This is a genomic window from Enterococcus sp. LJL98 (assembly GCF_054871745.1).
The window spans coordinates 576714-634384 of sequence record NZ_JBTXLU010000001.1; the positions used below are offsets into that span (position 1 = coordinate 576714).

The 57671-nt window shown below is 39.4% G+C and carries 54 protein-coding genes and 1 CRISPR repeat array (2 of these 55 cut by a window edge); of the genes, 10 read left to right on the forward strand and 44 right to left on the reverse strand.

Translation table 11 applies throughout. The features are described from left to right. On the forward strand, positions 1-942 hold the 3' portion of the coding sequence (locus ACYSNO_RS02650; protein WP_461729508.1) for a serine hydrolase. It extends 363 nt beyond the left edge of the window; only the last 942 of its 1305 coding nucleotides appear in the window; its start codon lies off the left edge, out of view; it ends in the stop codon at positions 940-942. 39 nt (positions 943-981) lie between these two features. After that, positions 982-2175: a YdcF family protein gene (locus ACYSNO_RS02655; RefSeq protein ID WP_461729509.1), complete on the forward strand. Its 1194-nt coding sequence runs from the start codon at positions 982-984 to the stop codon at positions 2173-2175. Positions 2176-2224: 49 nt separating this feature from the next. Here ACYSNO_RS02655 and ACYSNO_RS02660 read toward each other — a convergent pair whose 3' ends face one another. Both ACYSNO_RS02660 and ACYSNO_RS02665 read right to left on the reverse strand, forming a co-directional pair. After that, positions 2225-2731 carry an HD domain-containing protein gene (locus ACYSNO_RS02660; protein WP_461729510.1) on the reverse strand — a complete coding sequence of 169 codons (507 nt, stop codon included), beginning with the start codon at positions 2729-2731 and terminating at the stop codon, positions 2225-2227. Positions 2732-2861: 130 nt separating this feature from the next. Beyond that, positions 2862-3623 (reverse strand): TrmH family RNA methyltransferase, encoded by a 762-nt coding sequence (locus tag ACYSNO_RS02665; RefSeq protein WP_461729511.1) that lies wholly within the window; start codon positions 3621-3623, stop codon positions 2862-2864. A gap of 97 nt (positions 3624-3720) precedes the next feature. On the opposite strand from ACYSNO_RS02665, the gene ACYSNO_RS02670 reads away from it, so the two are divergent. After that, complete coding sequence (locus ACYSNO_RS02670; protein WP_461729512.1) at positions 3721-3993, forward strand: acylphosphatase; 273 nt, start codon at positions 3721-3723, stop codon at positions 3991-3993. 105 nt (positions 3994-4098) lie between these two features. Further along, entirely contained in the window at positions 4099-5046 is a 948-nt protein-coding gene (gene yidC, locus ACYSNO_RS02675; RefSeq protein WP_461729513.1) for a membrane protein insertase YidC, read from the forward strand. Positions 5047-5098: 52 nt separating this feature from the next. On the opposite strand, the gene glyS is transcribed toward yidC, so the two are convergent. From glyS to ACYSNO_RS02730, 11 genes are all read right to left on the reverse strand, one after another. Further along, a complete protein-coding gene (gene glyS / locus ACYSNO_RS02680; protein ID WP_461729514.1) occupies positions 5099-7171 on the reverse strand; it encodes a glycine--tRNA ligase subunit beta in 2073 nt (690 codons plus the stop codon). A 1-nt stretch (position 7172) separates the two neighbouring features. Continuing rightward, positions 7173-8087 carry a glycine--tRNA ligase subunit alpha gene (gene glyQ, locus ACYSNO_RS02685; RefSeq protein ID WP_461729515.1) on the reverse strand — a complete coding sequence of 305 codons (915 nt, stop codon included), beginning with the start codon at positions 8085-8087 and terminating at the stop codon, positions 7173-7175. Positions 8088-8381: 294 nt separating this feature from the next. Next, positions 8382-9188, reverse strand: a complete 807-nt coding sequence (gene recO / locus ACYSNO_RS02690; protein WP_461729516.1) for a DNA repair protein RecO — start codon at positions 9186-9188, stop codon at positions 8382-8384. 161 nt (positions 9189-9349) lie between these two features. Further along, positions 9350-10572: a CRISPR direct-repeat array (repeat unit 32 nt; unit sequence ATTTCAATCCACGCACCCATAAAGGATGCGAC). A gap of 338 nt (positions 10573-10910) precedes the next feature. Next, complete coding sequence (era, locus tag ACYSNO_RS02695; RefSeq protein ID WP_461729517.1) at positions 10911-11810, reverse strand: GTPase Era; 900 nt, start codon at positions 11808-11810, stop codon at positions 10911-10913. A gap of 15 nt (positions 11811-11825) precedes the next feature. Next, positions 11826-12230, reverse strand: a complete 405-nt coding sequence (locus ACYSNO_RS02700; RefSeq protein ID WP_461729713.1) for a diacylglycerol kinase family protein — start codon at positions 12228-12230, stop codon at positions 11826-11828. Further along, complete coding sequence (gene ybeY, locus ACYSNO_RS02705) at positions 12208-12681, reverse strand: rRNA maturation RNase YbeY (protein ID WP_461729518.1); 474 nt, start codon at positions 12679-12681, stop codon at positions 12208-12210. Before ybeY ends, ACYSNO_RS02700 begins: the two co-directional genes overlap by 23 nt. Beyond that, positions 12671-14881 (reverse strand): HD family phosphohydrolase, encoded by a 2211-nt coding sequence (locus ACYSNO_RS02710; RefSeq protein WP_461729519.1) that lies wholly within the window; start codon positions 14879-14881, stop codon positions 12671-12673. The genes ybeY and ACYSNO_RS02710 overlap by 11 nt, the downstream gene beginning before the upstream one ends. Positions 14882-14911: 30 nt before the next feature. After that, positions 14912-15871 carry a PhoH family protein gene (locus ACYSNO_RS02715; RefSeq protein ID WP_461729520.1) on the reverse strand — a complete coding sequence of 320 codons (960 nt, stop codon included), beginning with the start codon at positions 15869-15871 and terminating at the stop codon, positions 14912-14914. Positions 15872-16064: 193 nt separating this feature from the next. Next, positions 16065-16514 carry a GatB/YqeY domain-containing protein gene (locus ACYSNO_RS02720; protein ID WP_461729521.1) on the reverse strand — a complete coding sequence of 150 codons (450 nt, stop codon included), beginning with the start codon at positions 16512-16514 and terminating at the stop codon, positions 16065-16067. Positions 16515-16554: 40 nt separating this feature from the next. Next, positions 16555-16731, reverse strand: a complete 177-nt coding sequence (gene rpsU, locus ACYSNO_RS02725) for a 30S ribosomal protein S21 (protein ID WP_002356740.1) — start codon at positions 16729-16731, stop codon at positions 16555-16557. A gap of 199 nt (positions 16732-16930) precedes the next feature. Further along, positions 16931-17362: a Fur family transcriptional regulator gene (locus ACYSNO_RS02730; protein ID WP_461729522.1), complete on the reverse strand. Its 432-nt coding sequence runs from the start codon at positions 17360-17362 to the stop codon at positions 16931-16933. A gap of 91 nt (positions 17363-17453) precedes the next feature. Between ACYSNO_RS02730 and ACYSNO_RS02735 the strand changes: the two genes are divergently transcribed. Then, a complete protein-coding gene (locus tag ACYSNO_RS02735) occupies positions 17454-18311 on the forward strand; it encodes a pyruvate, water dikinase regulatory protein (protein WP_461729523.1) in 858 nt (285 codons plus the stop codon). 62 nt (positions 18312-18373) lie between these two features. Here the strand turns inward: ACYSNO_RS02735 and thrB are convergent, their stop codons facing one another. The 5 genes from thrB to trxB form a co-directional block, all read right to left on the reverse strand. Continuing rightward, the gene (gene thrB, locus ACYSNO_RS02740) at positions 18374-19249 is read right to left on the reverse strand and encodes a homoserine kinase (protein WP_461729524.1); all 876 of its coding nucleotides are present in this window, start codon (positions 19247-19249) and stop codon (positions 18374-18376) included. Beyond that, the gene (locus ACYSNO_RS02745; RefSeq protein ID WP_461729525.1) at positions 19239-20507 is read right to left on the reverse strand and encodes a homoserine dehydrogenase; all 1269 of its coding nucleotides are present in this window, start codon (positions 20505-20507) and stop codon (positions 19239-19241) included. Before ACYSNO_RS02745 ends, thrB begins: the two co-directional genes overlap by 11 nt. A gap of 124 nt (positions 20508-20631) precedes the next feature. Continuing rightward, on the reverse strand, positions 20632-20925 hold the full coding sequence (locus ACYSNO_RS02750; RefSeq protein WP_461729526.1) for an ArsR/SmtB family transcription factor: 294 nt from the start codon (positions 20923-20925) through the stop codon (positions 20632-20634). Between the two features lie 52 nt (positions 20926-20977). Then, positions 20978-22702 carry a phospho-sugar mutase gene (locus tag ACYSNO_RS02755; protein WP_461729527.1) on the reverse strand — a complete coding sequence of 575 codons (1725 nt, stop codon included), beginning with the start codon at positions 22700-22702 and terminating at the stop codon, positions 20978-20980. Between the two features lie 184 nt (positions 22703-22886). Continuing rightward, entirely contained in the window at positions 22887-23819 is a 933-nt protein-coding gene (gene trxB / locus ACYSNO_RS02760) for a thioredoxin-disulfide reductase (protein WP_461729528.1), read from the reverse strand. A 173-nt stretch (positions 23820-23992) separates the two neighbouring features. On the opposite strand from trxB, the gene ACYSNO_RS02765 reads away from it, so the two are divergent. Further along, positions 23993-25372 (forward strand): MATE family efflux transporter, encoded by a 1380-nt coding sequence (locus tag ACYSNO_RS02765; RefSeq protein WP_461729530.1) that lies wholly within the window; start codon positions 23993-23995, stop codon positions 25370-25372. Positions 25373-25456: 84 nt separating this feature from the next. Then, positions 25457-25936 carry a glutathione peroxidase gene (locus ACYSNO_RS02770; RefSeq protein ID WP_461729531.1) on the forward strand — a complete coding sequence of 160 codons (480 nt, stop codon included), beginning with the start codon at positions 25457-25459 and terminating at the stop codon, positions 25934-25936. Between the two features lie 160 nt (positions 25937-26096). Here ACYSNO_RS02770 and ACYSNO_RS02775 read toward each other — a convergent pair whose 3' ends face one another. The 6 genes from ACYSNO_RS02775 to tyrS form a co-directional block, all read right to left on the reverse strand. Further along, positions 26097-27878 (reverse strand): ABC transporter ATP-binding protein, encoded by a 1782-nt coding sequence (locus ACYSNO_RS02775; protein WP_461729532.1) that lies wholly within the window; start codon positions 27876-27878, stop codon positions 26097-26099. Continuing rightward, positions 27878-29629 carry an ABC transporter ATP-binding protein gene (locus ACYSNO_RS02780; RefSeq protein WP_461729533.1) on the reverse strand — a complete coding sequence of 584 codons (1752 nt, stop codon included), beginning with the start codon at positions 29627-29629 and terminating at the stop codon, positions 27878-27880. Before ACYSNO_RS02780 ends, ACYSNO_RS02775 begins: the two co-directional genes overlap by 1 nt. A 68-nt stretch (positions 29630-29697) precedes the next feature. Further along, positions 29698-29913: a YneF family protein gene (locus ACYSNO_RS02785; RefSeq protein ID WP_461729534.1), complete on the reverse strand. Its 216-nt coding sequence runs from the start codon at positions 29911-29913 to the stop codon at positions 29698-29700. A 131-nt stretch (positions 29914-30044) separates the two neighbouring features. Then, positions 30045-30938 (reverse strand): deoxyribonuclease IV, encoded by an 894-nt coding sequence (locus tag ACYSNO_RS02790; protein WP_461729535.1) that lies wholly within the window; start codon positions 30936-30938, stop codon positions 30045-30047. Between the two features lie 78 nt (positions 30939-31016). Next, positions 31017-31922, reverse strand: coding sequence for an AEC family transporter (locus ACYSNO_RS02795; protein WP_461729536.1), 906 nt, complete (start codon positions 31920-31922; stop codon positions 31017-31019). Positions 31923-31988: 66 nt separating this feature from the next. After that, a complete protein-coding gene (tyrS, locus tag ACYSNO_RS02800; RefSeq protein ID WP_461729537.1) occupies positions 31989-33251 on the reverse strand; it encodes a tyrosine--tRNA ligase in 1263 nt (420 codons plus the stop codon). 154 nt (positions 33252-33405) lie between these two features. On the opposite strand from tyrS, the gene ACYSNO_RS02805 reads away from it, so the two are divergent. Continuing rightward, the gene (locus ACYSNO_RS02805; RefSeq protein ID WP_461729538.1) at positions 33406-35835 is read left to right on the forward strand and encodes a transglycosylase domain-containing protein; all 2430 of its coding nucleotides are present in this window, start codon (positions 33406-33408) and stop codon (positions 35833-35835) included. A 207-nt stretch (positions 35836-36042) separates the two neighbouring features. Here the strand turns inward: ACYSNO_RS02805 and ccpA are convergent, their stop codons facing one another. Further along, the gene (gene ccpA, locus ACYSNO_RS02810) at positions 36043-37044 is read right to left on the reverse strand and encodes a catabolite control protein A (protein WP_461729539.1); all 1002 of its coding nucleotides are present in this window, start codon (positions 37042-37044) and stop codon (positions 36043-36045) included. 192 nt (positions 37045-37236) lie between these two features. On the opposite strand from ccpA, the gene ACYSNO_RS02815 reads away from it, so the two are divergent. Continuing rightward, positions 37237-38340, forward strand: a complete 1104-nt coding sequence (locus ACYSNO_RS02815) for an aminopeptidase P family protein (RefSeq protein WP_461729540.1) — start codon at positions 37237-37239, stop codon at positions 38338-38340. Between the two features lie 129 nt (positions 38341-38469). On the opposite strand, the gene ACYSNO_RS02820 is transcribed toward ACYSNO_RS02815, so the two are convergent. From ACYSNO_RS02820 to hprK, 6 genes are all read right to left on the reverse strand, one after another. Next, positions 38470-39024 (reverse strand): YtxH domain-containing protein, encoded by a 555-nt coding sequence (locus tag ACYSNO_RS02820; protein ID WP_461729541.1) that lies wholly within the window; start codon positions 39022-39024, stop codon positions 38470-38472. After that, entirely contained in the window at positions 39017-39472 is a 456-nt protein-coding gene (locus ACYSNO_RS02825; protein WP_461729542.1) for a DUF948 domain-containing protein, read from the reverse strand. The genes ACYSNO_RS02820 and ACYSNO_RS02825 overlap by 8 nt, the downstream gene beginning before the upstream one ends. Positions 39473-39565: 93 nt before the next feature. After that, entirely contained in the window at positions 39566-40495 is a 930-nt protein-coding gene (gene galU / locus ACYSNO_RS02830) for a UTP--glucose-1-phosphate uridylyltransferase GalU (RefSeq protein ID WP_461729714.1), read from the reverse strand. 48 nt (positions 40496-40543) lie between these two features. Then, entirely contained in the window at positions 40544-41557 is a 1014-nt protein-coding gene (locus ACYSNO_RS02835) for an NAD(P)H-dependent glycerol-3-phosphate dehydrogenase (RefSeq protein ID WP_461729543.1), read from the reverse strand. Positions 41558-41635: 78 nt separating this feature from the next. Continuing rightward, complete coding sequence (gene lgt, locus ACYSNO_RS02840) at positions 41636-42460, reverse strand: prolipoprotein diacylglyceryl transferase (RefSeq protein ID WP_461729544.1); 825 nt, start codon at positions 42458-42460, stop codon at positions 41636-41638. Between the two features lie 11 nt (positions 42461-42471). Beyond that, entirely contained in the window at positions 42472-43407 is a 936-nt protein-coding gene (gene hprK / locus ACYSNO_RS02845) for an HPr(Ser) kinase/phosphatase (protein ID WP_461729545.1), read from the reverse strand. A 143-nt stretch (positions 43408-43550) separates the two neighbouring features. Here hprK and ACYSNO_RS02850 point away from each other — a divergent pair, with 143 nt between their 5' ends. Next, entirely contained in the window at positions 43551-45251 is a 1701-nt protein-coding gene (locus ACYSNO_RS02850; RefSeq protein ID WP_461729546.1) for a M3 family oligoendopeptidase, read from the forward strand. Between the two features lie 68 nt (positions 45252-45319). Here the strand turns inward: ACYSNO_RS02850 and ACYSNO_RS02855 are convergent, their stop codons facing one another. The 13 genes from ACYSNO_RS02855 to secA form a co-directional block, all read right to left on the reverse strand. Next, positions 45320-45682, reverse strand: coding sequence for a phage holin family protein (locus ACYSNO_RS02855; protein WP_461729547.1), 363 nt, complete (start codon positions 45680-45682; stop codon positions 45320-45322). Beyond that, on the reverse strand, positions 45682-45999 hold the full coding sequence (locus tag ACYSNO_RS02860) for a PspC domain-containing protein (RefSeq protein ID WP_461729548.1): 318 nt from the start codon (positions 45997-45999) through the stop codon (positions 45682-45684). Before ACYSNO_RS02860 ends, ACYSNO_RS02855 begins: the two co-directional genes overlap by 1 nt. A gap of 86 nt (positions 46000-46085) precedes the next feature. Then, positions 46086-47618: a daptomycin-sensing surface protein LiaX gene (liaX, locus tag ACYSNO_RS02865; RefSeq protein WP_461729549.1), complete on the reverse strand. Its 1533-nt coding sequence runs from the start codon at positions 47616-47618 to the stop codon at positions 46086-46088. A gap of 191 nt (positions 47619-47809) precedes the next feature. Beyond that, entirely contained in the window at positions 47810-48487 is a 678-nt protein-coding gene (gene phoU, locus ACYSNO_RS02870; protein WP_461729550.1) for a phosphate signaling complex protein PhoU, read from the reverse strand. Between the two features lie 42 nt (positions 48488-48529). After that, entirely contained in the window at positions 48530-49288 is a 759-nt protein-coding gene (pstB, locus tag ACYSNO_RS02875) for a phosphate ABC transporter ATP-binding protein PstB (protein ID WP_461729551.1), read from the reverse strand. Positions 49289-49306: 18 nt separating this feature from the next. Beyond that, positions 49307-50113, reverse strand: a complete 807-nt coding sequence (gene pstB / locus ACYSNO_RS02880) for a phosphate ABC transporter ATP-binding protein PstB (RefSeq protein ID WP_461729552.1) — start codon at positions 50111-50113, stop codon at positions 49307-49309. A 10-nt stretch (positions 50114-50123) separates the two neighbouring features. After that, complete coding sequence (gene pstA / locus ACYSNO_RS02885; protein WP_461729553.1) at positions 50124-51008, reverse strand: phosphate ABC transporter permease PstA; 885 nt, start codon at positions 51006-51008, stop codon at positions 50124-50126. Further along, positions 51008-51928, reverse strand: coding sequence for a phosphate ABC transporter permease subunit PstC (pstC, locus tag ACYSNO_RS02890; RefSeq protein ID WP_461729554.1), 921 nt, complete (start codon positions 51926-51928; stop codon positions 51008-51010). Before pstC ends, pstA begins: the two co-directional genes overlap by 1 nt. 115 nt (positions 51929-52043) lie before the next feature. Then, positions 52044-52898: a phosphate ABC transporter substrate-binding protein PstS gene (locus ACYSNO_RS02895; protein WP_461729555.1), complete on the reverse strand. Its 855-nt coding sequence runs from the start codon at positions 52896-52898 to the stop codon at positions 52044-52046. Positions 52899-53276: 378 nt separating this feature from the next. Next, the gene (gene ftsX, locus ACYSNO_RS02900) at positions 53277-54167 is read right to left on the reverse strand and encodes a permease-like cell division protein FtsX (RefSeq protein ID WP_461729556.1); all 891 of its coding nucleotides are present in this window, start codon (positions 54165-54167) and stop codon (positions 53277-53279) included. Beyond that, entirely contained in the window at positions 54160-54846 is a 687-nt protein-coding gene (gene ftsE, locus ACYSNO_RS02905) for a cell division ATP-binding protein FtsE (protein WP_461729557.1), read from the reverse strand. Before ftsE ends, ftsX begins: the two co-directional genes overlap by 8 nt. 96 nt (positions 54847-54942) lie before the next feature. Further along, a protein-coding gene (prfB, locus tag ACYSNO_RS02910; protein WP_461729558.1) for a peptide chain release factor 2 occupies positions 54943-56062 on the reverse strand; the annotation gives its coding sequence in 2 pieces (ribosomal slippage) (positions 54943-55989 and positions 55991-56062; 1119 coding nt in all). Positions 56063-56169: 107 nt separating this feature from the next. Continuing rightward, positions 56170-57671, reverse strand: the 3' portion of a protein-coding gene (gene secA / locus ACYSNO_RS02915) for a preprotein translocase subunit SecA (RefSeq protein WP_461729559.1). It continues 991 nt past the right edge of the window; only the last 1502 of its 2493 coding nucleotides appear in the window; its start codon lies beyond the right edge, outside the window; its stop codon occupies positions 56170-56172.

Sequence of the window (57671 nt, forward strand, 5' to 3'; positions counted from 1 at the left end):
GAACTTTTTGAAACAGCCGTTTTACAATCCGCAAATGCAGCAACGGTTGCTATTGCTGAAACAATCGCAGGAACCGAAAAAGATTTTGTTGATCTTATGAAACAACAATTATCGACTTGGGGGATTACCGATTCGAAAATCGTGAATAGCACGGGTTTGAATAATGAAGACATTCAAACCGCTCATTATCCTGGCTCCAGTCCAACAGATGAAAATGAACTTTCGGCTAGAGACATCGCGATTGTCGCTCGCCATCTAATCGTTGACTTTCCTGAAACACTCGCGTTTACGAAAAAGGCTTCAGCGACGTTTCATTCAAAATCTGGTGGACCGGCAGTGATGTATAGCACCAATTGGCTCTTACCTGGAATGCCTTATGAAAAAGCCAGTGTGGATGGGTTAAAAACAGGAACGACAGATCTTGCTGGGCCTTCATTTGTCGGTAGTGCGATTCAAAACAACCAGCGAATCATTACGGTTATTTTAAATGCCGAAGCCGACGAAGAACATCCAGACGCTCGCTTTACAGAAACGAGCCGCTTGATTGATTACGCTTATGAAAATTGGCAATCCCAATCGCTGTTGACTGCCGGTGAACCTCTCCCATCAAAATCGACTGTCCCCGTTGTCGATGGAAAAGAAAAAAATGTTCCCATTGTTTCAAAGGATTCTCTGAATGTTCTTTTACCAACGAAAACAACCTTAGAGGATTTTGACGTTCAACTAACATTGGAAGAAAAGAATCAAAAATCGAAAGCGCCAATCAGCAAGGGACAGGAACTAGGAGCTTATACTCTGATACCTAAAGAACCCCTACTTTACCTTGAAACAAGCGATGAAGCACAGGCGAAAGAACAACTCACAGCGCTGCCTTTTTATGCAGAAAAGGACGTCGAAAAAACAAATATCTTTGTACGAATTTGGCGAAAACTCTTTGATTAACACACTAATAATCTTTTTGAAGGAATGGAGGTTAAATCGATGTTGAGCATTTACTTCTTATTGTGCTATAGCTTTGTCTCAATCTTGCTTTATTATTGGCAACAAAGAAAGAATGGTTCTTTTTTGATGGCAATGAGTCTTTGGACCCTCCTTTCATTTCCTACTTATTTAGGGTTACGCGAGTATAAGCATGGTACTTTTTTTATTTCTGTCCCTTTTCTCATTCTCTTTATTTTTCTGGTTAGTTACTACCGAAAGAAAACACGTCTATTCAATGGTTTTCTTTTTAATCTTTTTTTAGTAAGCTTTGCTCTCTATCTTGTTTTTTATTATATTGAAGTCAAGGACTGGCTTGTTTTTTGTTTCTTACTTCTTTTTTTACTACTGGCTTTGTTCGTTCTATTTTTTGGTTCATGGAGCCTGATCTTATTACTTTACTGGAATGCTCGAATCATGATACGACGAGAAGGCCGTTCCTTAGGGAATTTACTCACCCTTCTTTTAGCACTTGCTTTAACCTTTCTTTCTACTTACAATCTATTCTTCAGTCGCTTTTTACCAGACTGGCTTGCCGTCTTTTTTTCAATTTTACCGTTTGCACTCGTTTATTTTACTTTTCTATTTTTAAACTTTCTAACGATTTCAATCATTTATCAATTTAACCGACCACGGTACCAGCAAGACTATATTATTGTCTTGGGGGCAGGACTCTTAAATGGTGATTCTGTGACTCCCTTGCTAGCTCAAAGGATTGACCGAGCCCTTGCTTTTTACAATCGACAAAAAGAAAAAACAGGTCAAACGCCTAAAATCCTTTTCTCGGGTGGACAAGGACCGGATGAAAAAATCCCGGAGGCCCTTGCAATGCGAAACTACGCCATAGCGCAAGGCTATCCTACGGAAGACTTATTAACGGAAGAACAGTCCACCACTACTTTTGAGAACATGAAATTTTCAAAAGAATTAATTGAAAAACAACAACCCCTAGGAGCAAAGGTGATTTTTTCCTCAAATAACTATCACATCTTTCGAGCAGGCATTTATGCCCAAAAAAACCAATTAAAAGCGGATGGTATTGGTTCTAAAACGGCATTTTATTACTTACCTACCGCCTTTTTACGAGAATTCATTGCGATTATTGCCATGCAACGCCGCATTCATTTTCTCTTTTTAGGTTGCTCGACGTGTGTGTTCCTATTACTTGCCGTGGCCTCTTTTCTTAGTAGCCACTAAAAATAAAAAAGTTCAAGCGTCCTTTTTAAAAGGATTGCTTGAACTTTTTTTAGATCATTGATTGATTTTTTAAAACCCAATTTTGCCAACGACTTTTTAAGCGAACCGCCATTGGACCAGTTGCTTCTTTAATTGCACAATATTTATCCACCATTGTGACGATATAACTTTCTTTATAGCGTGGAAAAGCAAGCGTCGCTCCCCACATATGCTTTACGATAATGTCTTTTTCTAAGTCTGAAAGTTCCGTGATTTTCTCAGCATTCGCCACTGCAATCCTTGGATGCATGTAAGCATGCGAGCCCTCATCGAATTTCGTTGTCCGCCAATCATAAAAAAACAAGTCATGCAGGAGACCTGCGCGAGCAGTCGATCGGGCATCGCCATTCCATCGCTTTGCTAGTTTATAACTATAATAAGAGACACTAATCGAGTGGTCTAAACGTGTAGAATGATAATGTTGAACAAAATCAGACAAACTTTGAACTTCTTCCGTCTCTAATAAATCTTCAATATAAGACAAATATTCTGCATCTTGTTTCCATTCTTGGGTCATATAAATCATTTGCCACCTTTTACTGATTCAATATTTTTCACATCTTAAAGTATAGCACTTTTTTCACGATTGTCTAAAGAAGCCTATTTTTTGATAAAAAAGTTAACAGTTCCTTAAAGGTTGTCTTGGCTTAGGACACAAAATGATACATTAAAATGCCGCCTGCAATTCCGACATTTAGTGATTCCGCTGCACCATAGATTGGGATGTAAATATTTTTATCGGTTTGTTCTAGCATTTCTTTTTGGACTCCTTGCCCTTCATTTCCTAAAATCAAAGCGACTTGATTCGTTGACGGAAGTCTTGTGTACGCAAGGGCTTCTTTATTTAGTTCCGTTCCATAAACAGGAACTTGCTGTTTTTTAAATTCTGCTAAAACATCCAATAGATTTCTAGTGATAATAGGTAAATGGAAGTGACTCCCCTGCATGCTCCGCAAAACTTTCGTGCTATAAATATCCGCAGTTCCCTCGCCTAAAACAACTCCCGTAAATCCAGCAGCATCCGCAGTACGAATCAAGGTCCCGACATTTCCTGGGTCTTGCACCCGATCAAGCAGTAGCCATCTCCCCTGGTAAGAAATTTTTTGCTCTTCGGATTTTTGCACCAGTGCGACGATTCCTTGAGGCGTAGGTAATTCTGAAAGCGACTTAAGCACCTCATACGAAACGAGAATGGTTGTTAAGTTTTTTTCGGCTAACCACTGCCCATATTCAGCCAATCCTTTTTCGTCAACCAATACTTGTTCGACCACCGCATCATGTAGCACCGCTTCTTCGACTAAATGGTAGCCTTCTACTAGATACTTATTCTCACGGTCACGTTGTTTTTTTTGATGAAACTTTTTTAACTCTTTAATTAATTGATTTTTACTCGATTGAATTTCTTTCATTTTCTCTCACCCACTTCGAATTATAACACGAAGGAAACAAGATAACTTGTTCTACCATCAAAAAAACGTTATCATTTAGAAAAAGGAGGTCTTTTGAATGAGAAAAGTTCGTATGAGAGTCACCGGAAGGGTACAAGGAGTCGGGTTTCGTTACCTCACAAAAATTGCTGCAGATGAATTAGGTATCTTTGGTTCAGCTAAAAATGAAGAGGACGGTTCTGTTAGGATTGAAGCCACGGGACCAGAAAAGGAGTTAGATACTTTTATCGAAAAAGTAAAGGCATCTCCCGCTCCCTTTGGTCGCGTAGATTCGTTTCAGCTAGAGGAAGTTGCCGAAATTTCTGAAACAAGGAAGTTCCTCACAAAATAATCAAATATGAAGATTCAGAAGCTTTTTATTCTAGTGCATTGAAAAGCCTTCACTTTTTTAGTATAGTTAGTCTTGTGTTCATTTTAATAGAAAAGGAAGAATTCAATGAAAAATAAAAAAAATTGGCTCCTCGGTTCCGGGCTATTCGTCGTATTAATGACACTTTCTGGCTGTGTCAAAATGAAAGATGGCGTGCCAGATCCAAATGGTTTAATTTATCGATTTCTAGTTGAGCCTCTTGGACAATTATTAACATTCATTGCCCAAGAATGGCAAATGGGCTATGGTTGGGCAATTATCGTCATCACCATTATTGTTCGCTTGATTATCTTGCCGCTAGGGATTCATCAATCGCATAAATCCATGGTACAAGCCGAAAAAATGCAATATATCAAACCACAAATTGACATTGCACAAGCAAATGCAAAAAAAGCGGTCACACGTGAAGAGCAAATGCAAGCCCAGTTGGAAATGCAAAACGTCTATAAAGAAAATGGCTTAAGTATGTTTGGTGGCATGGGCTGTCTACCACTACTCTTACAAATGCCTGTCTTCACTGCCCTCTTTTATACTGCTCGTTATACACCAGGAATTGATCAAGCCACTTTTTACGGTATTTCTTTAGGAAAAAGTAGTTTAATTCTCGTAGCGATTGCAGGATTGGCTTATGCCTTGCAAGGTTACCTTTCTTTGATTGGTGTTCCTGAAGAGCAAAAGAAAACAATGCGTAGCATGCTCATTGTTTCGCCACTCATGATTGTCATGATGTCCTTTTCATCCCCAGCAGGTGTGACACTTTACTGGGTAATTGGAGGAATAATCGGTTGTATTCAAACCTTCATTACGAACGTCTTAATGAAGCCAAAAATTAAAGGAAAAATCGCAGAAGAAATGCGTAAAAATCCACCAAAAGTGGTCGTAACTGCTCGTAAAGAAGCAGAACCAGTTAAAGAAACAAAGGCTGTTACAAGCAATCAAAAAAATCAACCGCGAAATGCGACACATCCTGCAAGTAAAGGACGTAACGCAGGCAAACAACAACGGAAAAATTAATCGAAAATAAAACAAGCGATTGAAGGTACGCCCTTCGACCGCTTGTTTTTTTCTATTTTGTAATCAAATGATCCAGACTGGCAATCACAAGTGCCATGTGTGAGATTTGGCTCAGTTGATTTAGACGATTATTACGAATCGCTTCATCTTCCACCATCACCATCGTTTCTGCGAAATAGGCCTCAATCAATGGACGTAACGCAACGAGCGCGGCATAATTTTCTGTCATGGTACGTGTTTTAAATTGCGCTTCGACTTCATTTGCTGCTTCGTATAAATTCTTTTCGGCTTGGTTTTCGAAAAGTAAGGGATCAATTGTCTGGTTGTCATTGGTTGCTTTACGCGCCAAATGAATGACACGCGTTAAGGCTTCAATCGAAACCTTAAAATCAGGGTCTTCCACATGCTCTTTTACAATTTGAGCAGCATCAAACAATTTAGAGATATCTGGTTGATTCGAAGATATCACTGCTTCAATGACATCATGGCGGATATTCTTAGTCATAAAGAATTGTTTTAAGCGCGCATGAATAAAATCAATGAGCTGTTGGGATTGCGTTTCTAATTGAATGCCGTAGAGGTCATGATTTTCGTTAATTTTCGCTTCAATTTCAGCTTGTAAAGCGACTAGCGGAAAGCCCCATTTCTTTTGCTCTAAGATACGGACAATTCCATAACTTTGACGACGTAACGCATAGGGATCGTTAGAACCACTTGGAATCATACCAACTGAAAAGAAGGTAAGCAAGCTATCCAGTTTATCTGCAATGGCTAATACAGCACCGATATTCGATGTTGGTAGCGCACCTTCACTTGCAATCGGTAAATAGTGTTCTCTAATGGCTTGTGCAACTTGTGGATTCTCCCCTTGTAAAAGAGCATACTTTTCACCCATGATTCCTTGCAACTCAGGAAACTCGCCCACCATATTGGTGACTAAGTCAAATTTATAAATCGCACTCGCGCGTTTTAAATCTTGTTGTTCGGTTACCGATAACCCAACTTTCTCACCTAAAATTTGCGCAATTAATTGTACGCGTAACATTTTTTCTTCAAGTGACCCTATTTTTTTATGGAAAGTGACTTGTTTTAATTTTGCCAAACATTGATCGATGGTCATTTTTTGGTCTTCTTGGTAAAAGAATTCTGCGTCTTCTAAGCGTGCAACTAATACTTTTTCATTCCCTTTAATGACGTTTTCAATTGCGTGTTCATTCCCATTTCTCACTGAGATAAAATGTGGCAATAAATCGCCTTTCGCATTTCGCACATCAAAGTATCGTTGATGTTCTTTCATTGATGTCACAAGGACTTCTTCCGGGACTGTTAAATATTTTTCGTCATAATTCCCAACAAAAGCCGTTGGATATTCTACCAGGTTATTTACTTCGTCCAATAGTTTGGCATCCAAATCCACTTGCCAATTTTGTTCATCCGCAATTACTTGAATTTGGTCAACAATCATTGATTCACGACGCTTTGAGTCGGCAATTACAAACACTTCACTTAATTTTTCCAAATACTCATCGGCGTGGGCAAGTGTGACATCCTGCCCCAAGAAACGGTGCCCTCTTGTTGTTCTTCCTGTCGCAACATCTAAAAAATGAAAAGGAATCACTTCATCATCTAGCAATGCGACTAGCCAATGAACCGGACGAATGTATTCAAAGTCAAAGTGACTCCAGTGCATGGTGACTGGGAATGTTAGACTGGTCATCACTTCTTTCAATCCTGTCAAGACTTCAAAAGCTGGTTTTCCTTTTGTCTTTTTGGTGACATGGACATACTCGACCCCTTTTAACTCCTTGAAATAAATGTCATCGACACTTAGTCCTTGACCACGAACAAAGCCTTGAGCTGCTTTTGACCAATTGCCTTCTGCATCTTGAGCAATTTTTCTAGCCGGTCCTTTTAGTTCTTCTTCTTTATCGGATTGTTTCTCTGCCAGTCCCTCTACATAAATTGCGAAACGACGGGGAGTTGAATAAGCTTCGATTTTTTCAAAAGGTAAGGTGTGTTCTTTTAAGAATCTTTCTGTTTTGTCTTTTAATTGATTCATGCTAGGCACAACCATTTGTGCTGGAACTTCTTCTAAACCAATCTCAAATAATAAGTTTTTTGTCATCTTATTTGTCCTCCTTGAGCCATTTTTCTGCTTCTTCTCGACTTAACAAAGGGTAACCTAATTTGGCTCTTTCTTCGACGAAAATTTTTGCGATTTCTCGAGACATCTTACGAATCCGTGCTAAGTAACCCGCTCGTTCCGTAACAGATACCGCCCCTCTTGCATCTAATAAGTTAAAGTTGTGGCTACATTTTAAAATATAATCATACGCTGGATGAACGAGATTTTCCGCGATACAACGCTGAGCTTCTAATTCAAATTTATTAAAATTATCTAACAATAGTGCTTGATCACTGACATCAAAAGAATACTTGGAATGCTCGTACTCCGCTTGTTTAAAGATTTCACCATATTTTACACCTGTCGACCACTCTAGGTCATAGACACTTTCCACTTCTTGTATATAGGAAGCCAAACGCTCTAACCCGTAAGTAATTTCGGCTGTGACTGGTTTACAAGCCAAACTTCCGACTTGTTGGAAATAAGTAAATTGCGTAATCTCCATCCCATTTAACCAGACTTCCCAACCCAAACCCGCACAACCCATGGAAGGATTTTCCCAGTTGTCCTCAACAAAACGGATATCATGTTCTAAAGGGTTAATTCCTAGGAGTTTTAAACTTTCTAAGTATAACTCTTGAATGTTTTCTGGTGATGGTTTCATTACAACTTGAAATTGATGGTGTTGATAGAGACGATTCGGATTTTCTCCGTAACGACCGTCTGCCGGACGACGAGAAGGCTCCACATAAGCAGCATTCCAAGGTTCAGGTCCAATCGCTCTTAGAAAAGTAAACGGACTCATGGTGCCGGCTCCCTTTTCTGTATCGTAAGCTTGCATCAATAAACAACCATTATTTGACCAAAAGTTTTGCAAGGTTAAAATCATTTCTTGTACTGTTAATTTTTGTGCCATCTTTTTCTCCTCCTATTTGTTTCATGTCGTTTGATTTTTGAGTTTCTGTCAATAAAAAAAGCCCTATACTTATCCAAAAAAGATAAGTATAGGGACGAATTCATTCGCGGTTCCACCCTACTTCCGATTACTCGGCAGCTTTTATTTACAGTGCTCTCAAGTGCCTCGAGCAAAGTCGTCAACTACCTGGCTTCCACTCTCCCAGACTCGCTTTTAGGACAAATTCTTTACTCTTTCTAATGATCAACGCACGATTCAGTTACCTACTATCATAAATCCTTTCGCCATGCTTTGTCAATCACTTTCCTCTGTAGCGCTCGGATTTTTTTCAACTTTTGGCTGCAGTATTTGGCCCCAGTCTTGCATTTGTTCAATAAATTTTTTGCTTTTTAAGTGAATACCGACATATTCTTCATACAATTGATCGATCACTTGCCGAATCTTTTGCTTGGTTTCTGGCTTTATCGTAATGGATTGAATCTCCTGATAGGAAATGGCTGAAAACCTTCGAATAAAATGAATCGCTACAGGATCTGCTCCATAGCAATGCAAATCTTCTATGAAATGACGCTCACAAAGAAGTCCGTGATACTTCGGTGAAAAATCAAATTTCCCTTGTGTTTCCCCACAAAGTTGACACCTTTGCCAGTCAAAAGAGGAACCAAAACGGTGCAAAATTTGAATTTCAAAAATATTTGTAATAATTTCCGGATCTTTTCCCTCATCCAATCTCTCAAGCGCCTGTGCTAAAAAAGTATAGAGGTTCGGATCATACACACGATCTTCAATTGCTGCATCCACCAAATTTAATAAATAGGTTGCATACGCCGCAATAAAGATGTCCTTTTGAATATTTAAATACGGATGAACATATTTTGCCCCATTAATAAAAGACAAGCCTTCTTCATTAAATTTCCCCATATAAGTGGCTTGAGTATAGGGCATAAGGGCAGGTGTCAAAGGATTATTTTTTCGATGAGCACCTTTCACAAAAAACATCAGTTTACCCGAAGACTCAGTAAAAATCTTGACAAGTTTATCTTTTTCTTTGTAGTCTTTCGTGAATAAAATAATTCCTTTTGATTCTACTAAATTTTTCATTCAGGGCTCCTTCCTTTGATGTTTCCACCTATTTTTCCTCATCTCTGCCTCTCTCAAACAAAAGGTAGAGGGTCCTAATGTTTTTATTTGTAGATTTGAACGAAGCAACTTTGCTGGATATGGCTTTTCGTATGGTCCAAAACCACCAAACACGAACTTTAATTTCAATCCACGCACCCATAAAGGATGCGACGAAAATGATGGAGTGGTTATCTTAAAGGAGGTTGATTTCAATCCACGCACCCATAAAGGATGCGACTTGAACAGGTGCAACAGTCATTTCTTGAGATTCTATTTCAATCCACGCACCCATAAAGGATGCGACTCTCTAGGGAGTAGTTCATACCCTCTTTTAAATGATTTCAATCCACGCACCCATAAAGGATGCGACGCCATCTGCTGAAATTACCGGTAGATTAGACGTCATTTCAATCCACGCACCCATAAAGGATGCGACGTGTAGTTTCTAGGTTTAGAAAGGCTCGAAACTTCATTTCAATCCACGCACCCATAAAGGATGCGACGATAGATTCGTCGTTTTGGAGAAAACAAGCGGTGGAATTTCAATCCACGCACCCATAAAGGATGCGACGTGCGAAGAAACCATTTTTACCATAATCACAAAATTTCAATCCACGCACCCATAAAGGATGCGACCTAAATAAATGGAATTTTTTTCCAAATGTAATTATTTCAATCCACGCACCCATAAAGGATGCGACGTACATCAAGTATGGGAGATTACTATGATTGGTTTATTTCAATCCACGCACCCATAAAGGATGCGACGTACCAAATACCGTATAAAAAGAAGATACCGAAATTTCAATCCACGCACCCATAAAGGATGCGACCTTCACGAATGACGAAGTCCGCACTTTGTAATAAATTTCAATCCACGCACCCATAAAGGATGCGACTTTGACCCATGTATATTTATGTTTACTCATTACAATTTCAATCCACGCACCCATAAAGGATGCGACGTGCTAGTTTACTGACTGCTGGTATCTCTGATAACATTTCAATCCACGCACCCATAAAGGATGCGACCTTTACACAGTTCACTTGTTACAAATTCAGATATTATTTCAATCCACGCACCCATAAAGGATGCGACTTGCGCTGGATCGTTAGGCGATAGATGGACATTATTTCAATCCACGCACCCATAAAGGATGCGACTACCACCAATTGTTAACGTGCCAGCGTTTGATTATATTTCAATCCACGCACCCATAAAGGATGCGACAAGAACGATTAGCAAAGAATATAATGTTAAAAGAATTTCAATCCACGCACCCATAAAGGATGCGACTGGGTATTAACGTGGATACCTACCAGGCATTGATATTTCAATCCACGCACCCATAAAGGATGCGACGGCGATTTTTGCTTAAACGTGTCTTTTTTTAAGCTTTTTTCAATGAGAACCGCCTAAAAAGATTTATCTTCGGATATAAAAAATCTTTTTACATTTATTTTCCTCATTGTTTTATCATTTAAAGCATTTTAATTGGTGCGAATCTCCTAGGTTTTTGATGTTCACTAGACATTCGCACTGAACCATCGAAAATTGCTTTTCAGATTTCGTATATTTTCTTACTAAAAACCAGAACACTTCATCAAATGCCTTCACACCCATTATAACACAAACCTGCCTTCTCTAGGTCTGCTTCGACAGTAAAAGAGGCTGTGACAGTTGTCATAGCCCCCTTTTACTTAATATTCGTCTTCTTTGTAACCAAAGTCCGTTAGATGTGTTTTCTTATCGCGCCAGTCTTTTTGAACTTTCACCCATAACTCTAAATAAACTTTATCATCCAGCAAATGCTCGATATCTAGGCGCGCTTTCGTACCAATTAGTTTTAACATTTTTCCGCCCTTACCAATAATGATTCCTTTTTGGCTATCACGCTCGACAATTACTGTCGCTTGAATTTCCACTTTATCATTCTCGTTACGTCTCATCGATTCGATTGTCACGGCAACCGAGTGGGGTACTTCATCTCTAGTAAAGAATAACACTTTCTCTCGGATGAGTTCAGAGACGATAAAACGTTCTGGGTGATCCGTCACTTGATCTTCTGGGAAATATTGGGGACCTTCAGGCATTTGACTGACTAAAGTTTCCATTAAACGATCAAAGTTGTTACCTTCTGTTGCAGAGATTGGAACGATTTCTGCAAAGTCCATCTGTTGAGAATAGTCTTCGATGATTTCCAATAAATCATCCGGATGAACGGTATCAATTTTATTAATGACTAAATAGACAGGTACCTTGCTTTGTTTCAGGCGCTCGATAATTAAATTATCCCCTTTTCCACGCTTCTTATCGGCACTAACCATAAACATGACGATATCAACTTCGCGCATGGCACTATAAGCTGTTGCCACCATGAAGTCCCCCAATCGATGTTTAGGTTTGTGAATACCGGGTGTATCGATAAAAACAATTTGTGCTTCCTCTGTCGTATACACTCCTTGAATTTTATTTCGAGTCGTTTGCGATTTATCACTCATGATCGCAATTTTTTGTCCGACAATACGATTTAGTAGGGTTGATTTCCCTACGTTTGGTCGTCCTACGATTGCAACGAACCCTGATTTAAAATTTGACATATTTGTCCCTCTTTCTTAAAAAAACCATTGATAAATTTTAGGTAAAAAGATGAAGCATCCAACGATTACTGCAAACAAAGCCGTAATCAACACTGCTCCTGCCGCCATGTCTTTGATATTCTTTCCAATTGAATGAAAATGAAAATCAGTTACCATATCCACGACATTTTCAAAAGCAGTATTCACAATTTCCATGACAAGTACCAAAAAAATACTTAGTAAGAGCCAAAGCCACTCCCATCGGTTTAGCCGAAAAATGAACCCCACCACAATTGCAAGTACACCGGCGATTGCATGGGCCCGCATATTTCTTTCTTCTCGAAAGACGGTCTTAATTCCTGTGAGTGCAAATTCAACTGAGCGCGAAAAATGTTTGTTTTTACCTATATCTTCTTTATTACCTTTGTAAGCCATACGCATCCAAAATTTCTTTTTGTAAGCCAAACATTTCTGCCTCTTCTTCCGGTGTTAAATGGTCGTAGCCGTTTAAGTGTAAGAAACCATGGAGGGCTAAAAATCCTAGCTCACGCTCATAGCTATGCCCGTATTCTTCGGCTTGTTCTTTGGCTTTTTCAATTGAAATCATAATGTCGCCGAGTGTTTTGATTTGTTCAAAATCATCTGGAAAAACAATGGATAACTCGTCTTCACCTTCTTCTTCAAAAGCAAAGCTAATCACGTCTGTCGGTACATCTTTTCCTCGATACACGCGATTGATTTCTTGAATTCCTTCATTATCCATAAAGGTCACTGACATCTCGGTCTCCTCTGGTAACTTTAAGTAGTTGGCAGAAAATTGTAACAGAGCGTCAATTGCTTGGTGCTCTACTTCCGATACTTGCTTCGTCTCATCAATAAAATTAATTTCCATTGCGTTCTCTTCTTTCTTGTTCTTCTTTCATTTCCTCAGCTTCTGATTTCATTTTCGGATATTTAATTCTCGAATGGAAGGTACTACACAAGCCATTGACTAGCGATTGTTGAATAATTTTTATTTCTTTCATTGTTAAGCCAGAATCATCTAACTGTCCATCCAATAATCGATCATGAATCAAATTGGTCACAAACTCTTTAATCTTCTCATTTGTCGGATGATCCATTGCACGAACAGCAGCTTCGCAACTATCTGCAATACTCACAACTGCCGCTTCCTTCGTTTGCGGGATTGGACCTGGATAACGATACGCCTCTTCTGTAATTTTTTCATCACGCTCTTTGGCTTTAAAATAAAAGAATTTCATTAAGGTTGTACCATGATGTTGTCGACAAATGTCAATGACCATTTGGGGCATTTTGTTTTGTTCTAAAATCTCAGCTCCATCCAATACGTGACCAAAGATAATTTGTTTACTATCACTTGGCAATAAAAAGTTATGCGGGTTTTCGGCGCCTGGTGGTAAATTCTCTACGAAAAAATTCGCATGCTTGAGTTTGCCGATATCGTGATAATAACAGGCAACTCGTGTTAATAATGACTGTCCGCCTATTTCTGCGACCGCATTGGCACTTAAGTTTGCTACCATCATACTATGGTGGTACGTTCCGGGCGCTTCTTCTAGCAATCTTTTTAGTAAAGGATGGTTCGGATTACTCAACTCATTTAAGACAATCATACTATTATCGGTTAATAACAATTCGATATAAGGATGAAGTCCCATCGTTAAGACTAGCGATAAAATACCGCCAATCAGACTCATGATTAAATTCATCCAAGCGCGACTATCTGAAAAACTCATTCCTTGGTAAATAACTAAGACGACACTCATCCAAATCGGGAAGAAAATAATCCAGGCAAGCGCCGCGACTCCTTGTTCTGAAATCCGTTTGCGTTTTAATAAGGTTCCCATCAACCCAGAAAACAAGTACGACAACAAAATAATAATTAAAACGTTTGTTCCAATTGAATCATAAAAAATAAAAGTTGCGAGTAATACTTGAAACAATGCTGCGAGTACACCCGTTCTTCGACTAATAAATACCGTCAAAACCAAAGGAACAAAGGCTGCTGGAAATAGCAAGGGAATATACTGCATCGTGTTCATTTGAAAAATCTGTAAAAACTTCATGACAATGAGACTAAAAGACATCATGACTGTATAAAAGATGATGGCAATAAACCGTCGAGTTTGATGGTTTAGTTGTTTTAAAAAGTATAATAAAACAAAAATTTGCAAGAGATTCGTTAAAACCATTGAGACCAAAGGAAAGATAGTGGTGCTTTGTTTGGTCATTCCTAATAACGTTAATTTTTCAATCATATTGGCATCGATTTGTGTTCCTTCTCGAACGATGACTTCTCCTTGAAAAATCATTACTGGTTGAACAGATTCTTTTGCTGCTTGTTTTAATTCTTCGGTACGTTTTTCATTTAAAAAGGAGTTGACCACGATTCCTTGATTCAATAAATAGCGAATGGCTTTTGCTTGATTGTTTGAAAGATTTAAAAAAGTAACTTGGTCGTAAGCCTCTTTTTGTGCGTCCTCCAAATTTGTTGCTCGAATTTGATTTGCCATTTGTTCTGCAACTAAAGACAAGGTTTCCGTTTGAACCTGTTCTACCTCTTCTGCAGACATTGGAAAGATTTCCTGATAAAAAGACGTTGGTATTTTTTGATAGAAACTTAAATCGTCTGGATTAATTTGTTCCAAACGTTTTTTTAGTGCTGCAATTTCTTCATCCACACTCACTAATTGGACCGTTTCTTTGTCTTTTGCTGCTTTTGTTCTTTTTTCATTTTCCGTCAGTGTTTCTTGTCGCACTTCATCAATCAGCGTAAATAGGTGGCGCAATAATTGATCTTGCTTTTGCGCCAAATCTTCCTGATAGGTATACTCAGGGGTCACGGATTCCGCAGCTAATTTTCGTTTTTGTTCGGTTGCCAATGTATTTTCAATCGTTTTATTGGCTCGAATACTTTTTTCTGCCACTTGTCCCTCTTTATAGTCAATCGTCTTTTGTTGAACACTCGAAAACACGATTGCGGAAGAGAAAAGGAAAAAGACAACTAAAACAAGCGGGACAAGAAATCGTCCTCGTTTTTCATAGAGTCTAATTAAAGGTTGAATAATCATGGTACTCCACCTCTTTCGTTTTAACTATTTTCATTCTTTCTGTTCATACGCTTGGATAATTTGCGCGACAACAGGATGGCGAACAACGTCTTGCGCATCGAAGGTTACAAATGAAATCGATGGGATGTTCTCCAATGTTTTTTCTGCATGAACGAGACCGCTTGTCACCCCACGAGGCAAGTCAATCTGACTCGTATCGCCGTTAACAATCATTTTGGAGTTGAAGCCAAGACGGGTTAAAAACATCTTCATTTGTGCGACCGTTGCATTTTGGGCTTCATCTAAAATAACGAACGCATCATCCAATGTCCGACCACGCATATAAGCTAAGGGGGCAATTTCGATCACACCGCGTTCCATCAAGCGATTCGTATGTTCCATTCCAAAGACTTGATAAAGTGCATCATAGACTGGTCGTAAGTAGGGATCCACTTTTTCCTTTAAATCCCCTGGTAAAAAACCCAAATTTTCCCCTGCTTCTACAGCTGGACGAGTTAAGATAATTTTTTGAACTTCCCCTTTTTTTAGTGCTCGGATTGCTAATACTACCGCCAAAAAGGTTTTACCTGTCCCAGCTGGACCAATACCAAAGACGACATCATGCGTTTGAATCGCTTTGATATATTTTTTTTGCCCTAAGTTTTTTGGCCGAATCGGCTTTCCTTGACGGTCTTTGATGATTTCTTCTTCATACATCGCTAAAAATTCATTCATTTTCCCAGTGTCAGCCATTTTTAAAGCTGTAATGACATCGGGTGAACTAATTTGAATGCCACGATGAATGAGTTCTTGTAAACTTCGAATAATTAAGGCAACTTTTTCAGCTTTTTCGGGGGTTCCTTGAATTTGGATCAACTGACCTCGGGTACGGATGATCACTTGTGTTGCTTCTTCAATGATTTTTATATGTTTATCATGGGCACCTAGTAATAGGTGGGCATCATCGTACTCAGCTAACTGAATTTCAATTGATACTTGTTCTTCTGCCAAAAAAATCGCTCCTTCTTTATTAAAACATTCCTCCTCATGATACCATATTCTCTCAAAAAGAAGAATTCCTTCCGTAAGAAAAGATGAGAAAGAATCTTTTTTTTTGACGAATTCCGTCTATTTCAAAGACATTTTTAGGCTTGATTCCAAATAAAAAAGGCGTCGGGGAAATCCCCAACAACCTTTCTAGTGGTTACAGTTTATTTAATTGTGCTTTTACAATGGCATTGACCAAATTCCCATCGGCTTTGCCTTTTACTTGAGGCATCACCTTTCCCATCACCTGTCCAAATGCTTGGGGTGAAGTGGCATTGGATGCTTCAATTGCCGCCACAACAATTTGACGAATTTCTTCTTCTGTTAATTGTTCTGGCAAGTATTTTTCAACAATTTTTATTTCTATTTCCACTTTTTCGACCAAATCATCACGATTGGCTTTTTGAAATTCAACCAGAGAATCCCGTCGTTGTTTCATCTCACGAGTCAACACCGTTAGTTCTTCTTCTTCCGTTAATTCTCTACCAAGTTTAATTTGTTCATTTTGCAACGACGCTTTAATCATGCGAATCACCTGCAAAACTGTTTTTTCTTTTGCTTTCATCGCTAACTTCAAGTCATCGTTCAATCTGCTGAGTAGTGACACACTACCAACTCCAATTCTTTGCCTCTAGAAAAACGAGCAATTAGAATTTTTTACGTTTTCTAGCAGCTTCAGATTTTTTCTTACGTTTCACGCTTGGTTTCTCATAAAACTCACGTTTACGTGATTCTTGCAATGTACCTGCTTTTGAAACGGAACGTTTGAAGCGACGAAGAGCATCATCAAGAGACTCGTTTTTGCGAACGACTGTTTTTGACATGTTAATCCCTCCCTCCGAGCCTAAAAAGTAACCGTTTTTGTGAGTGATAATATTTAACATTCACAATACTGTCCTTTAAAAATTATAGCGAAGCCTTGAAATCGTGTCAAGCTGTTCTGATAAAATCTTCCATCTTTTTTTCGTTTTTCGTGCAATAAACGAACCATTGCGTCTTTTTTCTTTCATCCCAGCATTTCATTTAATGGCAAGACTCACATTTCCCAAAAATTTCAAAACGATGATCTTCGATTAGACAGCCTGGTAGTTGCTCTTGAAAAAAATCCATTGGACAAAGTGCCAGTTCTTTTGTTCGACCACAATTGGTACAAATAAAATGGTGATGGTGATGCTTGGATCCTGGGGTCACGCAATGAAAACGAAAATGCATCTCACTATTTAACTCTGTTTCTTCTAAAATACCCATTTGTGAAAATTCATGTAAATTCCGATAGACCGTGTCTTGACTCAACCGAGGGGAGGCTTGCGATAGATTCATATGTACTTCTTTTGCTGAAACATACCGATTGGATTGCGCAAGAAAACGGAGCATTTGCTCTCTGGTTTGTGTATGTTTTTTTCCACTGGCTTTCAAAATTTCTAACGCACCCTTAACAGATAATTGGTTTTCCACAAAGATTTCCCTCCGATCTTAAAATCGATACAAATACTTAATCGACTGTATGGTATAATAAGAGTGAATAAATTGCAAGTGAGGGATGCTTATGACTGAGAAAAACAACAGAGAAACCGTAACTTTTTTTATTATTTCCGATTCAGCGGGTGAAACCGCCTCAAAACTGGCGCAAGCAACAATGGCACAATACCCAACTGTCGAGTTTGAAATTTTTCGTCGTACCTTTATTACAACCAAAGATGCCCTAATCAAAGCGTTAACAGATGCCAAAAAACATCAAGCAATGATTTTACACACCTTGATTAATGAAGAGTTGGTCGAACTAACCGACCATTTTTGCGAAGCCAGCGAATTGTTTCATTTTGATGTCTTGACGCCTTCTGTGTCAGAAGTCGAACGGCGAACAGGCATTGCGCCTAAAAGAGAACCAGGCGCTTTGCATCACTTAAACAAAAACTATTTTAAACGAATCAAAGCCATGGAATTTGCTGTGAAATATGATGACGGCAAAGATCCCCGTGGGTTTCTTGAAGCCGATGTTGTTTTGTTAGGTGTTTCTCGGACATCTAAAACACCATTGAGTCTTTTTTTAGCCAATAAAAATTTAAAAATTGCCAATTTGCCTATCGTGCCACAAGCTCATATCCCTAAACAGTTATGGGAAATTGATCCCAAAAAAATCGTTGGCTTGACAAATGATCCAGAAGTCTTGAATAGTATTCGGAAAGAACGGATGATTGCTTATGGCTTAAATCCGGATACCGCCTATTCAGATATTGAAAAAATCAAGTCAGAACTCGCCTTTGCAAACGAGCTATACCATAAATTGGGCTGTATTATTATTAACGTCGCGAGTTTGTCGATTGAAGAAACGGCCTCAATGATTTTAAATGCCCTTGATTTAGAAGACCATAGTTATTATATTACTGAAGACACTGAAGAATAAGGGACCGACACCAAATAAGGACCGACGATTTTTATCGCAGGTCCTTATTTTTTCTTTTCCAGTTAAAAAACTTGAATGCCTTCACGGTCGATTGAAAGTATTTCAATACGTGCCGTTGAATCGAGACGTTTTAATGACTTAACCATCGCTTCACTCTTATCTTCTGGCGACAAGATCATCACAGTTGGACCAGCGCCACTTAAATAGCAGCCATAAGCTCCTGTTTCCTTGCAAAGCTGACGAATATTTGTCAAATGCGGTACCAACTTTTGACGGTATTTTTCATGCCATCGATCTTCTTGCATCATCTTGCCAGCTAGAGGCAAATTCCCATTGATGACAGCTGCAATCATGACATTGGCAATGCTACTTGCTTCGACCGCTTCCCTATAAGAAAACGAAGTCGGCAATACTTCGCGACTAGCCGTAGTCAGCAATTCATTGCTTGGGATAAAAGCAATAATGTCACATTCTGGGAAATAATGCTTCACGTGGCTCACGCTGTCTTGACGTCGATCTGGGAAATAACAAGCAACCACAAAGTCCCCGCAAATGGCTGGTGCCACATTGTCTGGGTGTCCTTCAATTCGCGTCGCTAATTCGACTTTATCCTTTGGTGAAAGATTTAAACCGCCTAGTCGATTGGCTAATTCAATCCCAGCTACAATCACCGAAGAGCTGCTGCCTAAGCCTCTTGCCAAAGGAATATTTGAACTCATTTTCAGTTTATGTGGCGGGAGAGCAGGAACTAAATCTAACGCGGTTTGGATCATAAGGTTTGAAGCATCCGTTGGCACATCTGCTCCTAAATCATGAAGAATCTCCCACTCTTCCTGTTGTTCTAAGACATCAATAAATAGATATAAGGACAAAGCAATGCCGCAAGAATCAAAGCCTGGTCCTAAATTGGCGCTTGTTGCCGGAACTCTAATTTTCATTGTATTCTCCTATCATGCGAATCACACCTTGAACAGTGGCTTCTTGGTTGATTAAATCCAATAATTCTTGTAATGTTTCATCCGTTAAAGCTTTCGTTAACAAGAGCAAACGTGCCTCTTCTTCTACTTCAAAAGAAACGAATCGATTGATTTTAGAAGATAATAATGTTTTCTCTCTATTCGTTGGGAAGGTGACGCTTAGGTAATAATGCTTTTCCACCACTGTTGGCGCAATCTTTGCCATAGATTTTTTCAATGGATTGAAAGGCGTCACACTGGTGGTTTCTTGTATTAAGTGACCGAGTGTGAACAAATCAGATAATATGCTCGTTGCCGTTGGGAATGCACCGGCTCCTGGTCCATAAAAGAGTGATTGCCCAATCCCTTCACTTTCAATGTAAATGCCATTATTTTCGTTTTTTATCATCGCTAAGGGGTGGCTTTGCGGAACTAGAATCGGACCAACCGAAGCAGTCAATCCACCATTAATTTTTTTCACTTCACCAATCAGTTTTACTTCATACCCTAAGCTTTGTGCACTCGCAATATCAGTCAACGCTAATCCACGAATCCCTTCAATTGTTAAATCGTTTAAGCTTAACTCAACACCAAAAGCAAAAGCACCTAAAATGATCATTTTATAAGCAGCATCAATCCCATCAACATCGTTGGTTGGATCCGATTCTGCGAAACCCAAAGCCTGCGCTTGTGCGAGTGCTTCTGTATATTCCAACTTATTTTCAACCATCTGGGTTAACATGTAGTTTGTTGTCCCATTAACAATTCCTTGAATACTTGTGATTTCATCGGCTAAATAACTCGTTGACAAACTCCGTAAAATTGGAATACCTCCCGCAACGCTCGCCTCATAGTAAAATCCGACTTGATTTTTGGCTGCTGTTTGAATGAGTTGTGGGCCATGTTGTGCGATTAAATCTTTATTTGCCGTAATGACGTGTTTTTTTTGATTGAGCGCAGCTAAAATGTATTCTTTGGCTGGAGAAATACGACCAATCAATTCAATAACCACGTCAATCGTTGGATCTTCTGTGATTTCTTCCAAACTCGTAACCAATTCAAAACCATGTGTTCGGGCAATGGCTTCCTTGCCTGTTTTATCCAAGACTAGCACTTTGGCTAATTTGAAAGTCACACCTGTTTGTTCCGCAATCTTTTCACTTTGTTTTGCTAGTAGCTCGACAACTCCTGTCGCAACAACTCCTAGACCTAATAAGCCAATTTTTCGTTCTTTTTTCATATGCGCTCCTATTCTTAAAATATTATTAGAAATCAAATCACCTAATTTTAATAATTAGTTCTAATATAGCAAAAATCTCCCCAAAAAAAAAGAGAAGAATGAAATTCCTTCCCTTTTTTACGATTTAATGACGCGTATGTTCGAGGGCTTGCGCTAAAATATCAAATACATGATCGTCGTCTAAACGATATAACACGGTTTTTCCTTCTCTACGCGATTTGACCATCCGGTTTTCTCGTAGCAATTTTAATTGATGGGATACAGCTGATTGCTCCATATCCACCACCTCTGCAATTGACGTTACGTTACGTTCGCCTTGTTCCAAGGAGAGCAGAATCTTTAGACGGGTGCGATCACTTAAAAGTTTAAAAATCCGACTCGCTTCTTCTATTTCTTGAAGTGTTGGTAAGTTCCGCATAAAACACCTCCGCAGTAAAGTACTTTTTACTGTTCTTCTTTTTCAAACGACTTTACCCAACAATTTCATTAATTGCAGTTTCTAAAGCTGCAATTTTTTGATTTGCAGCTGCTTGCGTTTTCGCTTTCACACCGATATAAAATTTCATTTTCGGCTCTGTTCCAGAAGGACGAACAGCAATCCAGCTCTCATCTGCTAACACATATTTTAACACATCTGATGGCGGTGTCGTTAGTTTTTCTATCCTACCATCTGCAGTTAATTTGGTCAATTCTTTGAAATCCTCTGTCTGTGTTACTGCCACATCTGCAAAAGATTGGGGAGCTTGTTGACGGAATTTCTTCATTAAGGCTGCAATTTGCGCCGATCCTTCTTGACCACTCATCGTAACAGAAATGGTTTTCTCAGCAAAGTGTCCAAAGGTTTCAAAAATCTTTTCAAGAGCATCGTAAACTGTTTTCCCTTGTTTTTTGTAGTAAGCAGCGACCTCTGCAAATAAAACAAGCGCTTGGATGGCATCTTTGTCTCGGACAAAAGGTTTCACTAAATACCCGTAGCTTTCTTCAAACCCAAACATAAAGGTGTGTGAGTGGTCTTCTTCGTATTGTTGAATTTTTTCTGCAATAAATTTAAAACCAGTTAAAACGTTAATCATTTCCACACCATAATGATTCGCAATTGCTGTCGGTAATTCACTTGAAACAATTGATTTTAATACAGCGGCATTAGCGGGCAATGTTCCTGCTTCTTTATGCGCTTCTAAAAGATAGTGAATGAGGATTGCACCAATTTGATTCCCCGTTAAAACTTGATATTCACCATTTGGTAAACGAACGGCAGCCCCCAATCGATCGGCATCTGGATCGGTTGCAATGAGTAAGTCTGCACCTTCTTTTTTACCCAATGCGATTGCGTATTCAAAGGCAGAAGGTTCTTCAGGGTTTGGTGATTTTACTGTACTGAAATTGGGATCTGGCTCTCCTTGTGTCGGTTCAATCAGGAACTTTTTAAAGCCGGCTTGCGTTAAAGCGCGTTCGCCTAACATCTTTCCTGTACCATGAAGGGGGGTGTAGACCAGTTTTAATTCTTCACCCATTTCATCAATTAGCGCCTGGTTAATGGTTACCGTTTTAATTTCTTCTAAATAAGCTTGATCGACTGCTTCACCAATCATCTGAATCAGGCCTTTTTCTTTTGCTTCTTCTTCAGACATGACCGGAATATCCAGTGAGTTTTCAATTTCACGTACAAAGGCTGTTAAAGCATCAGCATCGGCTGGTGGCATTTGACCGCCATCTTCCCCATACACTTTGTACCCATTATAATCTGCTGGATTATGCGAGGCAGTAATCATGATTCCTGTAAAGGTCTTTAAGTGCCGAACTGCAAAAGATAGTTCTGGTGTTGGGCGTAAGCTTTCAAAGACAAAAGAAGGGATTTCATGTTGTGCCAACGTTTTTGCCGCTTCTAAAGCAAACTCCGGTGAGAAATGGCGAGAGTCATAAGCAATTGCTACACCACGTTTTTTTGTCGCTGCATCTTGTGTATCCATGAAGCGAGCGAGTCCTTCTGTTGCTTGGCGGATCGTATAAATATTCATACGATTGATTCCTGGACCTAAAATCCCTCGCATACCTGCTGTCCCAAACTCAAGAGGCGCATAAAAAGCATCTTCTAAGGCCGTTTCATTTTCAGACAAATCACCTAATTGTTTTTTTAAATTTGTTTCTAAGCGTTCGTCATTTAACCATTGTTCATAAACTTTTCTCCAAGACATCGCAGAAAACCTCACTTTCAAAATAAATAGATAAATTGATTATACCATTATTAAGTTTAGACGAAAAGAGCAGAAGTCCTTTCAAAGTTAATTCAAACAAAAAACAAAGGAGGAAAAGACAATCATCTGCCCCTTCGCATCCCTTGCTTGGTAAAATAACATTTATTTCATTGTTTGTCAGGTGTTAGACCGTTACTTTGATTTCCTTTTGTTCTTCGATGTATTGGAAAACTTGCTGGCCTGCAATGCTGCCATCTCCTACTGCGGTTGTGATTTGGCGTAGCGTTTTTTCACGCACGTCTCCAATCGCATAAACGCCCGGGAGATTTGTACGCATCTCATCGTCTGTTAAAATCCAACCCTCTTCATTTGTAATCCCTGAATCTTTGAAGGCTTCTGTCAGTGGGTCAAGGCCGACATAAATAAAGACTCCGCCTGCTTCCACTTCCGTTACCTCGCCCGTTTTTACATTTTCAATTTGGGCACCTGTCATGCTCATTTTATTCCCTAAAATTTCTTTGACAACTGAATCCCATAAAAAGGAGATCTTTGGATTGGCAAATGCACGATCTTGGATGACCTTTTGCGCACGTAGTTCATCACGTCGATGGACAATGACAACTTCTGAAGCAAATTGCGTTAAAAACAAAGCTTCTTCTACAGCCGAATCACCGCCACCAATGACTAAAAGTTTACGGTTACGGAAAAACGCGCCATCACAAACCGCACAATAAGAAACTCCTCGTCCAGCAAATTCATGTTCGCCTTTGACACCCAATTGTCGATGTTCACATCCAGTTGCAATAATCACGGTTTTTGCTTGATAGGTTTGGCTATCTGTTTTGACTTCTTTATACGCACCACAATCTTTCAATCCTTCTACAATACCATAGGCATGTTGTGTACCAAATTTTTCTAAGGGTGTATACATTTTTTCTGCTAACTCTGGCCCCATCACGCGGTCAAATCCTGGATAGTTCTCAATTTCCGCCGTGTTATTCATTTGGCCACCCGGTGCTCCTCGTTCGATTAATAAGACGGATAAATTTGATCTTGAAGCATAAAGTGCAGCTGTCATTCCAGCTGGTCCTGCTCCGATTACAATAACATCTAACATAATAATTCCCTCCGTTGTTCTCGCTACAATTACTTTATTCTTTTCCTGAGTCCTTGTCTAATCATCTGCTTAAAAAAATCTCTCAGAAACAATGAAAACTCTTGACATTTCTACCTTATCTTGTAAAATTGCCAAGACATCACAAATAATAACTATAAGAGAGGGATCAAGATTTGGCAAGTATAAAAAGATTTACCCCCTCTGATCGTGAGCTTATTTTTCTAAGTTGGCCGATATTCGTCGAACTCTTTTTAAGAGTCGTAATCGGAAATATCAACGTTTGGATGATTTCTCACTACTCAGAGCCAGCTGTTGCCTCCGTGGGTGCAGCAAACCAATTATTAAATCTAATGGTTTTTGTTTACGGTTTCATCACCATTGGGACCCAAATCATTATCGCACAATACATTGGTGCAAAAAAACAACACGAGATTAAATATGTCATTAATACAGCTTTATTTGGTTCTTTAGGCATTGGACTTATCATTAGTTTTGTTTTCTTTTCTTTTTCTCGTCAATTACTGGCCTTTATGAACTTAAATAACGAACTGATTCAAATTGGAAATAGCTATCTACAAATCTTTGGTGGTAGTCTAGTTGTTTCTGCATTATCGGCAGTCATTATTGCCGTCTTAAGAACGCACGGGCATACGAAGCCGGCTCTACTAGTACCCATGACGGCAAGTATTCTCTCTGTGATTGGGAATTACTTTGTCTTGTATCAACCGTTCGGCTTACCTAGCTTTGGTGTGACAGGTCTTGCCTACTCAAGTGTTTTTGGGAATACCTTAGGTTTAATTATTTCTATCGTCTTACTGAAACGCTATGTTGGTTTTTCTATTTTCTCAGTACGGATAAAAAAAATCTCCCTACCTATTCTAAAATCAATTTTAACTTACGGTTTGCCTTCATCAGGAGAATCACTTTCTTACCAAGGGGCACAAGTTGTGGTAACAATGATTGTGGCTTCACTTGGAGCAAGTGTTTTAATTGCCAAATCTTATATTAGTGCGATTACACAATTTGTTTACTTGATTGCTTCTGCCTTGAGCCAAGGAAATCAAATTATGATTGGCCGAAATGTCGGTGCGGGTGAATTTGACCGTGCCTATACGCGTGGTGTACGTACAACTGTGATTGGCGTCAGCGCTTCTTTAATTATTTGCCTCTTAACTTTTATTTTTATTGAACCCATTATGGGAATTTTCACAAGTAACGAAGAAGTCATCCACATTGCAAAAGAGGTCTTCTTAGTTGAAATTGTTTTAGAAACCATGCGCTCGATTAACATGATTTTAGTCGGTTCTCTAAACGCAAGTGGCGATGTTAAATTCCCCCTAATTTGTAGTTTAATTGTCTTATGGGTGATTAGCCTCCCCTTCTCCTATTCTCTTGCCATTTGGGCTGGTATGGGACTCGTGGGTGTTTGGATTGCCTACGCTATTGATGAAGCCTTACGAGCGATCTTGATGATTCGACGTTGGCGCTCTGGAATTTGGCGTTCTAAATCGGTATTGCATCAAGAAAGTACACTCGAAGAAATAACCACTTAATACAAAACGACTTGATTTTTTCAAGTCGTTTTTTTAGGTTCTTTTTTTTTCTTCTTGTATACTTAAAAAAAGGAGAGGATAAAAATGTCAATTTACCAATTTACAGCTACCCTTGAAAATGGAGAGCATTATTCACTGGAAAAGTATCAAGGAAAAGTCGTTTTAATTGTCAATACTGCTACAAAATGCGGCCTCACACCACAATTTGAAGCACTTGAAAAAATTTATGAGACCTACCAAGATCAAGGACTCGTTATTCTCGGTTTTCCATCAAATCAATTCAAACAAGAACTTGCTACTGGCCATGAAGCGGCCGAGGCTTGCCGCCTGACATATGGCGTCACTTTTCCTATGCATACGCTAACAGTTTTAAATGGAGAACAAGCCGACCCGCTCTACCAATACCTTCAAACGACGGCTTCCGGTTTACTCGTTGACGATATTAAATGGAATTTCACGAAATTTTTGGTCAATCGTCAAGGAGAAGTTGTTGAACGTTTTGCACCCAAAACAGAACCTTCAGTAATGATTCCATCCATCGAAAAATATTTAAAAGCAGAATAAAAAAAGAGCCATGACCCTTAAAAAAGCCTCGCGTCGTTGTCTAGTTTGTTTCTTTCACTAGCACACACGACACGAGGGATTTTTTTGTTATGGCTCTTTTTTCATACTTCAAAGAAGAACTGCTTAGACTCACAGAATCGGTTCGCTCGTGGCAAACTTGTTAGACTTCACTACTTTGTAATTGATACATCGCTGCGTAAAGACCTGCTTTTTGCAACAACTCCTCATGATTGCCGCGCTCCACAATTTTGCCTTTTTCTAAGACCAAAATCAAGTTCGCATCACGGATGGTCGAAAGGCGATGAGCAATGGCTATCGTTGTCCGACCTTGACGCATATTCGCTAAGCCTTGTTGAATCAAGCTTTCTGTTTCTGTATCAATATTCGCCGTTGCTTCGTCCAAGACGAGGATTTTTGGCTGGGTTACCATGGTGCGTGCAAAAGAAATTAATTGTCTTTGACCGCTTGAATAACTCGCTCCTCGTTCAATGACCTTCGCATTATACGTATCTGGTAATTGCTCAATAAAGCGATCGGCTTGTACAAATTTTGCCGCCTGTACGACTTCTTCATCTGTAATTGCCGGGTTTAACAAGCGAATATTATCTGCAATATTGCCATAAAACATAAAGGCATCCTGCAAAACAAGCCCCATTTTTTGACGTAATTCTTCTAAGGAAAAATCACGAATATCTTGATCATCAATCAGGATTTGTCCCTCACCAAATTCATAAAATCGCATTAGAACGTTGATGATCGAGCTTTTCCCACTACCGGTATGTCCAACTAATGCCACGGTTTCTCCAGGATACGCAATAAACGAAATGTTTTCTAAGACATTCACTTGACCATCATAAGAAAACGTCACCTGACGAAACTCAATTTTTCCTTGTAAAATTTTTGCAGCGGCATGTGGGTGTTGCTGGGGAGTATATTCTGTCTCATCAATAATTCGTAAGACACGACTCCCCGCCACAACGCCGTCCGTAAACGTACTTAAGAAATCCATCATCTGTGTCATCGGATTGAAAAAAGTTTGTACGTAGGTCGCAAAAGCATAAATCAGCCCAACTTCAACAGGCGATTCTAATGCCTGAAATCCAAAAGCAGTTAAGACTACAGCTAAAGCAAAAGTATAGAGTAAACTAATAATCGGGCCTAACAATAATGAGTTCATCCGAATCATCGCGTAGCGTGTTGCTAAATAGTCATCATTGGTCGCTTCAAATTCTTTCATGAAGCGTTTTTCCTGACGAAACTGTTGAATGATTTGCATCCCTGAGATGGATTCATTTAATTTCGTATTCAATTGACTTAATTTTTCACGCATTTGACGATACACTCGCGAACTGAAACTTTGATAGTACCAAATGACAAAACCTAAAACAGGTAAGAAAACTAAAATGGTTAAGGCGATTTGGCGGTTAATTTGAAACATTGCGAGAAAAGATGAAACAATCGCAAAAATTCCCGTAATGACCGTTAAGAAAACTTGCCAAAACTCAAACAAAGTCTCTGTATCGTTTGACACGCGAGAAACGATGGAGCCTGCAGGCGTTTGATCAAAATAACGCATCCCTAAGGTATGCAGTTTTTCAAACAGCTTTACCCGAATGTGTTGATAGCTCTTTAATGAAGCGGTGGAATATAAAAACCATTGAAAGAACCAAATCAGTGCTTTTAATATTGTCCCAAGTAGATAAAGGAAAGCAAAAAATAAAATGATTTGCACCGTTGCTTGGTCAGTAATTAAGAAGCGGTCAATCAATGTTTGTAAAATTCTAGGTAGCAAAACGTTAATGGTGGCTAAGATTAAGGCAAAGCCAATTGCGAGTAAAAAGGTCACGCGAAAGGGTTTCGCATAGACAAGCAGGCGTTTAATTACCGCAAGTTGTTCTTTAAAAGGTATTGATTTAGCCCAAGCGGATTGATCCTTTTGCATTAGCTCTCTCCTCCTTCAATTTCTGCTTCTAATTGTTGTTTTTCCCACATTTTTTGATACCAACCGCCGGAAGCAACGAGTCTTTCATGGGGACCACGTTCAACAATTCGGCCTTCATCTAAGACCAATATTTCTTGCGCATGCATGACACTACTCAGACGATGGGCTGCAATAATCGTCGTTTTATTTTGACGGTATGCTTTGAGATTTGATAGAATTCCTTCCTCAGTCTTAGCATCGACAGCGGATAAGGCATCATCCAAAATTAACAGTTCGGGGTTCGTAATCAAGGCACGCGCAATCGAAACACGTTGCTTTTGCCCTCCAGATAGTGAAACCCCACGTTCCCCAACTAAGGTGTCATAACCTTCTGTAAAAGCAACGACATCCTCATGAATCTCTGCAAGCGACGCGGCTTGATCCACCTTTTCTTGTGAAAGCAACGGATCAGCAAAGCGAATATTGTCCCGAATGCTCATTGAAAAGAGAAAATGATCTTGTGGAACGTAACCAATCGACTGTAATAAGGCATCTAAAGTATATTGTTTAATATTGTCCCCATCAAATAAAATTCGGCCTTCGTAATGATCGTATTCACGCATCAGTAGCTTTAATAAGGTTGTTTTTCCAGCACCTGTTTTTCCAACAATGCCTAAGACGTCCCCTTCTTTTATCGCCACTTGAATGTCTTCCAACGCTGGTCGATGCCCATCTGGGTAAGTGAAAGATGCAATATCTAATGATAAATCCCCTTTGGCTGGTACTTTCCGCGCATTAAATGCTTCTTCAATATGCGTACGTTCTCGTAGCAACTCGGACACCCGATCGTAACTCGCATTCCCTCTTTCCAAGACGTTGAAAAGGCGTCCTATGGCAAACATTGGCCAGACAAGCATCCCAATATAACTCACGAAAGAAACGAGCTGCCCCACAGTAATCACTTGATTCATAATAAATTGTCCACCAACAATGATGGTTAAGACATAGGAAAGCCCAATAATCAATGTGATCGCCGGATCAAAAAGTGCATCCAAAAAATTCACACGACGATTTTTTTGAATGGCTTGATCAACTTTTCCCTTAAACTCAACAATGTCTTCTTGTTCTTGCCCAAATGTTTTAATCACTTTCATTCCGGTAATACTTTCTTGCGCCTTATCGTTGATTGCTGAGAAAGCTTCTTGCGAGTCACGAAAAGCTATATGCAGTTTTGAGCCTAACACACGTGAAGCGACCGCCAAAAGTGGCAGTGGGATTAACGCAACGAGCGTTAATCGCCAATCGACAAAAATCATCATGGCTAATAAAGTCATGCCTCCTGTAATCATCGAATCAGCAAAAGTTAAAATCCCAGCACCTGCCACGTTTTGAATCGCGGAAAGATCGTTGGTTGCGTGCGCCATTAAATCGCCCGTTCGATACTTTTGATAAAACAAATGATCCATTTGTGTAAAATGACGAAACAACTGACGCCGCAAACTTCTCTCTAGGCGAGCAGCACTTCCCCAAATGTTTGTCCGCCAAATAAAGCGGAAAGTGTACTGTAAAATAGCTGCTAAGACTAATAAACCAATCCATGAAATAATTTCTCGCATGTGAATCGTCTCTGCGGCAATCTTATCAATAATAATTCCAATAACCTTTGGTGGAACGAGTTGCACAATTGCCACCATTACTAAAGAAAAAATTCCGATAATATAATGTTTTTTCTCTTCTTTAAAAAACCAACCAAGTTTTCGAAAAATTGACATTTTTCCTCCACCTTTCCTTGAATCTCCTTAAAAAAAACGGGCTAGACACAGCCCGTTTAAAAAAATCGTTATTTTTGATTTTTCATTTGTTGTAGCATCTGACGTATTTTCTTTTCAGAAGGCTTTTGACCCATTGATAACATCATTGAACGCAACATATCTTCATTAATTGGTGGATTTTTCTTTAAATAATCTTGCATGTATTTACGTGCTAAGAAAAAACCACCGATGGCGCCTAATGCAGCACCAATTGCAATAAATAAGATCGCTAATCCCCAGTTCATGGTAACACTCCTTCCCTACAAAGACTCTCAACTATATATTTTACTAGATATTAAAACAAAAGAAAAGGCGCAATCACAATCTTTTAAAAAAGAAAGTGCCCTCCTTGCCTTTGTACTAGAAAATGTAAAAATTACGCTTGATTGGTAATTTTTTCCAATAACAGTGGATCAAAGCTTCCTTGTTTTAACATCGCGATTTCAAAAGCATAGGGTGCTTTCTTATTTTTTTTATCTTCACCAACATACGGTGTTTCCAAAATTTTCGGTAGTTCGACTAATTGAGGATGGTGGACGACTTTATGCAGTGCCTCAAAACCAATTTCTCCAAAGCCAATGTTGGCATGCCGGTCTTTTTTAGCACCTTGAATATTTTTTGAATCATTCACGTGGATTACTTTTAATCGATCCAGCCCAATGATTTTATCAAATTCATTTAACACGCCATCAAAATCTTCACGCACATTATAACCTGCATCGTGAAGATGGCAAGTGTCTAGAGTGACAGACAGTTTTTCATTAAAAGTCACGCCGTCAATGATTTTAGCTAACTCTTCAAAACTCCGTCCGATTTCCGTCCCTTTTCCAGCCATTGTTTCTAAAGCAATTTGTGGAATTTGCTCTGCTGTTAGGACCTCATTTAACCCTTTGACAATTTGTGCGATGGCCGCATCCGGTCCAGCCCCCACATGTGCGCCTGGATGCATCGTAATTTGAGTCCCACCTAATGCTTGTGAACGAACAATTTCCTCGCGTAAAAATTGCGTAGCGAAACCAAAATTTTCCAGTTTAATGGTATTCCCTAAGTTAATAATATAAGGCGCATGAACGACCATATGACTGAGGCCGTGTTCCTTCATAAAGTCCGTACCGGCTTCGATATTCATTTCTTCAATCGCTTTACGTCGCGTATTTTGAGGTGCACCTGTATAAATCATAAAGGTCGAGGCAGCATAACTTGCCGCTTCCTCTGCTGCACCTAACAACATTTTTTTGCCATTCATCGATACGTGTGATCCTAGTAACATGTTTGTTACCTCCTTGATTTCTTCTGTTTAAAGTATGAAGGATTTTCATATAAATAACAATTCTTTTGCCTCATTCGATTAACGATAAATAAGTAAAACAAGCGTCATTAAGGGAAGACTGAGTAAAAAACTGATGGAAGCTGCAAATCCTAAGACTTCTTCTTTTACACCGGAACTCACCGCAAACATAATCCCAAATAAAGGAATTGGAGTTAAAGCTAACAAGCTGAGCATTGATTTAGTCAAATCCGAGACTGGTAAAAAAGCTAAGAGTCCAATGACGAAAAAACCAATGCCGTAGCGTAAGGCTAACACGGCGATAATCTCTTTGATGGCCGCTTTTGGTAAACGAAATTCCAAGTACAAGCCAATCATAAACATCGATAAAAAGACATTCGCCGATGCAACAGGTGTCGCCAAGGTCATAACAAAATGTGGAATTTCAACTGAAAAATAACTAAAAAGAAACATGATTAAGTAGCAACTAAATGGGATGGATTTGGCTAGTTGTAACCCAATTTGTTTGAGACGAACTTGATGCGAATGCCCAATCACTTGATCAATCACAATTTTATTCCCACCAGATAGCAACAAATTGTTCCCAACATCAAACATTGATACCAGAGGAATCCCTAGCGGCGCAACGCTTTGAACAAAGGGCAAGGTGAAGTTTCCAATATTAAAACCAGATGCCCCATACATAAATAACGCCTTAGACATGGCGTCTTTTTTTCGCGCATAAAAATAAGCGCTTGTCAGTTGTACAAAGTACCAAACCAAAGCAATCGCAATAAAAAGTAACAGTCCCCGATCAATCGTTAAATCCATGAAATTGACAATAATAACAGCCGGCAAGGTAATATTCATAATGACCCTTGCGAGCAAAGTCCCATCTGATTTTTGTAAAAGTCCGACTCGTTTCATTAGAAATCCTAATAAGATCATGAAAAATAAACTAAGCGATTGCCAGATAATTTCTTGCATTGGTTTCCTCCTTTAAAAAAGTTGAGGCCTTGCCTTTAACGACAGTGCCCCAACTTCCATTCCTTCTTAAAATACGAGTAAGTGATATTTTTTCTTCCCGCGACGAATCACTGTTGAGTGACCATCAATTTTATCAGACTCACGAATTTCATAGGCTAAATCTTGTACACGTTCCCCATTAATATAAATGGCGCCGTTTTGAATATCCTCACGTGCTTGACGTTTTGATGCGACTACCTTAGCGGTAATTAATAATTCCACCAAGTTGCGGTCATCTGCTGCTTGTACTTCATACGTTGGAACACCTTTAAAGCCTTGTTTAATTTCATCGCCAGAAAGCCCTTTAATCTCTCCACTGAATAAGGCTTCGGAAATGCGCAAAGCTTGTGCATAAGCTGCTTCACCGTGAACAAGTGTCGTGACTTCTTGAGCGAGTCTTTTTTGCGCGCTACGTTGATGCGGTGCTTCAATAAATTCCTTTTCAATCGTTGCAATTTCTTCTAACGATATGAAAGTGAAGTATTTTAAGAATTTCACGACATCTCGGTCATCCGTATTAATCCAAAATTGATAAAACTCGTAAGGCGTTGTTTTATCGGCATCCAACCAAACAGCATTTCCTTCCGTTTTTCCAAATTTGGTCCCATCTGCCTTTGTAATTAAAGGCATCGTTAAACCAAAACCTTGCACTTCTTTTTCTCGACGTAAAAGTTCTATTCCTGCTGTAATATTTCCCCATTGATCGCTACCACCTAATTGCAACAAGCAACCATGCGTTTCATACAATTTCATAAAATCATACGCTTGTAATAATTGGTAGGCAAACTCCGTATAAGAAATACCCGTTTCTACTCGACGTTTGACACTTTCCTTACTCATCATATAGTTAATAGTAAAGTGCTTTCCAACATCACGTAAAAAATCAATTAGAAGCGTTTCTCCCAACCAATCGTAGTTATTGGCAATAATCGCTGGATTCGTCTCATCTTCAAAGTCAATAAAACGCGATAATTGATGTTTGATACTTTCAGACCAGTTTTTGACAGTATCTAAAGTATTTAATTGCCGCTCTTGATCCTTAAACGAAGGATCGCCAATCATTCCTGTTCCTCCCCCAACTAAAGCGATTGGAACGTGTCCATTTTGTTGGAAACGACGGAGCATGAGTACCGGTAATAAGTGCCCGATGTGTAAACTATCTGCAGTAGGATCAAAGCCTACATAAAGTTTGACTACCTCTTCATTTAATTGTTTTTCTAGGGCTTGCTCATCGGTTGCTTGATGGACCAACCCTCGTTCATGTAATTCTTGAAAAAAACCTGATGCCATTAATAATTCCTCCTTGCAATTGGTGATATGGCTAATCTTAACTGAAATATTAAGGAAAGAAAAGGTAATTTCGAAAATTAACGACATTTCTATCTATTAGAATCGTTTTTTGCTATAATAAGACCGTTACAAATTAAAAAACGAGGTGACAATTTTGCCACAACCCAAGAAAAAAATAACTGAATCTTCCCTGTGGTTTTCTTTAAATGTCTTTCTACGGGTCTTGTATTCGATCGTCTTAGTCGGCATTTCTTTTTTAATCATCGGAGGTTCTCTTGCTGCAGGTATTGGTATTGGCTATTTTAATTACTTAGTTGAAGACACAACGATTCCTTCAAAAAAACAATTACAACGGGATTTAGGCGAAATGACGCAAACATCGCACTTAGCTTATAATGATAAAAGTGTTTTTGCGACGATTCGCTCTGACTTGTTACGTACAAATCTGGCAGCCGATGAAATTTCTCCGTTAATTAAGACAGCTGTTATTGCAACCGAAGATGAACATTTCTATGAACATCATGGAATCGTTCCAAAAGCAGTCATTCGCGCGTTGGCATCGGAGGTCACGGGCTTTGGTAGTAGCGGTGGTTCGACTCTAACCCAACAACTCGTCAAACAACAAATTTTAACGAACGAAACAACCTTTAGTCGAAAAGCCAATGAAATCATCTTAGCAACAGAAGTCGAAAATAACTTTTCAAAAGATGAAATTATTACAATGTATCTCAATGTTTCCCCCTTCGGTCGGAATCATCAAGGACAAAACATCGCAGGGGTTCAGGAAGCGGCCAAAGGAATATTCGGCGTAAATGCAAGCGAGGTCAATCTTCCACAAGCAGCCTTTATTGCCGGACTACCGCAAAGTCCCATTGTGTATACCCCGTATTCGAACCTTGGAACAATTAAGGAAGAAGAACAGCTCGCTTACGGCCTACAAAGAAAGGATTTCGTCTTATTTAGCATGTATCGCAACCACGATATCAGCAAAGAAGAATACGAAGAAGCCTTGGCCTATGATTTAGTTGCTGATTTCCTCCCGCCAGCAACGTTAGAAAAAGAAAATCAAAATTTTCTTTACTACGCAGTCATGGGAGAAGCCACTGAGATTGTTGCCCAACGTTTAGCTGAAGAAAATAAAGTTTCTGCCGAAGATTTTGAGAAAGACGAAATCCGTGAACAGTACTTCGAAAAAGCCACTCAAAAGTTGGCAAGTGGAGGTTATACCGTGCAGTCAACGATTGACAAAACGGTCTATCAAGCAATGCAAAACGCAGTCGCAAACTATGGCTCCTATTTAGATAACTGGGCAGGAGCAACAATTGAAGTCGGAAATGTACTCATGGAGAACAGTAGCGGACGTATCTTAGGCTTTGTGGGCGGACGAGATTATAACAAAAATCCTTATAACCACGCCTTAAGTTCAAAACGCCAAGCAGGTTCTGCGATTAAGCCCTTCTTAGTTTATGGGCCGGCGATTGATCAAGGATTTATCGGAACCGAAACCAGAGTCTCCGATTACCCAACGACCTGGAGTAACGGAGAAGATTCGGGTGTCCCAATCCTCAATGCAACCAACGCAGGTTCAAAAACGTTTCAAACGATTCGTGAATCGATGATTCGTTCAGACAACATTCCTGCTACTCATATTTATCAACATACCCTAGACAATATGGGCGCACCAGATGCCGTTTATGAACAATACTTGAAAAAAATGAACTTCCCAGAGACACCCGTTTGGCAATATGAATCGGCTCCTTTAGGGGTGACTGAGGTCACAACTTTAGAGCAGACTAACGGCTTTCAAACCTTAGCCAATGGAGGCGTCTATCAAGAAGGATACTTAATTGAATCGATTATTGATGCCAACGGAAAAGTTTATTATCAACATGAAGCCAATCCAACTCAAGTGTTTTCAGCTGCTGCTGCATCCATTACGGTTGATTTAATGCGTAGTGTGCTAACCGATGCTTTTACGACAGATGTCAAATACCGGATGGGCAACCTTGATTGGAATCTAGGAAATGCCGACTGGGTTGGAAAAACTGGAACGACGGATGAAAACGTAGACTCATGGCTCGTCATTTCAACCCCGAAGATTACGTTAAGCAGTTGGTCTGGTCGCGAAGACAGCAAACCTTCTGATGCTTTTGGGGGACAACGAACAGCAAACTACATGGCAAATTTAGCAAATGCCATTTATCAAGCAAAACCTGAAATTATTGGTACCGACCAAAAATTCCAACTTGATTCAAGTGTCATGCGCACCTCGGTCGCAAAATTTACCGGCGTAAAACCTGGAGGAACGATGACAATTAATCATTCCACTTTCAATACACCTACCGAGACGACAACTTCTTATTGGGCCAAGAATGGACCGGCAGACCTCTCCTTTCGTTTTGGGATTGGCGGCACCGATAGTGACTATACAGATTATTGGAAAAAAGCCATTCCAAAGCCAAAAGAAAAACCAAAAGAAAAAGAAAAAGACAAGGATAAAGACAAAGACAAAGATAAGGATAAAGATAAGGACAAGGATAAAAAAGACGAAGAAGAAAAATCAGATGCGAAAGAGGCTGAGTAAAAAATCCTATCAAAAAGAAGGGATGACAAAAATCGTTTTGCTCTAAGAAACTTCACGAAAGAACGCCTTTTTGTTGTCCACCTATCCATAAGATACAAAAGAGGCTGTGACAAGTGTCACAGCCTCTTCCTTTTCGACCAGTCCCTGCATTCGGTCGATCAGGAAAAAATGAATGTTTTCAGACGAAACCTCAGCTTTTGCGCATGACTATTTCGTGGAGCCTCTTTTCGCAATGCCATAAGGTAATGTAATGGTTTTTTCTTCTACTTCTTCTTTATTCATTAATTTGGTCAATAGACGCATCGATACTGCACCAATATCATAAAGCGGCTGGGTCACACTTGATAATTTTGGACGGGCAACCTGTGTTAAGAGCGAGTTATTGCTTGTCACAATTTCAAACTCTTCTGGCACTTTGATTCCTCTATCAATTAAACCATCCAAAATACCAATTGCCAATTCATCGTCTGTTACATAAGCAGCCGTTGCCCCGCTATTTAATAAGCGTTCAACTAGCGCTAATCCGTCATTAAATGAATAGCGAGATTCAAAGACTAAACCTTCATTGTATTCTAATTGGTGCGCTTCAAGTGCTTCTTTATAACCGACAACCCGGTTTTGTCCATTGATCGCATCAATCAATGCACCACTAATAAATGCAATTTTTTTATTGCCATTTTCAGCTAAAAGAGAAACCGCATCTTTCGTTGCTAGACGATAGTCAATGTTGACACTCCCCACTTGATGATCAGGATCTAAAGAACCCGCTAATACAACGGGTGTTTTTGAACGAGAAAACTCACCACGGACTTCATCCGTGATACGATGACCCATAAAAATCACACCATCTACTTGTTTGGCCAATAAGTTGTTTAACACATTGACTTCTTTTACGCTATCGCCGTCAGAATTCGCTAAAATAATATTATATTTATACATCGTTGCGACATCATCAATTCCGCGAGCTAAAGAGGCAAAGAACATATTGCTAACGTCCGGAATAATCACCCCAACCGTTGTTGTTTTTTTACTTGCTAAACCACGAGCGACAGCATTCGGGCGATAATCTAGACGATCAATCACTTCAAGTACTTTCTTACGTGTAGCTGGTTTGACATTTGGGTTACCGTTAACTACACGGGAAACAGTTGCCATTGATACGTTGGCTTCACGCGCAACATCATAAATGGTAATTGTTTGTTTATCCATGATACATTTCTCCTTTAAACGACTTTATTTTATTTTCAGAAAATGTTGTTTACATTTCTTAGTTAGAATAGCAAAGTTTATCACAATTTGCAACCGTTTTAGTTCCGTTTTCATGAAAATTATTTATTACTAGTCATTTCATTGATTCATAGTATAATAAGAGAAGAAACATTCACAGAAAGTAGGCTGACAATGAATATCGAAAAAATCAATGAATTAAAGCAATGGCTCATCCAAAAGGAAGTCTCGCTTGCCTTTATTAGCAATCCGCAATCCATTGCTTATTTTACCGGTTACAGGAGCGACCCACACGAGCGTATCTTAGGCTTGTTTATTTCTACCGAACGTGACCCCTTCTTATTCGCTCCTGCGCTAGAAGTCGAAGCCGCTCGAAAAAGCCCTTGGCCATACGATGTCGTTGGTTATTTGGATACTGAAAACCCTTGGAAAATCATTGCAACGGAAATCAAGGAACGTTTTGGAACGCTAACAGCCTGCGCTCTCGAGAAGGCTGCGCTCTCACTCGATCGTTATGAACTTTTTGCTCGTTTTTTTGAAAATGTTCGTTTTACCGAAGATCTTTCACCGCTGCTTCAACAAATGCAACTCATCAAAACAAAACAAGAAATCGATGGTCTGTTGGAAGCAGGTACTTGGGCAGATGTGGCCTTTGAGATTGGATTTTCTGCGCTCAAAGCAGGCGCAACTGAACAAGAAATTGTTGCAGAAATCGAATACCAACTCAAGCGAAAAGGCGTTTCTCAGATGTCTTTTGACACAATGGTGCTTACCGGCCCCCGAGCAGCTGATCCTCATGGCATACCTAATCAAACGGTTCTTTCAGAAAACGAACTCGTCTTATTTGATTTAGGTGTTGTTTGGCAAGGCTATTGCAGTGATGCCACACGCACGGTTGCATACAAGGAACCAACAGCATTTCAAAGAGAGATTCATCAAATTGTATTAACCGCCCAACAAACAGCACAACGCGCCGTAAAGCCAGGAATAACCGCTCATGAACTGGATCGAATTGCGCGTCAAGTCATTGAAGAGGCTGGCTATGGTCCTTACTTTAATCATCGACTCGGGCATGGCATTGGAACGAGCGTACATGAATTTCCTTCGATTGTAGAGGGAAATGAATTGATTCTTGAAGAAGGCATGTGTTTTTCAATTGAGCCTGGAATTTATCTCCCACAACAAGTTGGCGTGCGCATTGAAGATTGCGTCTACGTGACAAAAGACGGCTGTCTCCCTTTTACCCAAACAAGCAAAGAATTACTCATCATCGAATAAAGCCACAAGTAAAAACTTATACAAAAAGGACTGCGCCAATGTGCATGAGATCTTACAAGTTGATTGTTTCAACTTCACGTGTAAAATCCAGCACCAATAGCGCAGTCCTTTCTCTTTTCTTACTTAATGTTACTCATGTTCAGGATTGTTTTCTTCAATGACTTCTTTTAATTCTTCGATTTTTTCTTCTAAAATTTCTTCTTCGATCGCTTCTTCAATTTCTTCCAACGTTTCATCGACCGTCGCTTCAAAATCATCGGCTTCTAAAACAATGTCAACTGCTTCTTCGTCCAGTGGAATGACAATATCAGCCATTGCTTCTTCAGTTTCTTCAAGTTTCTTTCGAATATCAGCCACTTCTTCTTCAATTTCCATTAAAACATCATCAGAAACATCTTGGGCTTCTTCGACCACTTCGCCAACTTTTTCTTTTAGCATTTCAGCTAATTCCTCTAATCTTTTTGTATAAAGACTCGTTTTATCTTTAATCGTTTGTTTGATATCATTGCCTTTTTCAATGGATTCATCGGTATAATCTGATGCCGTATCTAATAAATCATCCACTTGTTTGGCTAACTTTTCACGTAACTCTTTTCCTGACTCCGGTGCTAACAGCAAAGCTGCCACTGCTGCCGCTGTGCCGCCAATTACGGCTCCCAATAAAAATCCACCTTTTTTACTCATCTTCATTTCCTCCTGTGTCTTTCTTTTTTATTTTTTGACCTTGTTTAAAACGATGAATGGTCGCTTGGCTAACCTTGCCAATAATACTTGCTTGAGTCACACTTCGTCCCATGCTAGTAAAGCGCGTTGCCATTTGTCGTCCAGAAGTATTTAAATCCGACACACTCGTACTTAAATCAGCCACCGCCTCAAACAAAGGATCAATGGTTTCAACTTTTTCATTGACTTTCCCCATTAGCTCATTGCTTTTTACGAGTAATCCTTCGACCTCTCTTGCTAAGATATCAACGTCTCGCGTTACAATTTGAATCGTTTGGTTCACTTCTTTCAGTGTGACTTCGGCTTTTTCAACGGTTTTTCCAATCTGTACGAGTAAACGTGCTAAGACAATGACTAGCACGACAAAAGCCAAGGCAGCAATTAATGCGGCAATTTCTCCACCTGTCATGTTCAATCTCCTTTCTTTTTTCCCAACTTTTAGACAAAAAGAGGCCAGCAAGCTGTAACAAATAATTGTTCAGTTTATGACCTCCTTTTCTCATTACTCTTCTTCGTTATTCGTTACTACTGGTGTTTCGTTTTTCTTTAATTTTGATTCTCCAGATAACTTTTTACCAAGTTCGATAATATATTCAGTTAAATTTTCTTTTACTTCTGGGTGTGTCAAGCCGTATTCAATACTTGTTTTCATAAAACCAAACTTATCACCAACATCATATCGCGTACCTTTAAATTCATGAGCGAAGACGCGTTGCGTTTTATTTAGCGTATCAATGGCATCGGTTAATTGGATTTCCCCACCGGCACCAGGCATTTGCTTTTCTAAGACCGTGAAAATCTCAGGCGTTAATAAATAGCGACCGATAATCGCTAAATTACTCGGAGCTTCTTCTGCCTTTGGTTTTTCAACGAAATTTTTAACATTATAAAGTCCAGGGGCGACTTCACCACCAGGATTGATAATGCCATACTTATTGGTTTCTTCTTGTGGGACTTCCATCACGGCAATCGTTGAAGCATGTGTTGCTTCATAGTCAAGCATCAATTGCTTCGTTAATGGGACTTCATCGTCCATTAGATCGTCACCGAGCATTACGACAAAAGGCTCATTTCCAATAAACGCTTTTGCTTGTAATACCGCATGCCCTAAGCCCAGTGGGTGTTTTTGTCGAACGAAATGTAAATTAATATCCGTGGTTTCCTCGACTAACTTTAACAGCTCTGTTTTATCTTTTTCCTTTAAGTTCGTCTCTAGCTCTAAGTTTGCATCAAAATGATCTTCAATTGGGCGTTTGGCTTTTCCGGTCACGATAATAATGTCTTCAATCCCTGATTCTAATGCTTCCTCTACAATAAATTGAATCGTGGGTTTATCGACAATTGGTAACATCTCTTTCGCCATTGCTTTTGTCGCTGGTAAAAAGCGTGTTCCTAAACCAGCAGCTGGAATGACTGCTTTTCGGACTTTCATTTGACAAAGTTCATTGATTTCTTTTACATCTTTCATTCCCTAAACTCCTTAACTAAATTCATTTTCTGTTTTGCCATCTCTTAGCATAATTTCTTTTAGTGCCTTTTGAATATCTTGCCCTTCATATAATACACGATAGATAGCAGCAGTGATTGGCATCTCTACGTTCATCTGTTGAGCTAACTCCATCGCAGCTTTGGTCGTTGAGACGCCTTCGACAATCATTCCCATATCGGCCAAGACTTGCTCAAGCGATTCACCTTGCCCAAGTTGGTGACCGGTCCGCCAGTTGCGTGAATGGACACTCGTACAAGTGACGATGAGGTCTCCAACGCCACTTAAGCCAATAAAAGTCAATGGATTTGCCCCCATCGCTACACCAAGGCGGCTAATTTCTGCCAAGCCACGAGTCATAATGGCTGCTTTGGCATTATCGCCAAAACCAAGTCCGACCATCGCACCTGCTCCCAAAGCAATAATATTTTTCAAGGCTGCCCCCATTTCGACTCCAATGACGTCTTGATTTGTATAGACACGGAAGTAATCATTCATAAATAAATTTTGAACAACCGTCGCGGCCTCTAGGGACTCGCTTGCTGCGGTAATCGTAGTAATGTCATGTACCGCAACTTCTTCTGCATGACTTGGACCAGATAAGACAACAATCGCTTGCCGTTTTGCTGCTGGGATTTCTTCAGCTAAAATTTCAGAGATACGCTTATGACTGCCCTGCTCCAATCCTTTTGATGCATGAATGAGAAACGGTTTCTTTTGGATAAAGCCGACCAATTCCCTCGCAACTTCTCGAATGGCTTTGGTTGGAATAACAAATAAGATGCTATCTGCATCTGCAACGGCTTCTTCTAAAGAAAGCGTCGCACGGATGCTTGTTGGTATCACCAAATCTGGCAGATAATGGTGATTGGTATGTTTTTCATTGATTTCATTGATTTGTTCAGGATTTTTCCCCCATAAGATAACTTCATGCCCGTTCTCAGATAGAACTTGCGCTAAGGCAGTTCCCCAAGAACCTGGACCTAAAACAGCGATTTTTTGTTTCACGATGGAAACCTCCTCTAAAATTGTTTCTTGCTTCGTATCCTTTGACTAAATTTTAGCATAACTTCACAAAAATAGCTGTTAAATAATGGCTTCATCTGGACCATAAGAACGATTATAAGGCTTTAAATGGGGCTCTTTTTTACGGCGCCAAATTAATACGCACCATGCACCGACAAATAAAAGTGCCGATAAGGCTTGGGAAACACGAATATCTCCAAATAAATAAAGACTATCTGTCCGCATGCCCTCAATCCAAAAGCGTCCAAAACTATACCAAATAACATACGCTAAAGCAATTTCACCTTGCTTAAAGAAGTGCTTTTGTTTTCTTAAGACAATTAATAGGATAAAACCAAGGACATTCCAAACCGATTCGTATAAAAAAGTCGGTTGACGGTAGATGCCATCAATATACATGTTTTGAATAATAAACTTGGGTAAGTGAAGGCTTTCTAAAAAAGCTTTCGTCGTTTCGCCACCAAAGGCTTCTTGGTTCATAAAATTCCCCCAACGACCAATGGCTTGGGCTAACAAGACATTCGGAGCAGCAATGTCTAAAAAGGTCCATGGAGAAATGAAATTCTTTTGACAAAAGAGGTACAACCAAATTCCGCCGGCAATTAACCCACCATAAATGGCTAAGCCTCCCGAGCGAATATTAAATATCTCAATCGGATTTTCGATATAGGGCGCCAGATCAAATAAAATATAATACAGTCGCGCACCGATAAAAGCAACTGGCAGACCGACGAGCATAAAGTCTGATACGTCGTCTTTTTTTAAATTGACACGAATCGATTCTCTCGTACTCAACCACATCGCAACGACGATGCCAAATACAATAATTAAAGCATACCAATAGATTTCGATACCGAATAAATCAAATGCTACACGATCAACCATTTTTTCACATCCTAAATACTTGAATTTTCCTCGATTAAACGAGAAAGTCTTGACTCAAACTCTTTTGTTGCATCGTAACCCATTGATTTTGCTCGGAAATTCATGGCTGCGACTTCAACAATATTTGACACATTTCGACCCGTTTTGACTGGGATGCGAATATGAGGGATATCGACGCCACCCAATTGCACCACTTCATCGGCTGAGCCTAAGCGATCGTAATTTTTTTCTTGGGACCAATTTTCAAGGTATACAACCAGTTGAACCTCCATTGAACCCCGAACCGCACTTGCACCAAATAAGTTCATGACGTCAATAATTCCAATCCCACGAATTTCAATTAGATGTTCTAAAACTTTTGCCGGTTCTCCGATTAAGGTTAATTCATCTTGTTTGTAAATGTCTACGCGATCGTCTGCAATCAAGCGATGCCCACGTTGAACAAGTTCTAAAGCAGTTTCACTTTTCCCAATGCCGCTATCTCCTTGAATTAATACGCCTAATCCATAAACATCGACGAGAACGCCGTGGACATTTGTCCGAGGTGCCAATTCGCCTTCAAGATAGGTTGAAAGCTCCCCCATCAAGCGTGAGGTTGAGATTTTTGAACGTAACAGCGGAATTTGATTTTCTTGACAGGCTTGAATCATCTCTTCAGAAACTTCCAACCCTCTTGAGACAATAAAAGCCGGCGTGTCTTCGCAACACATTCGACGCATCACCATCAAACGTTCTTCTTCTGTCATCCGTTCTGCAAAGGTAATTTCTTTACTACCAAATAATTGCACGCGATTATGAGAATAATAATTAAAATATCCGGTTAATTCCAAACCAGGACGAGAAATATCACCTGTCATAATATGACGATTTAATGCTTCTTCATTTCCCGTTACGACTTCAAGTCCTAAGCTTTGGACTAATTCATTTACTTTGACAATCTCTGCCATTTTTCGACCTCTTTTCTAAACATTTTTCTGCTTATTTTATCATTTTATCACTCTCTGAAGAAAGTTACTACCAAAGTCAAAATTTATCATATTTTTTTCACTTTCTGTGCTATCATTTAAATACAAAAGGAGGAATTTAACCAATGAAATTTGACAACTATACATACCTTCGTCCAGATTACGAAGCTTATAAAATTGATTTTTCAAAAACCTTGCAAGTTCTGGCCGCAGCGACAACGATTAATGAAGCAAAAGAGGCAGTCAGTCATCTGAATGAACGACGCGGAGAGATTGAAACCGCTTATAATTTAGCGCTGATTCGACATTCCATTGATACAAATGATGCTTTCTATGAAGAAGAAGACAACTTTTGGAATGAATACCAACCGCATTTCCAAGGTCTCGATTTTGAATTTTATCAAACATTATTAAACTCACCTTTACTTCCAGAACTAAAAAAAGCTTTTCCTAAAACACTCTTTTTATATGCAGAAAGCCGTATCAGAACGTTTCATCCAGATTTAATCCCGCTTTTCCAAAAAGAAAATCAACTCTGTTCTGATTTTTCTAAATTAGTGGCTTCAGCACAAATTGAGTTCAATGGCGAAACTTATACGCTTTCACAAATCTCACCTTTTACACAAGATACAAAGGAAGCAACTCGTCGTCAAGCAACCAAAAAAGTCGTGGCTTTTTATGCAGAAAAAGAAGCCGCCTTCGATGCCATCTACGATAAGATGGTAAAAATTCGTGCAGAAATTGCTGAAAAATTGGGCTTTCGCAACTATGTTGAATTCGCGGATGTTTTGATGAATCGTTGGGATTATGACCGTCCGATGATTGAAACCTATCGTTCTGAAATCCTAAATAAAATTGTACCTGTCACACAGAAACTTTACCAAAGACAAGCACAACGAAATGGTCTGGATAAATTAAACTTTCATGATCTTGCGCTCGTCTTTCCTACGGGTAATGCGACGCCAAAAGGAACACCAGAAGAATTAGTCGCAAAAGCGCAAAAAATGTACCATGAACTAGCACCTGAAACGGGCGCGTTTTTTGACTTTATGGTTGAGCGAAATTTATTAGATCTACTAAGTAAAACTGGGAAACAAGCGGGCGGTTATTGCACGTTTATTCAAGATTACCAATCACCATTTATTTTTGCGAACTTCAACGGCACTTCACATGATGTGGACGTTCTCACTCACGAAGCAGGACACGCCTTCCAAACTTATGAATCACGTTGGATTAAAGAACCAGAAATTGTTTTTCCAAACTACGAATCTTGTGAAATTCACTCAATGTCAATGGAATTCATTGCTTGGCCATGGATGGAGTCCTTCTTTGGAGACCAAACGGAAAAATACAAATTTAGCCATTTAGCTGGCGCTCTACAGTTCTTACCTTACGGTGTACTCGTGGATCACTTCCAACAAGAGGTCTATGAACATCCTCACTGGACACCGGCAGAAAGAAAAGCCTGCTGGCGTCGTCTTGAAAAACAGTACTGTCCAGAACGCGACTACAGCCTATTCCCAGAAATGGATCAAGGAATTTATTGGTTCCGCCAAGGACATATCTTTACTTCGCCGTTTTATTATATCGATTACACGCTAGCTCAAGTCTGTGCGTTCCAATTCTGGAAAAGATTTAACGTCGATCAAGACCCTCAAGCTTGGCAAGACTACTTAGCAATCTGTCAAGTCGGTGGGACGAAAACCTTCTTAGAAATTTTAGCAATCGCTAACCTCCGTTCTCCTTTTGAAGCAGGTGCTTTGGATGAAACGATTGCCCTTGTAGACACGTATTTAAGTCATGTAACAGAAGAAGCAATTCAATAAATCGCTTAAGCAAACAGGCGATGACCATGGTCATCGCCTGTTTGCTTGTTACAATTTTTTCACAAGACTTATCTTCGCATATATTTGTCTAGCTGCCTTTGATTCACAATCATATTGACAAATGCCAAAATAATGGCGACAAAAACCGCCGAGCCAAAAGAGGCAAAACCAAAGTTATAGTGTCCCACCAATGTGGACGTCCACTGCAGCATTAACGCATTAATCACAAAACTAAAGAACCCAAAAGTTAAAATCGTTAATGGTAAAGACAAAATCATTAAAATCGGTTTAATAATCGTATTCAAGAGTGAAAGGACGACACTCGCAACTAAAGCAGTCGTAAAACTCTTAACGAAAATCATTTCTGGAAATAAGACTGTTAGAGAGATGAACGCGAGCATATTCACCAAAATACGTTGAAAAAACGTCACTAGAAATCACTCCAGTCATCTTCATCCACTTTCTCGGCTTCTTTTCTTGAAGATGTTTTCCGGTTCTTTTCTTGTTGATATTGATTGCCACGATAATAACGATTGTCATGACCGTATGAAGACGGGTTGTTTTTTCCTGAAGGAATTAAAACAGCCATAATAATATACAGAATAATTGGTGATCCCACTCCGACTAATGAAATAAATACATATATAATTCGGATAATCGTTGGATCAATATTTAGATACTCTGCAATCCCCGCGAGCGTCCCTGTAAAGACGACATTTGTTTTTGATTTTGTTAATTTTCTTTGCATTGTTTCCACCTTCCTTGTTCAAAACACCTAAAAGCATCTCGACTCCTTTTAACGTGCTGCCCAAACTTTCTCATTGATTCGGATGCTTATGCCTCACTATTTTTCAAATAAATATTTCCTGTAGTTGTTGATAAATCAATTTTCGCCACTTCATCGGTTACACGACGGAACTGGAGTAATTGGTTCATTCGTTCTTTTTTCTCACGAACGACTTCAAAGTCAGTCAAACGATTTTGAATGCTACCTAAACTTGATTTGGCAATTCCCTCAATTCCTTGGGTCACTGGTAAAGCAATTTTCACATCGCCATTTACGGTGTTCGCTTTCAATCGACGCAAGTGATCCTCTTTTAAGGTCAGGCGAATATCACCGTTCACTAAGCTGACACTTAGATTTTCCGGTACGGTTTGCATACGAACGGAGCCATTTACCGAATCGATGATTGCATCAATGATTGAACCCGATAAGACTTGGACGTTCCCATTAACACCTGAGACTTCAAGCATGGATGCACGGAGTCCAGTCAGTTCAATATCCCCGTTCGTTGATTTTACATAAATATCTTTGACATCGAAATCTTGGATGCTAATATCCCCATTTAATAATTTAAACGCTGCGTAATCATAGGTTCTTGCAGGTAAATAAAAGGTTGCATCCACACGAACGCGTTTGTTCGGTACTTTAAACATGAATCGTTCATGGCTCAAATCAATTTGGCTGCGCTCTTCAAATGCCTCTAGTGGGGTGGCTGCATCCATTTTACCATAAAGTTTTATGGTTGATTCCACTTTAATTTCATCTTTTTCCCAGAATTTAAATTTCAAATGGCCATTTGCTACTTGGATGTCAAGAATCGTTGCGGTCACTTCTTCGTACAGGTATTCTTTTTCAAGTTTTGTCGTTGCCACTCCTGGAATTTTGAAGTTAATGTCTTTCCACTCTACGTTTTCTCCGACACTTTGAGAAACGGATTGAAAGGTTTTTTTCAAAAATTTCCCCATTTGATTGGTTACATCGACAACTTTTTCACCTACTTGATTAAAGGTTTCATTCGCTTGCTCTTTCCAATCCTCTGGAATATCCATTTTTTGTTGAAATTCTTCTTTCTTTTGCGACCATTGAGAACGGCGAATATTTTTTAATTGCCCCTCCAAATTATTTTTTTCTTCCTTCAATTCAGCAAGCGTTACTTCTAACTCTTTTACTTCCTCTTCAAGATCTTGACGAGCCACTAGTTCTTCGGCTTCTAATCCATCCAACTCTTCTTTTGTGTTTAACTCCATTAAAGCTTCACGCGCAGCAACTAATGAAAGGGTAATTCCTTCAATTTCAACCATCACTTCATCCAATTCTGCGGATGCTTGATTGGATTCCGTCGCCAAGCGGTCTAAGATTTCTTCTAAATTCTTTTGATCTTCCGCCTCACGATCCATTTTTGGTTCTTCGTTCGTTTTAAATGTTTGTTCGTCATCTATAAAATTTTGTATTTCTTCTGCGTCATGTTTATCTTGTGTCTCTGTATTTGTTTTTTTGCCCATTTCTTCAAGTAAATCCAAGGCTTCATCCGTCGAAAGCACACCTTTTTTCACTAGTTCCAATATTCTTTCTCTTTCATTCATGGAAATTGCCTCCTCAAGCAAATTATTTTATACAAGTTTATCTTGTATACTTATTATGCCTCTTTCCTCGAGAAAAAGCATAGGTCTTAAGTACCAATTTTGCAAAAAAACCAGTTTTTAGTCAAAAAAAAGAATCAATTTCTTAAAAAGACAGCTCGACTGCTTCTTCAGAAATTGATTCCTTGACCTTTTTAAAGGATTTCATCGCGATTCGAGTTGAGCTCGCTAATTTTTCCTGTTGCTAAGTAAACAATCCACTCACAAATATTGGTTACATAGTCCCCAATTCGTTCCAAATACTGAGCAACGTTAATATACTCGGTGCCAATAATAATTAATTCTGGATCATTTTTCATTTCTTTAATCGCTTGATAATAAATATCACTGTACCATTGATTGACTTTTTCATCCATCTTCGCAATTAGTTTTGCATCGACTTCATCTGTCTTCACATAGGCAATCAGCACATTATCAACCATCTTTTTCACATAATCAGACATTTCATTGACTTCTTTTTCGATTTCAGGAATTCTTTCTTCACCTTTCACCCGTATCGTTGATTTCGCAATCGAAACCGCATGATCGCCCATTCGTTCCAAATCTGAACTAGCTTTCATCACGGTGATAATTCGACGTAAATCCGTTGTCACTGGCTGTTGTAAAGCAATCATTTCAAAACTTTTCTTTTCTAACCGCACTTCCAATTGGTTAACTAACTCATCTTGAGCAATAACCTCGCTTGCTAATTTGCGATCGTGTTTCACGTAAGCTTGCACGGAATGATGAATGGCTTTACTTACGAGCATTCCCATTTCATAAAATTGATTGTGTAAATTCAATAAATCTTCTTCAAATTGCGTTCGTAACATGTCGATCTTCCTTCCGCTACTATACTTGGTGTCGCTATATAATTATCCAAAACGCCCAGAAATATAATCTTCGGTTGCTTGTTTCCCAGGGTTTAAGAAAATTTTCTTTGTATCGGCAAATTCAATTAAATCACCATTTAAGAAAAAGGCTGTTTTATCAGAAATACGTGACGCTTGAGACATATTATGTGTCACAATAATCATTGTATACTTTTCTTTTAATTCTAACAATGTATTTTCGATTTTTCCAGAAGAAACTGGATCTAAAGCACTCGTTGGCTCATCTAATAAAATAATCTCGGGATCGACGGCCAAGACACGAGCAATACAGACTCGTTGTTGTTGCCCACCAGATAAAGACAACGCACTTTGATGAAGCTTGTCTTTCACATCGTCCCATACCGAAGCAGCTTTCAAACTTTCTTCCACCACGCGATCTAGAACTTGTTTATCCGTTTCTCCCTTTAACTTTAAGCCATAAATTACATTTTCATAAATGGAGAAAGGAAAAGGATTTGGCTGTTGGAAAACCATGCCAATTTCTTTACGTAAATCAACAATGTCTGTTTTGGGGCTATAGATGTCTTTTCCTTTATACATGACACTTCCCGTGATTGTTACACTCGGTATCAAATCGTTCATTCGATTTAGCGCGCGCAAGTAGGTTGATTTCCCACAACCCGATGGTCCGATCATTGCGGTGATTTCCCCTTTATTAATATCTAAATCAATACCTTTTAAGGCTTCTTTTTTTCCGTAATATAGATGTAAATCTCTTGAGGAAAGAATGATTTCACTCATGTTATTCTCCTGCCTTTCTTAACCAAAATGTCCAGATACATAATCTTCGGTTGCTTGGATTTTCGGTCGTGTAAAGATCTTGCTGGTCTCATCATACTCAATCGCATGACCTAGGTAAAAGAAAGCCGTGTAATCACTAATTCGTGCCGCTTGGTGCATGTTATGCGTCACAATAACAATCGAATAGTCATCTTTTAAGCTGACGATTGTTTCTTCGACTTTTCCTGTTGAAATTGGATCCAACGCACTTGCTGGCTCATCTAAAAGTAAAATATCTGGCTTCATCGCGATGGCTCTGGCAATACACAAACGTTGTTGTTGCCCACCGGATAAAGCCAAGGCACTCTTATCTAACGAATCTTTGACTTGTTCCCAAAGAGCCGCTTGTTTTAAACTCGTTTCAACAATTTCATCCAATTTATGTTTATCTTTTTCACCGTGACGTTTTAAAGCAAAGGTAATATTATCATAGATAGACTTACTAAATGGATTGGGGCGTTGAAAAACCATACCGATTCGCTTACGCATCTCATAAACATCCACTTCAGAAGAATTGACATTGACCCCTTTGTACATAATTTCGCCAGTCACTTTCGTGTGCGCGATTTCGTCATTCATCCGATTCAACGAACGAAGATACGTGGATTTCCCACAACCTGACGGACCAATGAGCGACGTTACTTTGTTTTTTTCAAACTGTAAGTCAACCCCTTTGATTGCTTCGTTACTTCCATACCAGACATGTAAGTCATTCGTATGTAGAATGACTTTTTCCGGGTCGTTCATTTTAATAATATTCCGTTCTTCCCAATTATATGTTTTCATTCGAATCTCCTTAAGCAGAAGTTAATTTTCTATGTAGTCGTTTCCCAATTGCACGGGCACCAAAGTTAAATGCTAAAACAGCTAGAATTAAAACCGCTGAAGCCCCGGCTGATACCGCTGCTCCATCTGGCATGGTACCTTCCGTATTAATTTTCCAAATATGAACAGCCAAAGTTTCCGCCTGACGGAACAAACCAATCGGACTCGAAACGCTAAAGGGATTCCAATTAGTAAAATCTAGGGCTGGGGCACTTTGTCCGGCAGTATAAATTAAAGCTGCCGCTTCACCAAAAATCCGTCCGGAACTTAAAATGACCCCGGTTAAAATCCCTGGAGTCGCTTCAGGTACGACTACTCGTAACACTGTCTCCCAACGTGACAATCCCAAAGCCAGTCCTGCTTCCCGTTGCGTAAAATGAACGGCTTTTAGGGATTCTTCCACATTACGAGTCAATAAAGGCAAGTTGAAGAAGGTCAAGGCTAGCGCACCGGATAAGATGGAAAAACCATAACCAAACTGAATAACAAAGATTAAAAAACCAAATAATCCGACAACCACAGATGGTAACGAACTCAAAATCTCAATCGCCGTTCGTACCACATCGGTCAACCAATTCTTCTTCGCATATTCGGCCAAATAGATACCAGCACCTAATGAAAGTGGAAAACTAATTAACATTGTTATGAATAACAGGTAAAAAGAGTTAAACAACTGAATACCAATCCCGCCACCAATTTCATAAGCACGAGAAGGCTGTGTTAAGAATTCCCAAGAAATATGTGGCAATCCTCGAACTAAAATGTAAAGCAGCAAAGAAGCTAAAATTAAAACGATGACTGTTGCCACCCCGTATAAAACCCCTGTTGCTAATTTATCGACTTTCTTTGCATTCATTAATTCAGACTTCCTTTCTTACCGATTACGCGGATTGCAATATTAAAGACTAATGACATAAAGAGTAAGATCAATGCCAACGACCATAAAACGTTATTTTCAACCGTTCCCATGATCGTGTTTCCAATCCCCATGGTTAAGATAGACGTTAAGGTAGACGCAGGCGTGACTAAACTTGTTGGCAATAAAGCCGCATTTCCGATTACCATTTGGATGGCCAAGGCTTCACCAAAAGCACGTGCCATTCCAAAAACAACAGCCGTTAAAATCCCTGGGACCGCTGCTCGCAAAACAACTTTATAAGTCGTTTGCCAACGAGTTGCACCTAATGCAAGTGATGCTTCCCGATAATGACGAGGAACGCTTTTTAATGCGTCGACTGTCATGGTTGTAACGGTTGGTAAAATCATAATGAACAAGACGAAGGTTCCAGCTAAAATCCCAAAACCAGTACCACCAAAAACTGAACGAACAGCTGGTACAATAACGGATAATCCGATAAAGCCGTACACAACCGAGGGAATTCCTACAAGAAGCTCAATGACAGGTTGTAAGATTTTTTGTCCTTGTTTCGGTGAAATCTCTACCATAAAAACAGCCGCACCAATCGCAAAGGGGGTTGCGACAATGGCAGATAAAAAGGTTACTAAAAAGGAACCAACAATCATTGGCAAGGCACCGACAAGCGGTTGGCCATTTTCACCCACTTGACTCGGATTCCATTTCGTACCAAACAGAAAGTCAAAAAAGTTGACTTTATCGACAAAAAACGTCGCTAGTCCCTTACTTGCCACAAAATAAAAGATTGAAACAACTACGGTAACAATTAATAGAATACAAAGTAAGCTAATTATTTTTCCTCTTTGCTCCATTTTTGCCCGTTTTGATTTTTTTGTTAATATTTGTTTTACATCTTCCAAGAGAAAGCCTCCTCAAATCTTTTCATTTTATCTCTAACTAGTCTACTGTTTGTAAATCAATTTCCTTTTAACATCGTGTAAATTTCCAGTGAAGATTGTAAATTTTACGTAAAGATTAAGGAATGATATTTCCTTCCCAATCTCTTCGTACCTCCATACTAGAAATCGAAATATAACCTAATTTACCTACAATATTCGTTTGCACATCTTCGGATAAAACGTAGTCGATGAAATCTCTCGTTAATCCTGTAGGCTCCCCTTTTGTATACATATGTTCGTACGACCAAATCACCCATTGATTTTTCCGGACGTTCTCATCAGTTGGTGCAACCCCTTCAATCTTTAACGTTTCCACTTCTTCTGTCACATACGAAAAGGCCACATAACTAATTGCTCCCGGGGTATCTGCTACGATTTGACGCACCATGCCACTTGAGTCTTGTTCTTGTGATTGTTTCGCTGTTTCACCGTTCAAAACCCAACGTTCAAAAGTATTACGTGTGCCACTCCCATTCGCTCGATTCAATAAAACAACCGGTAGGTCTTCTCCACCTAACTCTTGCCAATTTGTTACCTCGCCAACAAAGACGCGACGTAAGTCCTCCATCGAAAGATTTGATACACCGACTTGTTTATTAACAATCGGAGTAATCCCTACAACAGCTACTTGAAAATCAACTAGCTTTGACGCATCAATCCCACTCTTTTCTTCTGCAAAAACATCTGAGTTTCCAATTTCCACCGCACCGGATTGGACTTGACTGAGTCCCGTACCACTTCCGCCTCCTTGAACGTTGACAAAACGTCCGGGGTTTTTAGCTTGAAATGATTCTGCAGCGGTTTCAGCTAACGGTTGCAAAGCAGATGATCCGACTGCCGTAATCGATTCTCCTCGATCAATCCAACTTGCACAACCACTTAATAATACGACTAAAGCAAGGGTTACTATTGAAATATATTTTTTCTTCATTTTGAAACTCCTTATTTGTAAAATTCTTTTTTCGTCTGTAAATTGACTTTACCCTATCTTAACATTTTACCAATCTTTTTGAAATTAGAATTCACTAAAAGATGTGATGCTGTTTTCAGAAAACCATATTTTTTTCTATATTCTTTTCAATATTTTTGTTTATGGATCACGTGTTTTTCAATTTACTTCGAAAAAAAAGGACCGTGACAGATGTCACAGTCCCTTGGTGTTTTACGAACGTTTGGCGGATAAACGGGCAACAAAAGTCGTTTTGCTCTGAGAAACTGGAGGGAAATTCGAACGATTGGCTTTTTCAATTGCTCGGATTTCGTGAAGTTTCCAAAAGTGCAGACTTTTGCCACACCTCTTTTAACCGGTCTAAATTTTTAAGAATCGACGCATAGAAATAATCGATCCTAAAGAACCAATCGTGATTCCAATTAAAATGAGGCCCAAGCTCACTTGTAAAGTTAAAATATCTGGTGCTAATAAACCATAGTTTGAACGTAACAAAATCGGGTTTAAAATACGATACACTTCCGGATAACCGAAAATGATTAACAACACGGGAATCACAGAACCAAGCAAGCCAATCCAACCACCTTCTAAAAAGAACGGCCAACGAATATAACCATTTTTCGCTCCAACCAGTCGCATGATTTGAATTTCTCGTTCTCTTGATAAAATCGTAATTCGAATCGTATTCGAAATTAAAAACATCGCAACAAAGAGTAGTAAGCCAGAGCCGATCAGTCCCCATGTGCGGACGCCTTGCGCAATGCCAAAGATTTTATCAGATAAATCTTCGCCATAGGTTGCCTTATGTACGACCTTGCTATATTTTGACGATTGCGCTTCTTTTGTAATTTCTTTGACAAATTCTGGGGCTTTTGCCTGTACAATAAAAACGTCTAGCAGTGGGTTATCTTGATCAAATAGTCCCCAAACATCCCCGTAAGACTCTTTTACTCGATCGAGCTCTTCATCTTGACTAGAAAACTTCACTGATTCAACGTTCGGCAAGGCTGCTAAGTCTTTTTCAAGTGCATCTTGTTCTTCTTGCGTCACTCCATGATTCATGAAAACCGAGATTTCAACGTTGTTTTCCATATCTTCCGCTAACTTAACGGTATTTAAAATAATCATCAGGAAAGCCCCTAGTAGGGTCAAGGTAATTGTTACCGCACTGATTGAGGAAATGGTCATCCAACCATTTCGACGTAAACTTTTCATACTTTCTAAAAGATGTCGAAAAAAGGTTCTAATCATCGTAGCCATACTCCCCTTCCATTTGGTCACGAATAATACGTCCATTTTCTATCGCAATCACGCGATGACGGATTGTATTTACGATGGTGCTATTATGCGTAGCCATCACAATAGTTGTGCCTTGTGCATTAATACGATCAAGTAATTTCATGATTTCCCAGGAGTTTTCTGGATCCAAGTTCCCAGTCGGTTCATCGGCGATCAACACTTTTGGTGTATTGACAATCGCACGAGCAATCGATACGCGTTGTTGCTCCCCACCAGATAGCTCGCTTGGAAAGACACGAACTTTATGTTTCAGTCCGACTAAGTCTAAGACTTCCATTACCCGTTTTTTCACATCGCGTGGCTTTCTTCCAATAACCTGCATGGCGTAGGCCACATTTTCATAGACGGTTTTCTTTGGTAATAATTTATAGTCTTGGAAAACCACACCGACTTCTCGGCGCATATTTGATACTTCTTTGTTCTTAATTTTTAATAAATCGTATCCCGCAATATTCAATAATCCTTTTGTGGCTTTCTCTTCGCGATACATCAATTTAATAAACGTTGATTTCCCCGCACCACTTGGGCCAACGACATAAACAAATTCACCGGGTCCGATTGACACAGAAAGGTTACGAATCGCAGTTGTACCATTGGAATATTTTTTCATTACATCCTGCATTTCTATCATGCTTGTCTCTCCACCTTCTTTTATAGATACTGGACTATTATAGCATTGCTATGTTTCAGTCCGCTTTCATTAGGTTACAATTTGATTGCAATTCCATCAATTTTGAGATTTATTGTCATTTAAGCGCATTTTTAAGAAAGCATCGATGAATCCATCCAATTCTCCATCCATCACTGCTTGAATATTCCCTGTTTCATAATTCGTCCGGTGATCCTTGACCATTGAATAAGGATGGAACACGTAGGAACGGATTTGTGAACCCCAACCGATTTCTTTTTGTTCGCCTCGTAAAGCTGCCGCTTCTTGCTCTTGCTTTTCGACTTCTAATTGGTAAAGTTTGGCTTTTAACATACTCATCGCTTGGTCTCGGTTTTTCAACTGCGAACGTTGGGCTTGGCTTGAAACAACCACACCTGTTGGTAAGTGAGTGATACGAACCGCTGAATCTGTCGTATTGACGTGCTGCCCACCTGCACCACTTGCCCGATAAGTATCAATTTTTAAGTCCTCAGTATTGATATCAACTTCAATCGAACCGTCTAATTCTGGCATGACATTGACCGAACAAAAAGAGGTGTGACGACGTTTAGCAGAATCAAATGGAGATATTCGGACTAAGCGATGGACACCTTTTTCTGATTTCAAATAGCCATACGCATTGTGGCCTTTAATTAAAAGGGTCACACTTTTAATACCTGCTTCATCTCCTGCTTGGTAATCAAGTGTTTCCACCTTAAACCCTTGAGAGTCCGCCCATCTTTGATACATGCGCAAGAGTAGACTGCCCCAATCTTGTGATTCCGTTCCCCCCGCTCCTGGGTGCAATTCTAAAATTGCGTTGTTATGGTCATACGGTTCATCTAACAGTAAAGACAGTTCATATAAATTCATCTCTTCTGTTAACGTGCGAAGTCCTTCTTCCAACTCTTTTTCGATTTCGGCGTCTGCTTCTTCTTGCAGCATTTCTAATAGTACTTCTAAATCTTCCAATTGGCTGGCTAAGCGATGGAAGCGATCAAATGTATCCTTATTGGCATTATTTGCATTAATAATCGCTTGTGCCGCTTGACTATTATCCCAAAAACCAGGTTCTCCCATTTGGTGTTCAACTTCCGCAATCTCTTCTTCTAGACGATCTAAGTCAAAGAGACCTCCTAAAACTTGTAATCTTTTGATTCATCTCCGTTAGTTGATGACGAATTTCTGCTAATTCCATCTAAATTCCTTCTTTCTCGCTCGAAAAAATTCTTGTCGTTTTTTTTACCGAGCAGGTTCTTTTAAAAACGGAGCCATGACCGATGACTGTCACGACTCCGCCAACTATTAAACGATTTGTTTTCGACCATGGCAGTTTTTAAATTTCTTACCGCTACCACATGGACATAAGTCATTTCGACCGATATTTTCTGTATTCACCGTCTGTGCGACAGGTGCTTCTGTTGGCGCAACTTGTTCGCGTTGCACATTTTGACGAATCTCAGCCTTCATAAATAAACGAGTCACTTCGTATTCAATCGCTCCAACCATTGCTTCAAACATTTCATAACCTTCCGTTTGATACTCAACTAATGGATTATTTTGACCATATGCTCGTAGCCCAATGGATTGACGCAATTGATCCATAGCATCAATATGGTCCGTCCATTTTGTATCTACCACTCGTAAGATAACCACTTTTTCAAATTCAAGCAATTGCTCTGGACTATTTAAATGACTCACTTTTTCATCAAATTTTTCTTGCGCTAAAGTTAGCAAGTACGCTTTAAGCGCTGCGCTATCTTTTCCTTCTAAATCTGCTAGAGAAATCGCATCCTCATGAACTAAGACGCTGCCTGCGAAATCAATGATTCCTTCATAATTTACTTCATTGTTTTCAAGTTGCACGTGACCATCGACCATCCGATTAATTGTACGTTCAACCATACCCATTAATTGCTCGGACAAGTTCTCTTCTTCCATAATCACCTGTTGTCTTTGGCGATAAATGACTTCACGTTGTTCACGCATCACATCATCATATTGTAAGACGTTTTTACGAGTGTCATAGTTATTTCCTTCTACTCGTTTTTGCGCTGATTCGACTTGCTTGGTTAACATCTTGCTTTGAATTACCGCGTCTTCTTCTTCAATATTCATCCGGTCAAGAAAAGCCTTGATTCGTTCTGAACCAAAACGCTTCATTAAATCATCTTCTAGTGACAAGTAGAACTGTGAAACACCAGGGTCTCCTTGTCGGCCAGATCGTCCACGCAACTGATTATCGATACGACGAGATTCATGACGTTCGGTCCCTACAACTGCAAGACCGCCCAATTCGGCAACACCCAGACCTAATTTGATATCGGTTCCTCGACCAGCCATATTCGTGGCAATTGTAATGGCACCTTTTTGACCCGCATTTAAGATAATTTCTGCCTCTTTAAAGTGATTCTTCGCATTTAAAACTTCGTGTGGTACTTTCTCTTGATTTAATAATTCAGACAAATACTCTGAAGTTTCAACTGCTACTGTTCCGACTAGGACCGGTTGACCTTTGCGGTAACGCTCTTTAATGTCTTGTACGACTGCTTTAAACTTGCTTTCTAAAGTTGGATACAATAAGTCGGCACGATCATCACGAACGACTGGACGATTCGTTGGAATTTGAATGACTTGAATATTGTAGATTTCACGAAACTCTTCTTCTTCCGTTTTTGCTGTTCCTGTCATTCCAGATAATTTTTTGTACATCCGGAAAAAGTTCTGGAAAGTAATGGTGGCCATTGTTTTTGTCTCGTCTTCAATTTCAACATGCTCTTTTGCTTCAATCGCTTGATGTAAACCGT

Excerpts from the sequence above, each read along its gene's own strand:
- ACYSNO_RS02655 (WP_461729509.1), top strand. The coding sequence starts at position 982 with ATGTTGAGCATTTACTTCTTATTGTGCTATAGCTTTGTCTCAATCTTG.
- ACYSNO_RS02660 (WP_461729510.1), bottom strand. The coding sequence starts at position 2,731 with ATGACCCAAGAATGGAAACAAGATGCAGAATATTTGTCTTATATTGAA.
- ACYSNO_RS02665 (WP_461729511.1), bottom strand. The coding sequence starts at position 3,623 with ATGAAAGAAATTCAATCGAGTAAAAATCAATTAATTAAAGAGTTAAAA.
- ACYSNO_RS02670 (WP_461729512.1), top strand. The coding sequence starts at position 3,721 with ATGAGAAAAGTTCGTATGAGAGTCACCGGAAGGGTACAAGGAGTCGGG.
- yidC (WP_461729513.1), top strand. The coding sequence starts at position 4,099 with ATGAAAAATAAAAAAAATTGGCTCCTCGGTTCCGGGCTATTCGTCGTA.
- glyS (WP_461729514.1), bottom strand. The coding sequence starts at position 7,171 with ATGACAAAAAACTTATTATTTGAGATTGGTTTAGAAGAAGTTCCAGCA.
- glyQ (WP_461729515.1), bottom strand. The coding sequence starts at position 8,087 with ATGGCACAAAAATTAACAGTACAAGAAATGATTTTAACCTTGCAAAAC.
- recO (WP_461729516.1), bottom strand. The coding sequence starts at position 9,188 with ATGAAAAATTTAGTAGAATCAAAAGGAATTATTTTATTCACGAAAGAC.
- era (WP_461729517.1), bottom strand. The coding sequence starts at position 11,810 with ATGTCAAATTTTAAATCAGGGTTCGTTGCAATCGTAGGACGACCAAAC.
- ACYSNO_RS02700 (WP_461729713.1), bottom strand. The coding sequence starts at position 12,230 with ATGCGTATGGCTTACAAAGGTAATAAAGAAGATATAGGTAAAAACAAA.
- ybeY (WP_461729518.1), bottom strand. The coding sequence starts at position 12,681 with ATGGAAATTAATTTTATTGATGAGACGAAGCAAGTATCGGAAGTAGAG.
- ACYSNO_RS02710 (WP_461729519.1), bottom strand. The coding sequence starts at position 14,881 with ATGATTATTCAACCTTTAATTAGACTCTATGAAAAACGAGGACGATTT.
- rpsU (WP_002356740.1), bottom strand. The coding sequence starts at position 16,731 with ATGTCAAAAACAGTCGTTCGCAAAAACGAGTCTCTTGATGATGCTCTT.
- ACYSNO_RS02735 (WP_461729523.1), top strand. The coding sequence starts at position 17,454 with ATGACTGAGAAAAACAACAGAGAAACCGTAACTTTTTTTATTATTTCC.
- thrB (WP_461729524.1), bottom strand. The coding sequence starts at position 19,249 with ATGAAAATTAGAGTTCCGGCAACAAGCGCCAATTTAGGACCAGGCTTT.
- ACYSNO_RS02745 (WP_461729525.1), bottom strand. The coding sequence starts at position 20,507 with ATGAAAAAAGAACGAAAAATTGGCTTATTAGGTCTAGGAGTTGTTGCG.
- ACYSNO_RS02750 (WP_461729526.1), bottom strand. The coding sequence starts at position 20,925 with ATGCGGAACTTACCAACACTTCAAGAAATAGAAGAAGCGAGTCGGATT.
- ACYSNO_RS02755 (WP_461729527.1), bottom strand. The coding sequence starts at position 22,702 with ATGTCTTGGAGAAAAGTTTATGAACAATGGTTAAATGACGAACGCTTA.
- trxB (WP_461729528.1), bottom strand. The coding sequence starts at position 23,819 with ATGTTAGATGTTATTGTAATCGGAGCAGGACCAGCTGGAATGACAGCT.
- ACYSNO_RS02770 (WP_461729531.1), top strand. The coding sequence starts at position 25,457 with ATGTCAATTTACCAATTTACAGCTACCCTTGAAAATGGAGAGCATTAT.
- ACYSNO_RS02775 (WP_461729532.1), bottom strand. The coding sequence starts at position 27,878 with ATGCAAAAGGATCAATCCGCTTGGGCTAAATCAATACCTTTTAAAGAA.
- ACYSNO_RS02780 (WP_461729533.1), bottom strand. The coding sequence starts at position 29,629 with ATGTCAATTTTTCGAAAACTTGGTTGGTTTTTTAAAGAAGAGAAAAAA.
- ACYSNO_RS02785 (WP_461729534.1), bottom strand. The coding sequence starts at position 29,913 with ATGAACTGGGGATTAGCGATCTTATTTATTGCAATTGGTGCTGCATTA.
- ACYSNO_RS02790 (WP_461729535.1), bottom strand. The coding sequence starts at position 30,938 with ATGTTACTAGGATCACACGTATCGATGAATGGCAAAAAAATGTTGTTA.
- ACYSNO_RS02795 (WP_461729536.1), bottom strand. The coding sequence starts at position 31,922 with ATGCAAGAAATTATCTGGCAATCGCTTAGTTTATTTTTCATGATCTTA.
- tyrS (WP_461729537.1), bottom strand. The coding sequence starts at position 33,251 with ATGGCATCAGGTTTTTTTCAAGAATTACATGAACGAGGGTTGGTCCAT.
- ccpA (WP_461729539.1), bottom strand. The coding sequence starts at position 37,044 with ATGGATAAACAAACAATTACCATTTATGATGTTGCGCGTGAAGCCAAC.
- ACYSNO_RS02815 (WP_461729540.1), top strand. The coding sequence starts at position 37,237 with ATGAATATCGAAAAAATCAATGAATTAAAGCAATGGCTCATCCAAAAG.
- ACYSNO_RS02820 (WP_461729541.1), bottom strand. The coding sequence starts at position 39,024 with ATGAGTAAAAAAGGTGGATTTTTATTGGGAGCCGTAATTGGCGGCACA.
- ACYSNO_RS02825 (WP_461729542.1), bottom strand. The coding sequence starts at position 39,472 with ATGACAGGTGGAGAAATTGCCGCATTAATTGCTGCCTTGGCTTTTGTC.
- galU (WP_461729714.1), bottom strand. The coding sequence starts at position 40,495 with ATGAAAGTCCGAAAAGCAGTCATTCCAGCTGCTGGTTTAGGAACACGC.
- lgt (WP_461729544.1), bottom strand. The coding sequence starts at position 42,460 with ATGGTTGATCGTGTAGCATTTGATTTATTCGGTATCGAAATCTATTGG.
- hprK (WP_461729545.1), bottom strand. The coding sequence starts at position 43,407 with ATGGCAGAGATTGTCAAAGTAAATGAATTAGTCCAAAGCTTAGGACTT.
- ACYSNO_RS02850 (WP_461729546.1), top strand. The coding sequence starts at position 43,551 with ATGAAATTTGACAACTATACATACCTTCGTCCAGATTACGAAGCTTAT.
- ACYSNO_RS02860 (WP_461729548.1), bottom strand. The coding sequence starts at position 45,999 with ATGCAAAGAAAATTAACAAAATCAAAAACAAATGTCGTCTTTACAGGG.
- liaX (WP_461729549.1), bottom strand. The coding sequence starts at position 47,618 with ATGAATGAAAGAGAAAGAATATTGGAACTAGTGAAAAAAGGTGTGCTT.
- phoU (WP_461729550.1), bottom strand. The coding sequence starts at position 48,487 with ATGTTACGAACGCAATTTGAAGAAGATTTATTGAATTTACACAATCAA.
- pstB (WP_461729551.1), bottom strand. The coding sequence starts at position 49,288 with ATGAGTGAAATCATTCTTTCCTCAAGAGATTTACATCTATATTACGGA.
- pstB (WP_461729552.1), bottom strand. The coding sequence starts at position 50,113 with ATGAAAACATATAATTGGGAAGAACGGAATATTATTAAAATGAACGAC.
- pstA (WP_461729553.1), bottom strand. The coding sequence starts at position 51,008 with ATGAATGCAAAGAAAGTCGATAAATTAGCAACAGGGGTTTTATACGGG.
- ACYSNO_RS02895 (WP_461729555.1), bottom strand. The coding sequence starts at position 52,898 with ATGAAGAAAAAATATATTTCAATAGTAACCCTTGCTTTAGTCGTATTA.
- ftsX (WP_461729556.1), bottom strand. The coding sequence starts at position 54,167 with ATGATTAGAACCTTTTTTCGACATCTTTTAGAAAGTATGAAAAGTTTA.
- ftsE (WP_461729557.1), bottom strand. The coding sequence starts at position 54,846 with ATGATAGAAATGCAGGATGTAATGAAAAAATATTCCAATGGTACAACT.